Genomic DNA, 57,072 nt, shown 5'->3' with positions numbered 1-57,072 from the left:
CGCGCCTACATGCGCTGGAACGCCATGGCCATGGTGGTCAAGGCGAATCGCCTGCATCCGGCCGACGGCGGCGACCTCGGCGGCCACATCGGTTCCTTCGCGTCGCTGGCCAGCATGTTTGGCGCGGGCTTCAACCATTTCTGGCATGCCGAAAGCGAGACGCACGGCGGCGACTGCCTCTACATCCAGGGGCATGTGTCACCCGGCGTGTATGCGCGTGCTTATCTTGAAGGCCGGCTGACCGAAGAGCAACTGCTCAACTTTCGTCAGGAGGTCGATGGCAAGGGTCTGTCGAGCTACCCGCATCCCAAGCTGATGCCCGAGTTCTGGCAGTTCCCGACCGTCTCCATGGGCCTGGGCCCGCTGATGGCGATTTATCAGGCGCGTTTTTTGAAGTATCTGCATGCTCGCGGCATCGCCAACACCGAAAACCGCAAGGTCTGGGTGTTCTGCGGCGACGGCGAGATGGACGAGGTCGAATCGATGGGCGCCATCGGCCTGGCTGCGCGCGAAAAGCTCGACAACCTGGTGTTTGTCATCAACTGCAACCTGCAGCGCCTGGACGGTCCGGTGCGCGGCAATGGCAAGATCATCCAGGAGCTCGAAGGCGAGTTCCGTGGTGCCGGCTGGAACGTCATCAAGCTGATCTGGGGCAGCAACTGGGACCCGCTGTTGGCACGCGACAAGGACGGTGCGCTGCGCAAGGTCATGATGGACACCGTCGATGGCGACTACCAGGCCATGAAGGCAAACGACGGCGCTTATGTGCGCAAACATTTCTTCGGGCAGAACCCCAAGACCCTTGAGATGGTCGCCAAGATGAGCGACGAGGACATCTTCGAGTTGCGCCGCGGCGGCCATGACTCGCAGAAGGTCTATGCCGCCTTCCACAAGGCCGTCAACCATGTCGGCCAGCCAACCGTGTTGCTGATCAAGACCGTCAAGGGTTTTGGCATGGGCAAGATCGGCGAGGGCAAGAACAATGTCCACCAGACCAAGAAGCTGTCGGACGAGGACATCAAGGCCTTCCGCGACCGCTTCAACATCCCGATTCCTGACAGCCAGCTGGCCGACATCCCGTTTTACAAGCCGGCCGACGACACGCCCGAGATGCAATACCTGCACGAGCGCCGCAAGGCCCTGGGCGGCTACCTGCCGCACCGCCGTGTCAAGGCCGACGAAAGCTTTACCGTGCCGGCGCTGGAGACCTTCAAGTCGGTGATCGAGCCGACTGCCGAAGGCCGCGAGATCTCGACGACCCAAGCCTATGTGCGTTTCCTCACGCAATTGCTGCGCGACCAGGCGCTGGGTCCGCGTGTGGTGCCCATCCTCGTCGATGAAGCGCGCACCTTCGGCATGGAAGGCCTGTTCCGCCAGATCGGCATCTACAACCCCGATGGCCAGCAGTACACACCGGTCGATAAAGATCAGGTGATGTATTACAAGGAAGACAAGAAGGGCCAGATCCTGCAGGAAGGCATCAACGAGGCCGGCGGCATGAGCAGCTGGATCGCGGCGGCCACTTCGTACAGCACCAACAACCGGATCATGATCCCGTTCTACGTGTATTACTCGATGTTCGGCTTCCAGCGTGTCGGTGATCTCGCCTGGGCGGCCGGCGACATGCAGGCGCGCGGCTTCCTGCTGGGCGGTACATCCGGCCGCACCACGCTAAACGGCGAAGGCCTGCAGCACGAAGACGGCCACAGCCACATCCTGGCTGGCACGATTCCGAACTGCATCTCCTACGACCCGACCTTTGCGCATGAAGTCGGCGTGATCCTGCACCATGGCCTTAAGCGCATGGTCGAGCGCCAGGACAATGTGTATTTCTACCTGACGCTGCTCAACGAAAACTACGCCATGCCAGGCCTGCAGCCCGGCACCGAAGAGCAAATCATCAAAGGCATGTACCTGTGCAAGCAGGCACCGGCCCTCGCAGCCAAAGCGCCCACCGTCCAGTTGCTTGGCAGCGGCACCATCCTGCGCGAAAGCATCGCCGCCCAGGAACTGCTTGAGAAAGACTGGGGCATCGCCGCCGGTGTCTGGAGCTGCCCGAGCTTCAACGAACTCACGCGTGACGGCCAGGACGCCGAGCGCTGGAACCTGCTGCATCCGGTGGACGCGCCGCGTGTGCCGTTCGTGACGCAGCAGCTGTCGGCCAGCGCCGGCCCGGTGGTCGCTTCCACCGACTACATGAAGGCCTATGCCGAGCAGATCCGCCCCTTCATTCCCAAGGGCCGCACTTACAAGGTGCTGGGAACCGACGGCTTCGGTCGCAGCGACTTCCGCAGCAAGCTGCGCGAGCACTTCGAGATCAACCGCCACTACATCGTGGTCGCCGCGCTGAAAGCCCTCAGCGAAGACGGCACCGTGCCGGTCGCCAAGGTGGCCGAAGCCATCAAGAAATACGGCATCAATGCCGACAAGATCAACCCGCTTTACGCCTGAATTCAGGCCTGAACGAGCGAACGGAGACAAGAACATGGCATTGGTAGACATCACCATTCCCGACATCGGCGACTTCGACGAAGTCACCGTCATTGAACTGCTGGTCAAACCCGGCGACAGCATCAAGCCCGACCAGAGCCTGATGACGGTCGAAAGCGACAAAGCCTCGATGGAAATTCCTTCCAGCCAGGGCGGCGTCGTGAAAGAGCTCAAGGTCAAGCTCGGCGACAAGGTCAAGCAAGGATCGGTCGTGCTGGTGCTGGAAGCTGGCGACGCGGCGGTTGCACCTGCTGCGGCCCCGGTTTCTGAACAAAAACAGGCTGCAGCCCCCGCCGCAACTGCGCAAGCAGCTACAAAATCAGTAGCAAATCCAGCCGCTGCCGCTGGCCTGGTGGATGTCCACGTGCCTGATATCGGCGACTTCAAGGACGTGGTAGTGATCGAGGTGCTGGTCAAGGTCGGCGACACCGTCAAGGCCGAGCAGTCGCTGGCGACCGTCGAGTCCGACAAGGCCTCGATGGAGATTCCGTCCAGCCAAGCCGGCGTGGTCAAGGAGCTGAAGATCAAGCTGGGCGACAAGATCAATGTCGGCGACGTGTTGCTGGTGCTCGAAGGCGTGGCCGCCAGCGCGCCTGCTGCAGCTTCACCGGCACCAGCGCCGGCTGCCGCCGCCGCCGCCGCCGCACCCGTGGCCGCGACTGCTTCCGCACCGGCCGCTGCGCCCGCGCCCGCCGCCGTGCCTGCGCATGACCCGTCCACCCCCACCGGCCAACTGCCGCACGCCTCACCCTCGGTGCGCAAGTTTGCGCGCGAGCTCGGTGTGCCCCTGGCCGAAGTCAAGGGCAGCGGTCCCAAGGGCCGCATCACCCAGGACGACGTGCAGGGCTTCACCAAATCCGTGATGGCCGGCGATGTGCGCACCCAGGCGCAAGCCGCGAAAGTGCCGGCCGCAGCCGGCGGCGGTGGCGCCGGGCTGGACCTGCTGCCCTGGCCCAAGGTGGACTTCACCAAGTTCGGCGCTGTCGAGCGCAAGGACCTGCCGCGCATCAAGAAGATCAGCGGCGCCAACCTGCTACGTAACTACGTGATGATCCCGCACGTCACCAACCATGACGATGCCGACATCACCGATCTGGAAGCCTTCCGCGTGTCCACCAACAAGGACAACGAAAAGTCCGGCCTCAAGGTCACCATGCTGGCGTTCCTGATCAAGGCCAGTGTCGCGGCCCTGAAGAAATTCCCCGAGTTCAACAGCTCGCTGGACGGCGACCAGCTGGTCTACAAGCAGTACTACAACATCGGTTTTGCCGCCGACACGCCCAACGGCCTCATGGTGCCCGTGCTCAAGGATGCCGACAAAAAAGGCATCATGCAGATCTCGCAGGAGATGGGCGAACTGGCCAAGAAAGCGCGCGACGGCAAGCTGGCGCCAGCCGAGATGCAGGGCGCAAGCTTCACCATCTCCTCGCTGGGCGGGATTGGCGGGCGTTATTTCACGCCCATCATCAATGCACCCGAAGTCGCCATCCTCGGCGTCTCCAAGAGTCAGATGGAGCCGGTCTGGGACGGCAAGGCCTTCCAGCCGCGCCTGATGCTGCCGATGTCGCTGGCCTGGGACCACCGCGTGATCGATGGCGCTGGTGCCGCGCGGTTCAACGCCTACCTGGGTTCGATACTCGCCGACTTCCGTCGCGTGCTGCTTTGACTCCCACGCTTTTCACTTCGTGTAATGCGCGAGTCCTTGCAGGCCGCGGCTCGCGAGACGCTTCCCCTCTGCCGCCTGTCCAAACCTGCTCAAGCAGGTTTGGAGCCGCAGGCTCCAGCCCCTCGGGGGCCGCTGCGCCTGCGGTCTGGCGGAGCCAGTCCCGCGGCCCCTGCTTGAACGGATTTGCGGCATGACGACGCTTGTGGTTGTCAAAAAGGCCGGGCAGGCAGTGATCGCCACCGATGCGTTGATCACCTTTGGCGACACGCGCTTGAGCAATCGCTTTGAGGCCAACGGCAAAATCTTCAAGGTCGATGCGCCGGCCGGTGTCAGCTACATCGGCATGGCCGGCACGGTGGCGCATTTTCCGGTGCTGCGCAAGGCGCTGGCGTCGCTGCCGAAAGACCAGTTGCGCTTCGGCAGCAAGGACGAGGTCTTTGACACCTTCAACAAGGCCCATCCGGTGCTCAAGGAAGCGTTTTTCCTGCAAACAAAGGAAGACGACAACGACCCTTATGAGTCCAGCCAGTTCAGCGTGCTGATTGCCAACTCAAGCGGCATCTACGGCCTGTACAGCTACCGCGAGGTGTTCGAGTTCAAGGAATTCTGGGGCATTGGCTCTGGACGCAGCTTTGCACTCGGCGCGATGCACGCGAGCTGGAACAAGGCCAAAACGGCGCGCGAAGTGGCACTGGCCGGCATGAATGCCGGCTGCGAATTCGACAAAAACTCCGCCGGCCCGGTGGAACTGTTCACGGTCAAGCTTAAAAAGTAAGCCGACCCCTCAAGCGGAGACAAGCGACATGGCAACGATAGACATCCAGATTCCCGACATTGGCGATTTCGACGAAGTGACCGTCATCGAGGTGCTGGTCAAAGCCGGAGACAGCATTCAGGCCGACCAGAGCCTGCTGACGGTTGAAAGCGACAAGGCCTCGATGGAGATTCCGTCCAGCCACGCCGGTGTCGTGAAGGCGCTCAAGGTCAAACTCGGCGACAAAGTGAAACAAGGCACGGTGGTTTTGTCACTGGAAGCCGGGGGCGCCGCTGCAGCCCCGGTTTTAGAGCCAAAACAGGCTCCAGCCCCTGCTGCGCCTGCGCAAGCAGCTTCTGAAAAGATAGCGTCTGCAGCAGCAGCCTTCAACGGCAGCGCCGACCTCGATTGCGACCTGCTGGTGCTGGGCGCCGGCCCTGGCGGTTATTCGGCGGCTTTCCGCGCCGCCGACCTCGGCCTCAAGGTGGTGCTGGTCGAGCGTTACGCCACACTGGGCGGTGTCTGCCTGAACGTCGGCTGCATCCCGTCCAAAGCGCTGCTGCATGTGGCGGCCGTGATGGACGAGGTCAAACATTTCGCGTCGCTGGGCGTGAGTTTTGCCGAGCCCACGGTGGACATCAACAAGCTGCGCACCCACAAGGAAAAAGTGGTCGGCAAGCTGACCGGCGGCCTGGCCGCCATGGCCAAGATGCGCAAGGTCACTACCGTGCGCGGTATTGGCCAGTTCGTTGGCGCCAACCACCTTCAGGTCGATGAAACCGCCGGCGCCCAAGGCCAGGAAAAAACCGGCAAGAGCCAGACCATTGCGTTCAAAACCTGCATCATCGCCGCTGGGTCACAGGCAGTGCGCCTGCCTTTCATGCCAGACGATCCGCGCGTGGTGGACAGCACCGGCGCGCTGGCGCTCAAGGAAGTGCCCAAACGCATGCTGATCCTGGGCGGCGGCATCATCGGCCTGGAGATGGGCACCGTCTACAGCACGCTGGGCGCGCGCCTCGACGTGGTCGAGATGATGGACGGCCTGATGCAGGGCGCTGACCGCGACCTGGTCAAGATCTGGCAGAAGATGAACGCGCCGCGTTTCGACAACATCATGCTCAAGACCAAAACCGTGGGCGCGAAAGCGACAAAGGCCGGTATCGAGGTGACGTTTGCCGCGGCGGAGGAGGGCGGCACTGCGCCCGCGCCGCAGACCTACGACCTGGTGCTACAGGCCGTGGGCCGCACACCCAACGGCAAGAAGCTTGGGGCCGAGAAAGCTGGCGTCAGTGTCAGCGACCGCGGCTTCATCCCGGTGGACATCCAGATGCGTACCAATGTGCCGCACATCTTCGCGATCGGCGATATCGTCGGGCAACCCATGCTGGCGCACAAGGCGGTACACGAGGCGCATGTGGCCGCCGAAGTGATTGCCGGCGAGTTGCAGGGCAACAAGGAGCTCGCCAGCGCCGCCTTCAATGCGCGCGTGATTCCGAGCGTGGCCTACACCGACCCGGAAGTGGCATGGGTCGGCCTGACCGAAGACCAGGCCAAGGCCCAGGGCATCAAGGTCAAGAAGGGCCTGTTCCCCTGGAACGCCTCCGGCCGCGCGATTGCCAACGGACGCGATGAAGGCGTCACCAAGCTGCTCTTTGACGACAGCCCTGAGGCGCACGGACACGGCAAAATTCTGGGTGGCGGCATGGTCGGCACCCACGCCGGAGACATGATCGGCGAGATCGCCCTAGCCATCGAAATGGGCGCAGATGCTGTCGATATCGGCAAGACCATTCACCCGCACCCGACGCTGGGCGAAAGTATCGGCATGGCGGCGGAAGTGGCGCATGGCAGTTGTACCGATTTGCCGCCGGTGCGCAAATAAATTCAAACAAAAAAGGCCTGCGACCCCTGAATGGCGGGCGCAAGCAGCTATTGAATCGATAGCAGTTACTGCCGGTTGCTGTTGAATGCCAGGCTCAGGGCCGCACGCCCGGGGTCTCGCCAGGCAAACCTTTGGCACGCGCTGCCAGGTACAGCTCCAGCTCCACCAACTCCTGCGCACCATAGGCAAACGGCTCGGCGCGCACGCCGCTCATGCAGCCGCGCAGGCGCCGCTGCAACGAGCCCAGCGCTTGCCACTCGAGCCGATACACCGGGTAGCCGGTGGGATGGGCCTGCGGAATCACGCTGCTGCCGAGGCGGCCGCCGGCGTGGTTGTCGTGGCACTGGGCACAGGACAGGTTGAGCTGGCCCATGCGCTGCATGAATCGCTGTTCGCCTTGCCTGCGATAAGGTGCAAGTCGCTCGTCGGCCGGCGGCGCCAGCGGCAGGCCGCGTGACTGGAAGGCGACATAGGTCTCCAGGCTCAGCAGTTCCTGGCTTTCAGCGCGCAAGGGTGCCGACTGCTGATGGTGCTGGCGGCATTGGTTGATGCGCTGGCCTAATGTGACGGGGCGCAACAGCCGTTCATCGAACGCCGGATAACGCGCCGCGACGCCGCGCATGCTGCTGCTTGCTGCGGCATGGCAGGCCACGCAGGCCTTGCCGCTGGGCGCTACAGGCTGGCTCCACAGGCTTTCTCCCTCCTTGACCCACAACATCGCGGGATTGAGGGCGTCGTCCTTTTGCATGGCCTGGGTCGAGGGACCCATGAACTCGGAGCCCGAGCGGCGTGTGTCGATGCCAGCCGGCGTTTGCGCGAAGGCGCCAGAGCTTGTGGCCAGGAAGGCCAGCACGATCAGCCCGGCGTGTCCTGCCGCCCTCATGGGGTCACGGTGAGATTCACGTTTTCCGTCTGCGAAAACCCATTGTCACCTTCCCAGGTCAGCGCCAGTATTCCGCTGTTGGTGGCGACGGTGTGGAAGGCCAGGTAGGGATTGGCTGCAACTGCAGAGAACATTTCGGCGCTGAACACCAGTTCACCGTTGTAGCGGCAGCTCACGCGCCGGATGATGTCGCGCGGTACGAGTTTCCCGTCGTCACCGGGACGAAAACCGGTTTCCATCGGATGGGCAATGGTGGTGCGGATCTCGATCACCTCGCCGCGTTTGGCGGTGGTCGGCACATTGACAAGCGTGCGGGCCATCAGGGGTCACCCTCTATGCACGCCGCCAATGTGACGATCACGTTGACCGTGTGCGACCAGTAGCTGCCGTCGCTCAGTTGCGCGACAGCGACCAGTTGCTGCGAGGTCGCGAGGCGAATCCGTGTGCTGACGCTGGCTTTGCCGGCACGTGGACCCAGCGTGAACTTCGCCACATCGCGCTGCGGATTTTTCTCGTTGAACACAGCAATCGCCCTGACATGTTCACTCGCCGTCATCGGGCTGTCTACCGTCACGGTCAGGGGCACGACGTTGCCGTTGTCCACCAGCTCGGCAATGTCCATCCTGACTTTGCCGGGCCGCACCGGGGCGCCGCCGGCATAGCTGGCCACTGCGGCGGCCAGCTCATTGCTGACCGCGCCTGCAGGGCCAATGCAAATCCAGGCGCCAAGCGTCGTGGCACCCTCCAGTAAACGGCGCCGGGTGAGGGTGGGCGAAGTGGCGGGACGGGTCGAGGAACGGCGCATGGTGGGCACTCAATCACGCAGGGTTCGCAGGAAAGCGACCACATCTTCAATCTGCTGCGCCGCCAGCAGCGGCTGGCCCTGCCACGCGGCGCCCACCCGGTTCAAGCCATCGGCCTGGTAGTAGGCGGGCATGATGGTCTGCGGGTTCAGGCGCCGGGCATCGACCATGCGCAGGCGCAGCTGGCCCTCGGACCAGCGCGCGCCTGTGCCGGTCAGGTCGGGCGCGAGATTGCCCTGGAATCGTTCTTCAGGAAGTGGTCCGGCATGGCACAGCAGGCACAGGCCGGTTTGCCGGTTCGCAACAATTGCGCGACCGCGCGCTGCGTCACCGGGCACGCCGGTCAGGGAGTCGGGGAGGGCAGCTGCTGGGCCTTGAGCGGGAGACACGGCGGGCAGGAGCAGCAGCGTGGCCGCTGCAAGCGACTGCACCAAGGCCGCCGCCCATGCCCGCTGCGTCATGCCTTCAGGCTGTGGTTCTTCAGCGGCAGTTCGCGGATGCGTTTGCCGGTCGCCGCAAAAACCGCATTGAGCACAGCCGGCGCCGCCACCGCAATCGTCGGCTCGCCGACGCCGCCCCAGAAACCGCCCGAGGCGACGATGATGGTCTCCACGGCCGGCATGTGCTGCATCTGCACCACCGGGTAGGTGCTGAAGTTGTCCTGCTCGATGCGGCCGTCCTTTTGTGTGCATTCGCCGAACAGCGCGGCTGACAGGCCGTAGGCAAATGAGCCCTCCACCTGGGCCTCGATCTGCTGCGGGTTCACCGCGTAGCCCGGGTCGGTGGCAGCAACGATGCGGTGGATTTTCAGCGCGCCTTCCTTGTCCACCGAGACCTCGGCGCAGGCCGCCACATAACTCCCGAAGCCCATGGTCTGCGCCAGGCCCCGGTAAACCTTCTGGCCGCGCACGTCCGGCGGGGGTACGTCCCAGCGGACACGTTCTGCCACCGCGTTCAGCACCGCCAGGTGTTTGGGGTGGCTGGCCATGAGCTTGCGGCGCAGCGCCAGCGGGTCCTGCTGCGTCGCCGCAGCGATCTCGTCGAGAAAACACTCCAGGTAAATGGTGTTCTGGTTCAGGTTGACGCCGCGCCAGAAGCCCGGCGGCACGCTGGGGTTGCGCATCGCGTGGTCGATCAACAGGTTGGGAAAGCTGTAGCCGATGGAGGCTTCCGGCCCCGGCGCATTGAGGCCCTGGAACTGCACCGGGTCCAAGCCGTTGCGGATGCTCTGCGGCGCCACACCCGCCAGGATGGACTGGCCCGAGATACGCATGTGCAACGCGGTGATATTGCCTTGCGTATCCAGCCCCGCCTGGAGCTTGCACTGCGTGATCGGGTGATAGCGGCCGTGCAGCATGTCCTCCTCGCGCGACCACAGCAGCTTGACCGGCACGCCCGGCATCTGTTTGGCGATGTCCACGGCCTGGCGCACCCAGTCATGTATCGCGCCGCGCCGGCCAAAGCCGCCGCCCAAATGAATCTTGTAGACCTCGCACTTCGAGGCAGGCAGGCCGGCGGCTTCCGAGGTTGCGGCCAGCGCAGCTTCACCGTTTTGGGTCGGTGTCCAGACCTCGCATCGCTCGGGCGTCCAGCGCGCGGTGGCGTTCATGGGTTCCATGGTGGCGTGGTTCTGGTGCGGGTAGGCATAGACCGCTTCGATGCGGCGCGCGGCCGAAGCCAGCGCCGCTTTGGCGTCGCCGTTCTGATTGCCGACCGCCGCATCGGACGCGTCGAGCCCCGCCTTGAGCATCTGCGCCACGCTGGCGCTGGAGTTGGCGACGTTCGGGCCGTTGTCCCACTCGATGGGCAGGGCGTCGAGTGCAGTCTTGGCGCGCCACCAGGTGTCGGCCACAACCGCCACCGCGCTGTCGCCGACGCGCACGACCTTTTTGACGCCAGGACGCTTTTCAATGGCTGCCGCGTTGAAACTTTTGAGCTTGCCGCCGAACACCGGGCAGTCCTTGATGGCTGCATTGAGCATGCCCGGCATGGAGAGGTCGGCGCCATAGATCTGCCGGCCGGTGACCTTGTCCAGCGTGTCCAGCCGCGCCAGGCGTTTGCCTACAAGCTTCCAGTCTTTCGGGTCTTTCAGAGCGACCTGGGCCGGCGCCGTAAGTTTGCCGGCGGCGGCGGCGACTCTGCCGTAAGTCGTGGTGCGGCCGCTGGGCGTGTGCGTGATGACGCTGGCGGCTGCGCGGCATTCGCCAGCCGGCACTTTCCATTCGTCGGCCGCTGCCTGCACCAGCATCAAACGCGCGGTGGCGCCGCCCTTGCGCACATAGTCGTGCGACTCGCGGATGCCGCGGCTGCCACCGGTCGAAAAATTGCCCCAGGCGCGATTGCGTGCCAGGTTCTGGCCGGGTGTCGGGTATTCGGTGGTGACTTTGGCCCAGTTGCATTCGAGCTCCTCGGCGGCGAGCTGGGCCAGACCGGTCAGGCTGCCCTGGCCCATCTCGGAGCGCGCGATGCGGATGACCACCGTGTCATCGGGATTGACCACCACCCAGGCATTGATTTCCGGCGCGGGACTGGTTTGGGCCAGCGCCTGACCCGCGAGCGGGATGTGGAAGGCCACGACCAGCCCCGCGGAGGCGGAGGTGGCGAGGAAGCTGCGGCGGTTCAAAGCGCCCGCAGACATGGGAAGAAACTCCGAAGGTGCAAGGGCCTGCTGCTTCATGTCGTGCTCCCGTCGGTGTGCTGGATCGCCAGCGCAGCGCTTTTGGTGTTGCCGCCGGCAGCCACTACCTTGATGGCCGCCCGTACCCGGTTGTAGGTACCGCAGCGGCAGATGTTGGTCATGGCCTGGTCGATATCGGCGTCGGTCGGGTTGGGTTTGGTTTTGAGCAGGGCGACCGCCGTCATCACCATGCCGCACTGGCAGTAGCCGCACTGCGGTACATCGAGCGCGGCCCAGGCTTTTTGGACCGGGTGCGAGCCGTCGCGTGACAGGCCCTCGATAGTCACGATTTTCTGATTGGCGCCGACGCTGGAGACTGGTCGTACGCAACTGCGTGTGACTACGCCGTCGATGTGCACAGCACAGGCGCCGCATTGCGCGATGCCGCAGCCGTACTTGGTTCCGGTGAGCCCGAGCTGCTCCCGGATGACCCAGAGCAGGGGGGTGTCACCCTCCGCCTGAAACTCCCTAACGCTGCCGTTGACGTTCAGTTTGGCCATGGTTGCGCTCCTGTTTTTTCAGAATGTGGACCGGTAAACCCGATAGATGGTAGCGCTGGCATTGCCCAGGCGCACCCCATATAGCTATACCTGAGTAAAGTACTGACCTGCATGGGCCAAGGATACGATTTCAACGCCGCCACCGTGCGTACCGCCTGTAAACCGGGTGTCACCCATGAACGCCGACGGCATTCGCAGCGTGAACAAAGCAAAAATCGGGAACAAGGCACCGGCAATGCGTCTGGCTGGTCTTGACAATCATTCTGATTCCGCTTTGCAGAACAACACGCGTCGCGAAGGTGCCAGAGATGCGTGTTTAGGCGGATTTTGGGGGCAAACCCGCTAGGCGCATGACTGAGCGTCGTCCCAGAATAGGTTTTCCCTTTTGGAGAAACCATGGTTGACCCCGCTTCCCCGCGCACGCTGTCGCGACGCTGCTTTAATCTCTCCATCACGGCCGGTGCCGCCACCGTGTGTGCACCCTTGCTGGCACAGCCGGCATGGCCGAACAAGCCGATCCGCATCATCGTGCCTTACACACCGGGCGGTTTCACCGACCAGATGGCGCGGATGGTTCAGGTGGGCCTGCAAAACCGCCTGCAGCAAACCGTCACCATCGACAACAAGCCGGGCGCCAACAGCATCATCGGGGTGGACCTGCTGGCCAAGGCCCCGGCCGACGGCAGCACCTTTGCGGTGGTCATTGCAGCTTATGCCGCCAACACCACCCTGTATCCCAAGCTGCCCTATGACCCCCGCAAGGACCTGACCGGCGTGTCGCTGATGGGGGTATCGCCGTTGCTGGCTGCCGTCAACAACGACGCGCCTTTTAAAACCGCGAAACAGCTGATTGACTACGCGCGCGCCAACCCGGGCAAGATCAGCTTTGGCTCCTCAGGCAATGGGTCGGCCGCACATCTGACCAGCGAGTTGCTCAAGGCCATCACCAAAATCTATATGGTGCACATTCCCTATCGCGGCGCGGTGCCGGCGCTGACGGATTTGATCGGTGGGCAGATTCAGCTTTTCTTTGACGCGCCCACTGGCTTGATCAACCAGGGCAAGGCTGGCAAGGTGCGCCTGATCGGCGTGGCCAGTGACCGGCGCCTGCCAGCAGTGCCCGATGTGCCGACCTTTATCGAGCAGGGGTTTGCGGGCTTCACCGGCAGCACCTGGGCCGGCATGCTGGCGCCCGCAGCGACGCCCAAAGACATCGTCAAACGCATGTCGGACGAAGTGGGGCGCATCATCCGCAGCGACGAGACACGCGCGCGGCTCGACGCCATGGGTACTTTTGGGGCCGGTGGCACGCCCGAGGAATTTGATGCGTTTATTGCCCTGGAAACCACCAAGTGGGCCAAGGTGATCCGGGATGCAGGAGTCAAAGCGGAATAAGCGCTGGAAAAGGCCCGAAAAGGCCGGCAAGCAGGCGCCAGCGCGGCGCTGAGTGTTTATTCGCCCGAAGTGTTCGTGGGCAGGCCGCCCTGCACGCGGCGAGCGCCGTCAAAACGGCGCGCCCAGTAAGCGACCCCCATGCTTTCAACGCGGACTTCGGCGCCCGGTTTGGGAGCATGGATGAACTTGCCGTCGCCGACATAAATGCCGACATGGCTGAAAGCCCGCTTCATGGTGTTGAAAAACACCAGATCACCCGGCTGCAGTTCAGTCCGGTCAATGTTCTGGGTGGCGGCGGCCTGTTGCTCGGCGCGGCGCGGCAGGATCAGGCCGACGGTTTGTTCATAGATGGCTTTGACAAAACCACTGCAGTCCACACCGGTTTCCACCGAGTTTCCGCCGCGCCGGTAAGGCACACCGAGAAACCCCATGGCATTGATGACCAGTTCGGACGCCTTGTGACCGACCGACTGACGCACTTGGTCAATCCGGTTCAACAGGCCTTTGTCGGACAGGAATTTGTCCATCTCGTCGCCGGAATGGCCGGGGCTGGCGTGCGCCGTGGCGACAAGCAGAAGGCTGGTGACGAGCAGGGTGAAACGCATGGGCGCTAGAGTACTTGAAGGACCAGTCCTACGTCAAGCTAAAGTTTTTTCTAGATTACGTTGTTAAACCATTGATTTGTAACGACATTAAACAAAATGCCTTTTTTCCTTCAAAAGCGCTGCAGGTGGCGACAAAGCCGCCGTGCCTGCACTGGCAATGGCTTGATGGCATATTGACTGTTCGTCTGGCCCAATTGGGCCCCTTCTGCACCACAGCAAGAAAACGAGAGGTAAATATGCCTTCAGCCCATACCGGTCATGCGCGAGCAGCTATGTTTTTAGTAGCGTTTTCAGGTTGGGTCGCGGTCAGCACGGCGCAAGCGCAAGGCGTGCGATCCGAGGTCGTTGCCACTGGCTTGCAAAATCCCTGGGCTGTCAGTTTTCTACCGCAAGGCCGCTTTCTGGTGACCGAGCGCCCTGGTCGCATGCGGGTGATCGAAGCCGATGGCCGGCTCGGCCCGCCTTTGCCGGGTTTGCCTGCCATTGACGTCGGCGGGCAAGGCGGCCTGCTCGACGTGGTGGTCGATGCGGATGTTGCGGCCAACCGGCGGGTTTACTTTTGTTATTCAGAGGCTGCGGCGTCGGGCGGAAACAGCACGGCGCTGGCCAGCGCGGCCCTGGCGGCGGACAATTCGCGGCTTGAAGATGTCAAGGTGATCTTCAGCCAAAAACCCAAGTTTGCCAGCAGCGCACATTTTGGCTGCCGCATTGTCGAGGGCAGCAAAGACGGTAAACCCGACGGCACGCTGTTTTTGACGCTGGGTGACCGCTATTCCCGCATGCAGGACGCGCAAAAGCTCGACAACCACCACGGCAAAGTGGTTCGCATCAACAAGGACGGCAGCGTGCCCAGGGACAACCCCTTTGTGGGCCGGGCCGGCGCATTGCCCGAAATCTGGAGCTACGGCCACCGCAACCTGCAGGGCGCGACGCTGGCACCCGACGGCAGCTACTGGACCCATGAACACGGCCCGCAGGGCGGCGATGAAATCAATCTGCCGCAGCCGGGCCGCAACTACGGCTGGCCGGTGATCACTTATGGCGAGAACTACGGCGGCGGCAAGATGGGCGAAGGCATCACCGCCAAAACCGGTCTGGAGCAGCCCTTGCATTACTGGGTGCCGTCGATTGCACCCTCAGGCATGGCGTTTTTGAGCAGCGACAAGTACGGCAAGGCCTGGCAGGGCAACCTGTTTGTCGGGTCGCTGAAGTTCGGTTACCTCAACCGCATCGAACTGAACCAGCCCTTCAGGGGCAAGGTGATGCGCGAGCACAAGTTGCTGGAGGGCGGTGGCCGCGTCCGTGACGTGCGGCAGGGCCCGGACGGGCTGCTGTATGTGCTGACCGACAGCCCGCAGGGCCGGCTGCTGCGCCTGCAGCCACAGTAAGCATGAACGGGGAAGCCTCCACCTGCATCGATAGAATGGGCGCTTTCCCTGACCAGAGTGAGCCTGCGTGTCCGAACGATCCGAAGTCCTGTTGCAATACCTTCTGCCCAAACGGGCGATCACCGAGTTCGGCCGCCATATTGCGTCCATGCGCGGCGGTGCCATCACCACGGGCATCATCCGCTGGTTCATCGGCAAGTACGGCGTCAACATGGCCGAGGCGGCCAACCCGAATATCAGCAGCTACGCGAGCTTCAACGATTTTTTCACGCGGGCACTCCAAGCCGGCGCGAGGCCGCTGGCCGACGCCGATCTGATCTGCCCGGTTGACGGCGCGATCAGCCAGTTTGGCGCCATCGCGGGCGATCAGATTTTCCAGGCCAAAGGCCACCACTATTCGACCACCGCCCTGGTCGGTGGCGACCGGGAGCTGGCCGCGCGTTTCGACGGCGGCAGCTTTGCCACGATTTACCTTAGCCCCAAGGACTATCACCGCATCCACATGCCGGCCGACGGACGATTGAGCCGCATGATTTATGTGCCGGGAGAGCTGTTTTCGGTCAACCCGGCCACGGCGCGTGGTGTGCCGGGCCTGTTTGCACGCAACGAACGCGTGGTTTGTGTGTTCGAGTCGGCGCGCGGCCCTTTTGTGCTGGTGCTGGTGGGGGCCACCATCGTCGGCAGCATGGCGACGGTCTGGCATGGCGTCGTCAATCCGCCGAGGACGCGCGAAGTGCGCGATTGGCGTTATGACGCCGAGCCGGTGGCACTGCGGCAAGGCGAGGAGATGGGGCGCTTCCTGCTCGGCTCCACCGTCGTGCTGCTGTTTCCGCAGGGACCCTGCCGTTTCAACCCTGCCTGGACGCCGGGTGCGGCGGTTCGCCTGGGTGAAGAAATGGCTGGTTTTGCGGTCTGATGTCCCGCCTACGCTACGAATTGCATAGCGGCATCAGTCCGTAGCAGGTGGGCCGCAGCCCTGTCCCGGGGCTGCGCTGGAGTGTGGGTCGCGCCTTGACCTCACCTACCTGATCTTCATCCATTTCCTACATGGGTGACCCGACCCGCGTCCTAGTCTGATTCCATTGGACAGTGCTTGAATCGCAACCGGCGGTTCACGCTGGGCCGCGGAGCATATGTGATCAAGAAGTTTTTCAACCGTGCGGAACCCACCGTGGACACTCGCATGGCGGCCGGGCCGGAATATCCGGGCCGCCTGGCCTGCGTTGCTGCCCGGGCAAGCTGGGCTTGCTGATGCTTACGCCTGACGGGGGGGCCACATTTGACGCCGCACTCAGGGCCTTGCTGCAACATTTGCGAGAGCAGGCTTACGAATTCACCACGGTCACTCCGCTCACACATGCGCGGGTGCTGGCGAACCGGCAGGGCATTCCGGCCACCAACTTGCGCGATATTTTTGGCTGGTCCCTGGGCTTTTCTGAACGGGCCATGCCGGCCGCCCTGCTGGACTTGCTGCTACTGCACGGCCTGGTGTTGCGCGAAGATACGCTGTACCGCAGTCGCGTCAGGGTAGCAAGTTTTGACGGTGACTTGTTCGTGCATTCGGCGTTTCCCACGCTGGCCAACGATGCCGTTTTTTTCGGCCCGGACACCTACCGCTTCCTGAACCTGATCCGCGATCACATACCGGTGGCCGCTGCAGGCAAGCCACTGCGAATCGCGGACGTGGGATGCGGCAGTGGCGCCGGTGGCATCCTGGCGGCGCGTCTGCGCGTGGGCGCGCAAGTCACGCTCAATGACATCAACCCGCTGGCCCTGCGATATGCCGGCATCAACTCGGCCTCGGCTGGTGTAGACGTTGAGCTTGCGGCGGGCGATGCATTGTCCGCCGTCACGGGTGATTTTGATGTGGTGCTGTCGAACCCCCCTTACCTTGAAGACGACGCCGGGCGTGCCTACCGGCATGGCGGTGGAGATCTGGGCCGGGCACTGAGTGTAAAGATAGGCGCCCAGGCCCTGCAGCGCCTGCTGCCGTGCGGACGGTTGATTCTGTATACCGGTGTCGCGATCGTGAACGGTGTTGATCATTTCATCCGGGAGATGGAGCCATTTCTCGGGCAGGCCGGCTGCACCTACACCTATGCCGAAATCGACCCTGACGTCTTCGGAGAAGAGCTGGAACGGACGCTGTACCGCCAGGCGGACCGGATCGCCGCCGTCGGGCTGGTCGCCGTGAAGGCATGAACAGTCTTGAATGAACATCAAAGGATCGTTATGCGCAAACCATCAGACTCCAAGGAATTGAAAGCCACGAAGACCGCCGATGACGCGGGCCCGCAGGCCAGCCGCGCCGGTGCCACGATGGTCAACGCCTGGCCATTTGCGCCTGGTTCGCAGCTGGGAAAACAGGTGGCCAAGCCCTGGTCCCCCAAGCGGTCCTATCGATTCAATCAGCGCTGAGGCCGGGTCTTTGCTGGCGCTGTGTCGGCAACTCTGACGCCCTGCATGGATTTGCACAAAAGCTGCGTTGAGCTTGTCGTTCAGGGCGTGGCTGGGTTGGGCGGTGCGTCCACTCTGCCGTGGCGTCTACACTTTGGGCAACAGTGGAACTCAGATGCGGGTAAAAGATACACATCACAACACCCGGAAGGGACACCCCTCGCTCAAGGTATTTCTTGTTGAGGACAACGTGGTGCTGCGCAACATCATTGCGGATGCGCTGCGCGACATACCCTCGGTGGAAGTCCTGTTTTATGCGGACAACGAAATCTCTGCGACCAACTGGCTGTCGTCCAACGACAGCGCCTGGGATCTCGTGGTGGTGGATCTGCATCTCAAAAAAGGCAGCGGCGTGGGTGCACTGAGCTGGTGTACCACGCGCCGGCCTGAGCAGCGGGTGGTGGTTCTGAGTGGGGAACTCACCGATGCTATGCGCCAGAAGTGCCTGGCCTTGCGCGCGGATGCGGTGTTCGACAAGGGGACCGAGATGGACGACTTTCTCAATTACTGCAAGTCACTCGCCGCCTGAGCGGCATGTCGCATGGCCTAAACTTGTGTGCCGCGCTGAGATGGCGCGTCATTTATTCTGGAGACGGCATGACCGTGTTATTTCGCGAGCAACTTCTCGCAGCCTCCGAACAAGCTATGTTTCCTGCCGAAAAAACACGCGACCCGCAGACCGGCGAAGAGTCGCTGGACCCGGCGTCTGCCGCATCGATTGCGCAGATATTCGACTTATTCGGTATCAGCGCCTTGACACCGGAGGATGAGGATTTCGACCGCGTCATCAACACCACCTGCACGCTGGCCGTGGAGGTCGCGGCGCATGTGCAGGAGCTGGATCAGGTATCGGGTGTGCTGGACGCGCTTGAAGACGCGGCCGATTGGCATGCTGACTACCGCGCCTATGTCGGTGCATTGTGGCGGGGTGACCGCGAGGGCATTGCCAAAGCTGCGGACCGGCTGAAACTCACAGGCGGCATGCCCAATGGCTCCTTGCCGCTGGACCAGGGTCCGCTCGCCTGAGTTCGCGCCCCTCACGACTATCATGGATGCATGACCTCAACGGCCCGCATTTTTTCTTCGCTTTCTCTGCTTAACCGCAAGGCACGCGACTGGCTGCTGGGCTGGTGGCGACTGATTTACCTGGGCGCAATGATTCTGGTGCTGGCCATGTCGCCCTCAAGCTACGGCCGCGCTCACCGCCGTGTGCTGGCCGCACACATCTACCGCAACACGGCACCCAACCTGCTCGGCTTCACGTTGATGTGCGCGCTGATCACGGTGGTCATCACGCGCATCGTGATCGTCACCGCCATCAGTTACGGCTTGTCGCAGTACGCGCTGCAGGTGGTGATTCGGGTGTTGGTGCTGGAGCTGATTCCGCTGACGGCCGCGATGTTTGTGGCGCTGCGCTGCGCCATTGCCAGTGGCGTCGAGTTGTCCCAGATGCGCCGCGACGGTAGGCTTGAAGCGCTGCAGCAGCGCGGCGTGGACCCGGTCCGCCACGAAGTGTTGCCGCGCGTAACGGCAGGCATTTTTTCGACGATTACGCTGGCCGCGCTCAGTTGCGTGGTGGCACTGGTGATGGCTTACCTGGCGGTGTATGGCTTCACGCTGTCTGGCGTGTCCACCTACACACGGCTGTTCGGCCAGGTGTTCAACCCGGAGGTCACGCTGATTTTTCTGCTCAAGACCTTGTTTTTCAGCTTGGCGGTGTCCCTGATTCCGATGGCCTCGGCCCTCTACGATTCGACGGCACCGCGCCTGCGCGCCAGCGCCGAGTTGCGCATGCTGGTGCGCATGTTCGCTGTGATTCTGTTGATTGAGGTGTTGTCCCTTGTCGGCAACTACTATTGAAATCCGGTCCTATCCCCATGAATCCTTTCACTCCATGAGCAAGCCCCTTGACACATCAGCCGCTGGCGGCCCACCACCGCCGTTGGACGAGGAGGGGCGATTGCCACCCGTGGCCAACCTGGAGTTCAAGGCCGTGCTGCTGCTGATCTTCATGGCCACGCTGGTGATCGGTTCGGCGCTTTACGTGCTGTATGCACGCGGCCTGTTTGAAAGCACGCAAAAACTGGTGTTGGTGTCCGATGACTCCGAAGGCGTGGTGGTCGGCATGGATCTGACGTTTTCGGGTTTTCCCATCGGCCGCGTACGCCGCATCGAACTGGCCGACGACGGTAAAGCCCGCATCGTCATTGACGTGCCGACGCGCGATGCGCACTGGCTTCGCACCTCAAGCGTGTTCACACTGGTGCGCGGCCTGGTCGGCAGCACCAATATCCGGGCTTACTCTGGCCTGCTCAAAGACCCGCCGCTGCCCGACGGCGCAGTGCGCGAGGTGTTGCGCGGTGACACCGGTGCCGAGGTGCCCAAGCTGATCGCCGCGGCCAAGGAACTGATCGAAAACCTCAACAGCCTGACTGCCAGTGAAGGCGCTGTTTCGGCCAGTCTGGGCAATGTGCGGAAGCTGACTGAGCGCCTAAACGGTCCCGGCGGTGCACTCGGCGTGTTGCTGGGCAACGAGGCCGAGGCTAAAAAACTGATTGTCACGCTGGACCGCACCAATGCCTTGCTGACCAAGCTCGACGGCCTGGCCGCCAAGACCGACACCCAGGTGTTCGGCGACAAACCGGGAAATCTGGGGGTGGTGCTCGAAACGCGTGCCACGGTGGTCCAGCTCAATGCCCTGCTCGGCGAGGCGCGCACCAGCCTGAAAAAAGTCGATGCAGTGCTGGTCGAGGCCCAGGCCGTGGGCGCCAATGCCCGCGCTGCGACCGACGACCTCGGCACGCTGCGCGGCGAGGTCGAGTCCAGCCTGCGCAAGGTTGACAGCCTGATCAACGAGGTCAACCGCAAGTGGCCGTTTGCCCGCGACACGGAGATCAAGCTGCCATGATCAATGTTGCAAAACCACTGCTCTGCGCCGCCTTGCTGGTGCTGGCCGCCTGCAGCAGCGGCCCAAAACCTGCTGACTGGCAGCTCGACGCCAAAACCGCCACCGAGCGCGGCGTGGCCGCCTATATGGAGGGCAATTCGCGCGTTGAAGCAGTGGAATTTGGCCGCGCGCTGAGCGAAGTCTCCAGCACCGGCCGCGTCGATCTGACATCGCGCGTCGAGCTCTTGCGCTGCGCAAGCCGCACCGCCAGCCTGGTGCCCGAGTCATGCGCCGGCTTCGAGCGCCTGCGCACCGATGCATTCCCGGCAGAGCGCGCCTATGCCGACTACCTGGCAGGCCGGCTGCAGCCGCAGGACCTGGCCCTGTTGCCTGCTGCGCAACGTGCAGCGGCTGGTGGCGATGCGGCGGCCGTCAAGGCCATTACCGATCCGCTGTCGCAACTGGTAGCCGCGGCGGTGTTGTTTCAGGGCGGGCGCGCCAGCCCGCAGGTCGTGCAGCAGGCTGTCGACACGTCATCTGCGCAAGGCTGGCGTCGGCCGCTGCTGGCCTGGCTGGGCGTGCAGGCGCAGCTCGCCGAAAAAGCCGGTGATACGGAGCAGGCGGCTCGCCTGCTCCGCCGCATGACCTTGGTGGAGCCAGTCAAAACCGGCGCTGCAGGACCCCGGCCTTGAGCGCCCCCCAGCCCGAGCCCGGCCGCTGGGCCATCGCCTTCGCCGGCCTGTTGTCGCTGGCGATTGCCATGGGCATTGGCCGCTTTGCCTTCACGCCGCTGTTGCCCATGATGCTCAGTGATGGCGTGGTCGACCTGCCCACGGCAAGCTGGCTGGCCAGCGCCAATTATTTTGGCTACCTGGTGGGCGCCTTGTTGTGCACCTTCCAGCCCTGGATCTGGAGGCGCTTGCCGTTTTTGCCGCAGGTCGCCGGCCCGACCTGGGTGCGTATTGGCTTGGTCGCCACTGCGGTGTTGACCCTGGGCATGGCGCTGCAGCTGCCTGCTGCCTGGCCACTGCTGCGTTTTGCCGCCGGTGTGGCCAGCGCGCTGGTGTTTGTCTACACCTCGGGCTGGTGCCTGTCGCAGCTGGCCAGACGCAACGCACCCATGATGGGCGGTGTGATTTACGCCGGGCCCGGCGCTGGCATCGCGCTCAGTGGCCTGTTTGCCAGCGGCATGGTGGCGCTACAGTGGCCAGCCGCCGCCGGTTGGCTGATTTTTGGCGTACTGGCGGCACTGCTCACGGCTGTTGTCTGGCGCACCTTCCGGGAGCGGGGCGGGCAGGGCGTCGCCAGCGCATCCACGCCAACAGCGGCTTTGCACACGAACGCAGTGGCAGGCCGAAATCAGATGCTGCTGCTGGCAAGCGCCTACGGTCTGGCGGGGTTTGGCTACATCATCACCGCGACCTTTTTGCCGGTGATCGCACGCGAGGCGATGCCAGGCTCGGTTTGGATTGATTTTTTCTGGCCCATCTTCGGACTGGGCGTCATCACTGGCGCGCTGCTGGCGACGCGCATTCCGGCCACGGGCGACTACCGCCACCTGCTCGCTGGCTGTTATGTCGTGCAGTCTCTGGGCATTACCGCCAGCATTTTCAGCCCGAACCTGGCTGGTTTTGCCATCGGCAGCTTGTTGCTGGGCATTCCTTTCACGGCCATCACCTTTTTTGCGATGCAGGAGGTACGGCGCCTACGGCCTGCCGCTGCGGCCAGCACCATGGGTCTGCTGACGGCGATGTACGGCATCGGGCAAATCGCCGGCCCGCCCATGGTGGCACTGCTGCTGCAGCACAGCCGCAGCCTGGGCGAGGGTTTCACGCTGTCGCTCGAAATTGCCGCCGCCACCTTGCTGGCCGGCGCGTTGATGTACCTGTGGATGGTCAAGGCCTACCCGGTGGCAGGCCGCGCAAGCCGGCCGTCTTCTTCCGGAATTTAACAAAGTCAGCCTCCAGCCCATATCCAATGGGCTTACTCAGCTATCAAAAACAGAGCGTCAAGCGGCTGCTTTGGCGATCAGTACCGGCCTGAGCAATTGCGCCAGCTCGGTGCCCTGGATTACGCGGATCTGGTGGCTGGCGGCGAACTGGCGTGCGTTGTCGGTGACTTCGCCGGCGGAGACACAAATGCAACTGCTGGCATCACTCACGCTGCGCGCCGCCTCCAGGGCCTGGAAAATTTCCAGCCCCAGTCGCGCGGCTTTCCAGCGCTTGCCGCTCAGCAGCACATGGCGTCCCCCCTTGAACAGTTCAAAGTCGGCGGCAGGACTTTCCAGACGCTTGACCTCGAACCCTTCGCGCAGCAAGGCCTGCTCCAGCGCAGCCGAAAATTCGCGCCAGGGCATGGCGTTGATCTGTGTCAGCGTGGCCTCAACGTGGGCGGTGCTGGGCGCGCTCAATTGCCGCCACAGCGTGATCAGCGCAATCACCACAAATGGAATACCGCCCATGGCGCCGAACAAAAAGTAGGGGGGCGGCAGCAGCGCTTTGGAAGCCAGCGCGATGACACCGGCAATCGACAGGCTGATCCACCACGAGGAGCGCAGCAAGACGGCGAACAGTGACTTTTCAGCCATTTTGAATTTCAAGATATTCCTTTCAACGGGAGCGGTGTTTGTATCACGCCAGGCCGGGCACCTGCGTGCAGCTCCGCTGGGAAGCTGGTATGCTTCAAAAATGATAGCTGCTGGCGCACGAATTCATTGGGTTGCAGGGCTTTTTTATTCACAAATGCAAGGGATATCCGATCATGCGTAGCCAGCACGAATGCGCTGCGACCCGGCGCGCTACGCGGGCTCTGCTTGTCGCGCTGGTGCTGGTCGTGATCTGGGGCATCAACTTCTCGCTGCAGAAGTTTGTATTCAATGTGGTCGGCCCCGGTGGTTTTCTGTTTGCGCGTTACCTGATCATGCCGGCCTGCGCGCTGGGCTTGCTGCTGTGGCGCTACGGCCGGCGTTTCCCGAAAATCACCCGGCGCGACTTCTGGGCACTGGCGCGCCTGGGCGTTGCTGGCCACTTCCTGCATGTGGGCATGGTGACCTACGGGATTCACTGGTCCACCGCGTTTTCAAGCTCGCTGATCCTGGCCTGCGGTCCCATTTTCACCTTGCTGATCCTGCGTCTCATGGGCCTTGAACCACTGCACAAGGCACAGATCGCTGGCGTGGCGGTCGCGTTCGCGGGCGTGCTGGTCTTTCTGTCCGACAAGCTGCTGGGCGGCCAGTGGCTGGCCACCGGCGGTGATTTGTTTTTGCTGGTGGCCGCGAGCTTTTTCTCTTACTACACCGTGGCGGCCAAGCCGCTGATCGAGCGCCACGGCGGCGTGCTCACCATGGCTTATGCGACCCTGCTCGGCAGCGTGCCGGTGGTGTTGTTCTCCCTGCCTGCGGGTCTGGCCGCGCCCTGGGGCGATGCCTCGCTGGTCGTGTGGCTCAGCCTGGTCTGGTCGGTCACGGTATCGGCTTTTCTGGGTTGGCTGCTCTGGGGCTGGGTCAACGCAGTGCGCGGCGTGGCGCGTACCGCGCCGCTGATGTATCTGATGCCGCCAGTGGCCGGGCTGGTGGCCTGGTTGTTTGCCGGCGAACAGTACACAGGCATCAAGCTGGCAGGTGCCGCGCTGACGCTGGTGGGCGTGGCGCTGGCGCAGTTCACAAGCGGGCGGCAGGCGCTGGCACGCGCGGCGCCGGCCCCGGTGGACTGACCTTGCGGTGCGGCAGGGCAAAATCTGCGGCGTTCGGGGCCGCCCGGGCTTTCATCCATACTTGTTACACCTTCACTTGCCGGTCTTCCGGTTCTCATTCCTCCCATGACCAAGCCCTCGCTCGACAAAGACAAGATCAAATTCCTGTTGCTGGAAGGCGTCCATCCCTCCGCCATCGAGGTGCTGCGCTCCGCCGGCTACAGCCAGATTGAAACCGTGCCCATGGCCTTGCAGGGCGGGGAACTCAAGGCGAAGATCGCCGACGTGCATTTCATCGGTATCCGCTCGCAAAGCCAGCTCACTGCCGACGTGCTGGCCCATGCCTCCCGGCTAGCGGCGGTGGGATGCTTCTGCATAGGCACCAACCAGGTCGACCTGAATGCGGCGCGTGAGCGCGGCATCGCGGTGTTCAACGCGCCGTACTCCAATACCCGCTCGGTGGCCGAACTGGTGCTGGCCGAAGCGATTTTGCTGCTGCGCGGTGTGCCCGAGAAAAGCGCACTGGCGCACCGCGGCGGATGGCTCAAGTCGGCCGTCAATTCCTACGAAATCCGCGGCAAGACGCTGGGCATCATCGGGTACGGCTCCATCGGAACGCAGTTGTCGGTGCTGGCCGAGGCGCTGGGCATGAAGGTGGCGTTTTATGACGTGGTCAGCAAACTGCCGCTGGGCAATGCGCGCCAGGTCGCCAAACTGCTCGAGCTGCTGGCGCAAAGCGACATCGTCACCTTGCACGTGCCCGAGACGGCCGCCACGCAGTGGATGATAGGCGCGGCCGAAATTGCGGCGATGAAACCCGGCGGCATCCTGATCAATGCTTCGCGCGGCACGGTGGTCGACATCGACGCGCTGGCCGCGGCGCTCAATGCGAAAAAACTGCTGGGCGCGGCGCTCGACGTTTTCCCGGTCGAGCCCGGCAGCAACAAGGATGAATTCGTGTCGCCGCTGCGCGGTCTCGACAATGTGATTCTCACGCCGCATATCGGCGGATCCACCATGGAGGCCCAAGCCAACATCGGTGTCGAGGTTGCAGAAAAATTGGTCAAATACAGCGACAACGGTACCTCGACCTCATCTGTAAACTTCCCCGAGGTCGCGCTACCGGCGCATCCGGGCAAACACCGGCTGCTGCACATTCATCGCAACGTGCCGGGTGTGCTGGCCGACATCAACCAGGTGTTCGCCGGCAACGGCATCAACATCGCCTCGCAGTTTCTGCAGACCAACGAAGCCATCGGTTATGTTGTGATCGATATCGACGCCGCGCACTCGGACCTGGCGCTGACCAAACTCGCCGAAGTGCCGGGTACGATCCGCAGCCGCGTGTTGTTCTAGACGATCAACGGGCAAACCTGACGGCCTTTGGATCTGGCTCCATCAGACCGCAGGCACACAAGCGCGAAGGCATCTCTTTTCAAGCAGGGGCCGCGGGTCCGGCTCTGCCGGCCCGCAGGCGCAGCGCCCCCTCGGGGGGGCAGTGAGCGACACGCAGTGCGCGAACGTGGGGGCTATAAACCTGCGGGCAGCTTCAGGCCCAACAGAGTTGCCAGTGCAGCAGTCGGCATGGATCCTTCCTGGGTGACCAGGGCGCCGGTCTCGGCATGGTTTCCGATGATGGTCGGAATCGAGGCAAAGCCGAAACGTGTCAGCAACTCGGTGTTTTTGGCAACGTCGGCTTTCTGCGCGTCGATGTCGCTGCCGGCGCCGATGCCGCCCCGCTGCGCCGTCATGGACGCTTCGTGTTCGTCCATCGCTGCCACTGGGTCCTTTGCGGCCAGCAGGGTCGCGCCCTGCGCGGTGCTGGAGGCATTGAGGATCCCGACCGGGATCCAGACGAAGCGTGCCTGCGGCTTCAGTGGTTTGGCAGCTTCCCACAGCGCCGTGCAATGCGGGCACTGGGCGTCGAAAAACACGTAGACGGTTCGCGCACTGACCGCTGAGCCGACGCTGAAACCTTTGGCTTCGGCCGCCACTGCAGCTACTGACACTGGCGAGGAAGCCGCAGCGGCAGGTTTATTCGCGTCGGGCGCGTCTTCGCAGCCGGCCAGCAGCAGGCTGGAGGCCACCAGGAAGGCGGTGAAAATTCTCGGAAAAAAAGTAACAGTCATGGGCGAACCTGCGGTTGGAGCCCGCAAGCATAGCGCAGCAGGCAAGCCTCCTTGCCATGGCGTGTATTTGCCCCCGTTTTCTGTGGGCCACCCTGTGGATAAGCCCGTGAAAAAGCCACGAGAGGCTTGCCTGTCGTGGCTTGCAGCGGATTGCCTGCGGATTCAGCGGTGGCCGCCGAAGCGACCGGCTTCCTTAACCCTTGTTGGTCATTCCCAGGCGCTCGATGGTTTCTTTTTCGGTCGCGAAGGTTTCCCGGGCAAAACGCGTGTATTGCGAGGTGTTCATGTAAATCACCGACTGGTCATACTTGTCCAAGGTGGCGAGCACGGCGGGATCGTTGAGGGTGCGGCGGAAGGCCTCGTGCAGGGTGGCCACCACGGCCGGGTCCATGCCCTTGGGGCCGCAGACACCGAAGGGCGAATCGGACACGGTCTTGTAACCCAGCTCGTCGAGCGTCGGCACATTCGGCCAGCGCTTGGTGCGTTTGCTGCCGTAAGTGGCAATCAGACGCAGCTTGCCGGATTCGACGTGGGGGGCCCAGCCGGTGGCGTCGCTGGCGGCCATCACATGCCCGCCGAGGATGGCCTGCATGTTGTCGGCATTGCCCTTGAACGGCACATGCGTGAGCTTGATGCCGGCGCGCTGCGCAAACTCCTCGATCGCCAGGTGTGGGCTGGTGCCGGTGCCGGTTGAGCCGTAGGTGAATTTTTCAGGGTTGGCTTTGGCATAGGCCACCAGGTCCTTGATGTTTTTGATCGGCGAGTCGGCCGGCACCACCAGGCCGAAGGTGTAGCCGGTCAGGCAGGCGATCCAGGTGAAATCTTTGAGCGGGTCGTACTGCACCTTTTGCATGTGGGGGATGCGGAACACACCGTGTGGCAACTGCGTGAGGGTGTAGCCGTCGGGCTTGGCAGACATCATCTCATTGGCGCCCAGCATGCCGCCGGCGCCAGGCTTGTTGTCGACAATGATGGTTTGACCAAGCGTCTTGCCAGCGCTCTCAGCCAGCGCGCGAATAACTGCGTCGGTCGAGCCGCCGGCGGGCCAGGGGCAGATGTATCGGATAGGACGCGAGGGAAAGGCAGGGGCCTGGGCCTGGGCCAGCGAGGGCAGGGCGAGGCCGGCGGCTGCAGCGGCAGCGGTGGTGAGGAAGTTGCGGCGTTGGGTCATGGGGTTTCCGGGGATGTTGCAGAATTCAATCCGCAAGCGTAGCCAGAGGAGGGTCTACTGTCATCAAGGTTTACGCGGGGCGCAAATTCTGCACTGTGGAACCCAACCCGTCCGCCAGTGCGCAGACGTTAAAATCGGTGTCGCCCGCCCGTGCCTCTCCCCCACTGAATTGATTGCCTGTGACCGACATTGCCTTCCCTGCTTCTTCCGCCGATTCCCACTCTCCCGCCTTCCTTCCAGATGACGACAGACCGGTGCAGCAGCCCCGGTTGTGGTGCGGCGACGGCTGGACCGCCCGCGTGATCAAGAACGAGGATGACGACGGATGGGCCGTTGCCATGATCAAGGACGGTGAGCCGGAGCCGGCGCTGGTAGGGCCGTGGACCATGGGGCGCGACAAGAAAAATCCCAAGCCGCTTGACGGCCAGGCCTTCAGTACCCTGGTCAAGACCGCTTCGGAGTTTGTACGCCGGCATGAGCAGCAATTACACGCCACGCTGCATCAGAGCCTGGAAGTTGATTGCCGCGGCGCGCGCATCACGGTGTCGCTGGACATCGTGGCTGATGAGGACAATCCTTCCGCGCTCTTGAGCGCGCATGACGAGGCCGGCGAGCAACTCGCGCAGGTGCGTGTGCCACCGGCCTTCAAGCTGAACCGCGCCAGCGCAACGGCCTGGGCCGACCGCGGCTTCGCCAAACCTTGACAGCCCTGCCTGACGCCTGCGGCATCGACTTCGGTACCTCCAACTCCACGGTGGCTTGCGCGCGGGCCGCCGCACCCGGCCAGATCGCGCTGCTGGCGCTGGAGAACGGCAAGTTCACCTTGCCCTCGGTGGTTTTTTTTCATGCCGAGGACGCCCACATCAGCTACGGCCGCGCCGCGTTGGCCGACTACCTGGCCGGTGACGAAGGCCGCCTGATGCGTTCGCTCAAAAGCCTGCTCGGCACGCCGCTGATCGACGAACAGACCGAAGTCGCCGGCCGTGCGCTGCCGTTTCGTGAACTGTTGGCGCAGTTCATCGGCGAGCTCAAGCGCCGTGCCGAGCGGGCGGCCGGCCGCAGCTTCACCCGCGCGGTGCTGGGGCGCCCGGTGTTTTTTGTGGATGGCGACCCCGTGGCCGACCGGCAGGCGCAGGACACGCTGGCCGACATTGCCCGCGCGGTGGGCTTTACCGAGATCGCCTTCCAGTACGAGCCGATCGCCGCCGCCTTTGCCTACGAATCGCAAGTGACGCGCGAAGAGCTGGTGCTGGTGGTCGACATCGGCGGCGGCACCTCGGACTTTGCGCTGGTGCGGCTGGCGCCCGAGCGCGCGGACCGCGCCGACCGGCGGGACGACATCCTCGCCAGCGGCGGTGTGCACATAGGCGGCACCGACTTCGACAAGTACCTGAGCCTTGCCAGCGTGATGCCCATGCTGGGCCTGGGCAGCCTGCTCAAGAGCGGGCTGGTGATGCCTTCGGCACCGTACTTCAACCTGGCGACCTGGCACACCATCAATTTTGCGTACACCAAAAAGGCGGCGGGCCAGATCACCGAGTTGCGCCGCGAGGCCGCCGAGCCGGACAAACTGGCGCGCCTGCAGGTCCTGGTGGCGCAACGCGCTGGCCACTGGCTGGCGATGCAGCTCGAGGAAGCCAAGATGGCGCTGTCGGGCTCGGCCGAAACATACATGGACCTCGGCCGCATCAGCGCGGGGGAAACGCTGCGCTTGCGGCGTGACGCTCTTGATGGCGCGATCTCCGTGCTGGTGGACGACATTGCCACCAGCGTCAGCGGCTTGCTGCGCGATGCGGGTGTGGATGCGGGCGCGGTGGATACCGTGTTTTTCACCGGCGGTTCCAGCAGCGTGCCGCTGCTGCGCGCGCGGATTGCCGCGTTGTTGCCACGGGCGCGCCGCGTCGAGGGCGATCTGTTCGGCAGCATTGGTACCGGACTGGCGCTTGATGCGCTGCGCAAGTTCGGCTGAATCCTTTGTCATTGCGGGCCTGACCCGCAATCCATGCTGGATCACACGAGTCGCCAGTTCCAGCGCCATGGATCCCGGATCTTGTCCGGGATGACAGAGATACCAAGATGCCCAAGCACACCCGCAGGCGGTAACCCGCGGGTGTATTTGCCCTGCAACACGGACCGGTAAGTCTGTTTGCCAGCAGCAAGTATCGGCCTTAAGGCGAAGAAAGTGCTTCCGTATTTCCGGTCGTTTATGCTGATATCAGTAATAATTGCTTCATAAATCAAAAAATGAAGGAAATATTTCTTTATGGATAAAATTGACCGAAAAATTCTTCAGGTGCTGCAGGCCAATGCGCGTGCCAGCCTGCAGGAGATCGGCCAGGCCGTGGGCCTGAGCCACACACCGTGCTGGAGCCGCATCAAAAAGATGGAAGAGTCGGGCGTGATCGAGGGCTACACCGTGCGTATCAATGCCGCGGCGCTGGACTTGGCCGACACCGTGCTGGTGCAGGTCACGCTGGACAGCCACTCTGACAACACGCTGGAAAAATTTGGTGAGACGCTTGCGAAGATTCCGGAAGTGATTGAGGCCTACCTGGTGTCCGGCGACTACGACTATTTGCTGCGTATCGCCGTCAGCGGCACCCAGGACTACGAACGACTGCTGCGTGAGCGCCTCTACAAGATCAAGGGCATACGCCACAGCAAGTCCAGCTTTGTGCTGCGCACCCTCAAAAAAGCCGACCTGCCGCTGTTTCCGGCCTGACGCGCCAGTGCGCGATCAGAGGCGCTCGCGCAGGGCCCGCGTACGCACCCAGGCCAAACGCGCCTCGGTCAATGCCACCCCGAGCCCGGCCAGGCAGATCAGCGCGATGCCAAGCGCCGTGGTTTGGCCTGGCATCTGGCCAAACACCAGCCAGCCCAGAATCGCGGCGCTGATGATCTGCATATAGCTGAAGGGCGCCAGCAGGGTCGCAGGGCTTTTGCTGAAAGCCGCCGCCTGCAGCCAGTGGCCGAAGAAGCCGGTGACACCAGTGGAGACCAGCAGCACCCATTCCCCGACGGACAACTCGGGCGTGACCCAGAACCAGGGCAGCGCCACCGACAGCGCGGCCGTGCCAAACAGGCCGCCGTAGTAGTTGGTGGTCAGCGGGTCGTCATGCGCCACGCGGCGCGTGGCGATCTGGAACAGGGCAAACGTGAAAGCGGTCAGCAAGCCCAGCGCCACACCGACCGGGTCGAGCTGCGCGCCGGGCCGCACTACCACCAGCATGCCGGCAAAACCGACCAGCACGCCCAGCCAGCGGTGCAGGCGGTGCGCCTCCTTGAGCAGCCAGGGCGCTATCGCCATCACAAACAAGGGCGCCATGAAGTTGATGGCGGTGGCCTCGGCCAGCGGCAGGCGCGCCAGCACCGAGAAAAACAGCACCGTGGTGGCGATCATCAAAAATCCGCGCACCAGTTGGCGCTGCAGCGACCGGGTTTTGAAAATTGCCTTGCCGCGCTGGGGCAGGACCACGACGGTCATCAGCGCGGTGTGCACCGCATAGCGCATCCAGGACACCATCAGTACCGGCACACCGGCCAGCACCAGCCACTTGCCGGACGCGTCGAGCGTGGAGAGCAGCCACAGGCCGGCAATATGAAGGAGGATTCCGCTCTTGTTCATGGGTGGGGAGGGCAGGCCGGGCGCGCGGCTCGGCTGCACACCCCCCGATTGTAGATCAAAAAAGCCCTCCAGCCCCCGTCTGAAAAGGGTCTAAAGCTATCAAATCAGTAGCATTGAAGGAACGGCAGTGCGTCCCGCTTATACGATGACGTCGGCATTCTCCGCAGCGGCAAAGTGCATTTCCGCGCGGCCCGGCCCATGGCTCAGGCCGACCTGCTCGGCAGTGGCCAAGGCCTGCACATCGTCCCAGCCAAGTTTCCGGTATGACGGCGGGTCTTCGGCGGCAAGCGCACCGGGCTCGCTGCTAACGCTGATCACCACGCCAATCTTGCCGTCGACCACCTGGCTGCTGATCACGATGCTGGCGGGGGTCAGCGCGGCGTCGGTCAGGGCAATCAGGGCGGCAGTGAAGACGCTGCGCAGCGCGAAAACCGAGGTCGCCATGTCGGAGCTCGCGACGGTGTTGGACACATTGAAACCGCGAAAAGCCAGTTCGGTCGTCAGCATGCCGACGCATTCTTCCACGCTGACGTGAAGTGGGCCATTGCTGTTTTCTTTGGGGTCCAGCCAGGTCAGCAGGCCCATGCTGGCGCCTGCGGCCGAGCGCGTCAGGGTGCTGATGGACTTGCTGCTGTCGCGTATCACCGTGAGATCAGGTTGCGCTGCCTGCAAGCGCCTCTCCATGATGGCCGCCACCATACCGATGGGCTGAAGCATTCCTGCCAGGTGATGGCGCAGTGCGGGGGCAACGCGACGCAGCAGCGCATAACGGGCGGCCTCTTCCGCGAGCAGCTCCTGGTGGGTGCGCGCCGGTGGCGCGGCGTGGGCTGGTTGAAGATCGCGAGCTGTCATGCCACCCCGCCGAGGTTCAAGCGTGGTGAGTCACAGCGGCTGTTTGAAGAACGGGCTGTTCGGTACAAAAACATGGTGGTCAAAAATGTTGAAGTCACGGCCCACTGGGGGCGGGAAGCTAAATCGTATCACCGCCTCAAGGCTGGCTGACCAGGTCAGACCCACGCCGTGAAGCCGTTCTCGCCCTTAAAAATAGCGCGGGCACGACAGGAGTGTGCCGGACCGGTCCCGGCCAGCGTGTCAGACGACACCCCTAGTTTTGAGGGCACATGACAGAATGCACGGATTCTTTTGATGCGGAGCCTGTATGAATTTTGCGCCCGACCTGTCCACCGTGACCCACGGCATCCAGTTGGCCGTGGCGCCGGTGTTTCTGCTGACCGCCGTCTCCGGAATGATCGCCGCCGTGGCGGGACGGTTGGCCCGAATCATTGACCGCGCGCGTTTTCTGGAAAACCGGCTAGAAAGCGGTGGGGTAGAGTCCGCTAGGGCCATCCGGATGTATGCCGAATTGAAGGAGCTCAGGCAACGCGGCTGGCTGGTCAACAGTTGCATCGCGCTGCTGACTTTTTGCGCCATGCTGATTGGCACCACCATCATCTTGCTGTTTCTGGGCGAGACCAGCGAGCTGAACATCCTGCGCACCGCCACCGTGTGTTTTCTGGCCGGTGTGGTGTTTTTTCTGCTGGCGCTGCTGTGTTTTTTTGCCGAAACGCTGCTCGCGACACGGCTACTCAAATTTGCGGAGTTGCCGGTCCGGCCTCAATGTTAGTGCTCAAAAAGGCCTCCAGCCCCCAACAGGTGGGCGCAGGTAGCTATCAAAAATATAGCGTATTGGGCGATACGTTATTTTGGCTTGCGCCGCGACGGCAGTGTGGCCTGCACCGTCGGCAGGTCGACCATGACCGGCTGGCCCGGCGTGGTGCAACCGGTGTCGCAGCATTTGCCGGGTTGCCTGTTTTTGGTGATCGCGCGGTCCGGGTCGTACGGGACGCCCTCGCCACTGCCGTCAGCGTTTATGCCACGCTCCAGGATGCGTTCCACCAGTTCCACCTTCGAGCCCACCGGGTAGTTGCGGTAAATCTCCTGCTTCATGGCCGCCGGCGAGCCGCCGCCGTGCAGGCTGATCACGCTGTACCAGCCGCCCTGGTAGCCGGCCGTCAGGTCTTCGATGAAACGCGCGGTTTCGATACGCTGCTCATAGGGCACATCGGGGTTAGCGCGTAGCACCTCGGACAGTTTGGCGCCGGTTTCCGGGTTGTGGTCTTCGTCGGGGCCGGGCAGGGTGACGATGAGGCCGCCGCTGACGTAGTGCGCAATCCGATGCATGTCATAAATTTTGGTGGCTAGCAACAGCTTGCCGATGTTGGAAAACACCGGGTCGGGCATGAAGGTCTTGCTGTGTTCATCGGGCTTGCCATAAACGCTGGCGGCCACCCCGCAGGCGTAAAAACTCTCCGTGATGGTGATGAGTTCGACCATCTGCTCCCGCAAGTGGGTCTCTTTACCAGGATCAAACCCATTGGCCTCGCACATCAGCGCACCGGCGCCTATAAGCAGGTCGCCAAATCCGGCGCGTGCGCCTATGCAGCTGTGGCGGTGGTGCGTGGCGTAGCTGTAGGTCAGGTGGCCGGAGTGTTCCCATTCACCGGCGTAAAACACCTGGTCCCAGGGCACAAACACCTTGTCGAACATCACCACGCCGGTGCTCTGGCCGTACTTGCGGCTGAACAGCGCCGCGCCGTGTTCGACCTTCTCACCGGGCCGGCCAGCCGGGCGGGCAACGATGGTAACGCCGGGTGCGTCCACCGGCACCGCACAGCAGACCGCAAAGTCGGCGTCTTCCTTGCCCATGTTGCGGCAAGGCATGACCAGCAACTCATGCACATACGGCGCGCCGGTCACGATGGCCTTCGTGCCCGAGATGACGATACCTTTTGAGCTGCGCTCCACGACATGCAGGTAGCTGTCAACATTGGCCTGCTCGTGCGGGCGTTTGCTGCGGTCACCTTTGGCATCGGTCATGGCCACGCCCAGGGTCAGGTCCTGGTCCTGCACGCGGTGCAGGTAATTGAGAAAACGTGCGGTGTTTTCCGTTGTACCGCGCGCATCGTCAATGCGGCTGGACACCTGGCCAATCGCGTTCAGTGCGTCGTGTGTCAGGTAGCGCTGGGCGCAACCGGTTTCCTGGCAGACCAGGCGCACGGCTTCAAGTTTGTTCAGCAGGTCGCCGCTGCTGGTGTTGATGTGGCTCAATCGGTTCACCAGCTTGCCACTGGTGTGCTGCACCGCTGTCATGATGGGCGCGTACTTCGCCTTCAGGGCGTAGTCATAGGTCAGCGCGATGGCATTGATGCCGGGACCAAAGCCGCGCTCGTCGACCACGCTGCCCACTTGCCGGCCGTCCAAGAACACGCGCGGTTTGTAGCGGCGCAGCGACTCTCGGAACTCTTTGCCGGACATCAAAGTGGTGGGAGCAGAGGCGTTCATGGGGACTCCAGTGGTGCGGTTTAATTATTTTAAACGCTGTTCAATTTAATCGCCAAGTGTTTAATTTTGAGTTTGCTCTGACGCTTTTGCGGATATATTCGAGTGATGCAAGCCAAACAACAACGCCAACAGGCCATGAACGATTCGCGTCGTGCGCTCATGCTTGATGCTGCGCGATCGGTGTTTGATCGACTGGGCATTGAAGGCGCCAGCATTCGCGAAATCGCCAAACAGGCGGGCTATACGCCAGGTGCGATCTACTCCTACTTTGACAACAAGGAAGCGATTTACGGTGCACTGCTGGCCGAGTCGCTGGAGCGTCTCAATGCCGCGGTGGACGCCGCCGGAGATGGTGTCATGTCGGCGGGCGACCTGCTGGAGGCCAAGGCCAATGCATGGTTCGGTTTTTATGCAGCCAACCCGCGTGACCTGGACCTTGGCTTTTACCTGGTGCAGGGCGTGCGCCCGCGCGGCCTGACCGCCGAGCTCAATGAGCAGCTCAATGACCGCCTGCATGAGGCGCTGAAACCCTGCGAAGCCGCACTGCAGGCCATGGGCCTGGGCGCCGAAGCCGCCTTGCGCGAAAACACCGCGCTGTTTGCCCATGGCGTGGGCCTGCTGTTGCTGCAGCACACCGGCCGCATCCGTATGTTCGGGCAAGATGCCATGATGTTGTTCGAGGCCTACCTGATCAGCCTGGTCGAGCGCCTGCAAACCCGTTCGGGCTGAGGCATACCATCGGACTGAGCCTGTCGAGCCCTTCACCCCTTCATTTTTTTCAGGATTTCCATGTTGCTCGATGCCGATGACTCCCAACTGGTGCTGGTGGACTACCAGGCCCGCCTGATGCCCGCCATTTTTGAGAACGAACTGATTGTTGCCAACGCCGTGCGCCTGGCGCGCATCGCCCAGGTGATGCAAGTGCCGGTCTGGGGCACCGCGCAAAACCCTGACGGCCTCGGACCCAACGTGGCTGCGGTGCAAACGGCCATTGAGGCAGTCGGCGGAAAGATCCTGTCGAAGATGCATTTCAATGGCGTGGCCGACGGCCTGGGCGAGTGGCTGCGCCCGCCGGTGCGCAAGGCCCCGGCTGGCCCGCCCCGTGGCAACGCCCGCAGTCTGCCCAAACATCTGCAAAAGCCGGTCGAAGAAGAAGGCGAGGGCAGGGCCACCATCGTCATCGCCGGCTGTGAGGCCCATGTCTGCCTGATGCAAACCGCGTTGGGCCTGCTGGAAGAAGAGTTCGATGTCTGGGTTGTCACCGACGCCTGCAGTTCACGCACCGAACGCAACCGCGACGCCGCTTTTGACCGGCTGGCCGGTGCGGGCGCGGAGCTGGTGACGACCGAGATGGTCGCGTTTGAATGGCTGCGCACAGCAGAGCATCCGGCGTTCAGGGAGGTATTGGGGTTGATTAAGCAGGGCGATACTTAAAAAGTGCAAGCCGGGTGATATCCGACCGCATGCCGTGTTAACTTTCGGTTTTGCGGGACATATCAAAGTCCGGTGTCCACTACCATTCGCACCAGCCCAAGCTGACGAAGGCGCGCATGAATTTTCCTGGTGACAAGTTATCCTCCGTTTTGGACCCGCTCGCCTTCCTGACCGGGGGCGGAGAGATGGGCAGCTTGATCCGGGCTATGGACTGGTCAAAGACCCTGCTGGGGCCGGTTGCCGGGTGGCCGCAGAGTCTGCGCACGACCGTGAGCATCTGCCTGGCCTCGGACCTGCCTATCTGCGTCATTTGGGGACCGGGCCTCGTCCAGCTCTATAACGACGCCTATCGGGCTATTTGCGGTGGCAAACATCCGCGGTCGATGGGACAGAATTTCTCCGAGTGCTGGAGGGAAGCCTGGCCGGTCATCGGCGAGGCGCACGACTCGGCCTTGGCCGGCGACAAGGCCTTTCTTGAAGTCCAGCAAATTTTTCTCGAACGGCACGGCTATGTGGAGGAGTGCTTCTTCACGTTTTCATTCAGCCCCATCCGCGACGAGGCCGGACAGGTCGGCGGCCTGTTCCACCCCGTCATCGAGATGACGACCCAGATGCTCAGCGAGCGGCGGACACGGGCGCTGCGTGACCTTGCCTTTCAGACCAGCAAAGCGAAGTCCGTCAGCGAAGCGCTCTCTCTCTCCGCTCAGACCCTCGCCCAGTACGACCTAGACCTGCCTTTCACCATGCTCTACGCGCTGGAGCCCAATGGCGATCAAGCCCGGCTGATCGATGCGACCGGCCTCCAGGCGGATACGGTCGCCAGCTTGAGCACGGTGTGTTTTGGAGAGAAGGAACGAACTCTCTGGCCCATGGAAGAAGTTGTTCGTTCAGGGTCGGCGGTGCAGGTAGACGACGTCAAGCAGCGGATCGGTCCGGCGGGCCCCTATCCCGAACCACCGAACGCGGCACTGGCGCTGCCGATCATCCCGACAGGAGCCGACCGCCCCGCCGCCATCTTCATTGCCGGTGTCAGCTCTCGCCTGCCTATGAACGAGGCATACCGCGGCTTCTACGACCTGCTGGCTTCCAGCGTGACCACCGCCGTCACAAATGCCCGTGCGTATGACGACGAGCGCAGGCGTGCCAAAGCGCTGGCCGAACTGGACCGGGCCAAGACCGCTTTCTTTTCCAATGTCAGCCACGAGTTCCGCACGCCACTGACCTTGATGCTCGGGCCGGTTGAAGATGCCCTGGCCAGTTCAAACGAGCAATTGCCGCCGTTGCAACGAGAGCGATTGGAAGTCGTTTACCGCAATGGGCTGCGCCTGCAGCGCCTCGTCAACAGCTTGCTGGATTTTTCACGGATTGAGGCCGGTCGGGTCCGCGCGGCGTATGAGCCGACAGCCCTTGCCGACTTCACCGCCGATCTCGCCAGCAACTTCCGCTCGGCCTGCGAGAAGGCCGGGCTGGACTTGCGCGTCGATTGCCCGCCGCTCGGCGAGCCGGTGTTCGTGGACCGGCCGATGTGGGAAAAGATCGTTCTGAACCTGCTGTCCAACGCCTTCAAATTCACCCTCGAGGGGGAAATCACTGTCTCGATGCGGCGCGCCGACTTTGCCATGGAACTGCGCGTACGCGACACCGGTACGGGCATCCCCGCCGAGGAAATCCCGCTGCTTTTTGATCGGTTCTACCGGGTCGAAAACGCACGCGGACGCACGCACGAGGGTAGCGGCATCGGGCTGGCCCTTGTGCAGGAACTGGTCAAACTGCATGGCGGCTCGATCAGCGCGACAAGCGAGGTCGGACGCGGGACGACGTTCACCGTCAGGGTTCCGCTAGGCTCGCAGCATCTGCCCCGTGATCAGGTCGGCAGCAGTCGCACCGCCGCGTTGCCCAGCACTGAGGCGAGTCCATTCGTCGAGGAAGCTTTGCGCTGGCTTCCCGACGCTGATCAGCGATTGGCCGTCGGCGTTGAGTCGACGCCGATTCGGGACGAGCCGGGGGACGACGACCGACCTCTTGTGCTGGTGGCCGACGACAACGCCGACATGCGGCAGTACATCGTCCGTCTGCTCGGCGAGTATTACCGCACCGAGGCCGTGCCGGACGGGGAGGCAGCGCTGGCGGCGGCGCTACAGCGGACGCCGGACCTGGTCCTGACCGACGTGATGATGCCCCGGCTCGACGGCTTCGGACTGTTGCACGGGCTGCGCGCCGACCCTCGCACGAGCGACGTGCCGGTCATCATGCTGTCTGCCCGTTCCGGAGAGGAAAGCCGGATCGAGGGCATGCACGAAGGGGCCGACGACTATCTGGTGAAGCCATTCAGCGCCAAAGAGCTGTTAGCTCGGGTGGTGGCTCACCTCAAAATGGCCCGAATACGCCGCGAGAGCAGCGCGGCGATCCAGGCCAGCGAGGAACAATTCCGGGCCTTGGTCAGTGCCAGTTCGGATGTCGTGTATCGCATGAACGCGGACTGGACCGAAATGCGTTACCTCCAGGGCCGCGAGTTCGTCGCCGATACCCCCGAGCCGAACCGCTCCTGGCTGGAGAAGTACATTCATCCCGACGACCAGCAGCTCGTGATAGCGACCATACGCGAAGCCGTCCGGACCAGGGGAGTCTTTGAGCTGGAGCACCGGGTCTTGCGGATCGACGGCACGCTGGGCTGGACGTTCTCACGGGCCATCCCGTTGATGGACAGCAACGGCAGCCTGGTGGAGTGGTTCGGCATGGCTGGGGATGTGACCGCCCGCAAACAAGCCCAAGAGTCTTTGAAGGCCAGCGAACAAAAGTATCGTACGTTGTTCGAGTCAATGGATGAAGGCTATTGCTTGATCGAGATGATCTTTGACGCCGACGGCCAGCCTGCCGACTACCGGTTTCTGGAAATCAACCCCGCCTTTGAAAAGCACACCGGACTTCAGAACGCGCAAGGCAAGCGGATGCGGGAGCTTGCCCCGGATCACGATGCCCACTGGTTTGAGATTTACGGGCGGGTGGCCGTTACCGGAGAGGCCATCCGGTTTGTGAACGAGGCGAAGGCGCTCGATGACCGGTGGTTCGATGTTTACGCATTTCGAATAGGCGGCAACGGAAGTTATAAGGTCGCCATTTTGTTCAACGACATCAGCGACCGCAAGGCGAGTGAAGACGCGTTGATGGTGAGCGAAAACCGTAGTCGGACAATTTTGAACAGCATCACCGACGGCTTCTTCGCCCTCGATCGCGACTGGCGCATCACCTATATGAATGCGGCGGGCGAGCGATTCATGGACCGCGCTCCCGGCGATCTGATCGGCAAGTGCTTGTGGGACGAGTACCCTGGCACGGCCGGGAGCGAGTTCGAGCGCGTGTACCGCCGTGTCGTGACCGGGCAGGTGAGCGAGTCGTTTACGGCTTACTACCCGAACTTCGACTGCTGGTACGAGGTCACCGCCTACCCCGCCCCGGACGGATTGTCGGTGTACTTTCGGGATGTCACCGAACGCAGGCGCGTCGAGCAGGAGCGGCAGCAGTTCGCCGCCTTGGTGGACGCCAGCTCCGACTTCATCGGCGTGGCCGGACTTGACCAGCGGGGCATCTACCTGAACCGGGCTGGCGAGGAGCTGATCGGACTCAGCCCCGGTAAGGTCAGCAGCATCAGCATGCTTGACTGCTTCCCCGAAAGCGAGCACGGCCGCGTCACCGGCTTGATTGCCGACTCCGATGGTGTGGACCATGTGGTCGTGGACACTTGGTTCCAGCACTTGCAAACTGGCCAGTTGATTCCGGTTTCGTGGTCGTTCCTGAGACTTCGGGACGCGAGCGGAAACGTCAGCGGGTACGCTACCGTGACCCGTGACCTCACCGAACGCAATAAGGCCCAAAACCTGCTGCGGGCAAGCGAGGAGCGGCGGCGGTTGGCTCTGGAAGCCGCCGAACTCGGCACCTGGCATGTGGACACTGAGACCCGTATCACCCAGACCGACGCCCGGTTCCGCGCCATCTTCGGCACGACTGAGGAGTGGACGGACTACCTGCAGGCGGTCGCAGTTATTCACTCCGACGACCAGCCCGCAGTGCTTGAGGCGGTGGCAGCGGCTACGCGGCTGGAAGACCCAGCCCCCTACGCCATCGAATATCGGATCATCCACCCGGACGGATCGCTGCGCTGGATTTTCGCTAAAGGGCGGTCAAGTTTTGAGGGGACCGGTCCGACGAGGCGTGTGACGAGTTTTGACGGTACCGTGGCAGACATCACCGACCAGAAGCGGGGCGAGGAGGAGAGAGAGCGACTGGTCGCCCGTCTTCGAGAGCAAGACCAGCGCAAGGACGAGTTCCTTGCCACGCTGGCCCACGAACTCCGGAACCCGCTCGCTCCGATTCGCAACGGCTTGCAGATCATGCGGCTGGCACGTGGCGACCCCGAAAAATCCGAGATGGTCCGCCTGATGATGGAACGCCAGCTTGGCCAGATGGTGCATCTGATCGATGACCTTTTGGATTTAAGCCGCATCAGCCGGGGCAAGATCGATCTTCGCAAGGAGCGCATCGAGCTGGCCAGAGCGATTGAGCGGGCCATCGAGGCCAGCCGGCCGTCCATCGAAAATGCCGAGCACGAGTTAGTCATTGAAGTGCCACCCGAGGCGATTTACGTGGACGCTGACCTGACCCGGCTGACTCAAGTTTTCTCGAACCTGTTGAACAATGCCGCCAAGTTCACAGAGCGCGGAGGTCGAGTGCGATTGGCTGTGCAGCTGAAAGGCGCCGAAGCCGTCGTGTCGGTCACGGACAACGGAATCGGCATCCCGACGCATATGCTCTCACGTGTCTTTGAGATGTTCACGCAGGTTGATGGCAACCTGGAACGGTCGCAGGGTGGGTTGGGAATTGGCCTTTCTATCGCGCAGCGGCTGGTTCAGATGCACGGGGGGTTGGTCGAGGTTCGCAGCGACGGCCCCGGTAGGGGCAGCGAGTTCGTTGTGCGCCTGCCGGTAGCTTTGTCCCTCGTCGGGGACACGCTTGCCGACGAGGCCAACCCTGTTCGCCCTGCTGCACGCCTGCGCATTCTGGTCGCGGACGACAACCTGGACTCCGCGGAAAGCTTGGCGATGTTGCTGAGGCTTGAGGGTAACGAGACGCAGACGGCGCACGACGGCCTTGAAGCGTTGGAAGTGGCAGCGACTTTCAGGCCGGACGCGATACTACTGGATATCGGGATGCCGAAGCTGAACGGCTACGAGGTGTGCCGCCGCATCCGACAGCAGGCGTGGGGCAAGAGCATGGTGGTGATCGCCCTGACCGGGTGGGGCCAGGAAGAGGACAAACGCCGATCGCTGGAAGCCGGGGTCGACTTTCACCTGGTAAAGCCGGTAGACCATGCTGCACTCAAGAAACTGCTGGCCAGGGTGACTGCGGCGAGGGCTTGAGTCGGCCGACAAGCGGCCGAGCCGAACGCTGAGCAAAATGCATTTCAGCGCCGTGGTCGATGGCCTCGCCGTCCGGCTTCGCTACGCAAGTCGATTCAAAGAGGTAAGGCCCGCGGCCTGCTCAAGCACCTGCGAAAGGCTACGGCAAAGAGGATGAGGGCGACAGCACCGTCTCATCGCTGGCTGTGAGGCGCATGTCTGCCTGATGCAGATCGCGCTCGATCTGCGCGAATAAGAGCTTGAGGTCTGGGTCACCACCGAGATGGTGGCCTTTGAGTGGATACGCACGGCGGAGCATCCGGCTTTCAGGGAAGTGCTGGGGCTGGTGAAATAGGGTCTGAGCCAAAGCGTTTGGAGAAATGTTGATTTCGCCCCTGGCGGACGGGAATAGTCAGCTATCAAAATAGGAGCTAATCAAGAGCTAGGCGGCCTCTCATTCCAGAACGGCCAACAGCCCGGCCACTTCGTCTTTGGTCAGCCCAGAAGGAATTCGCCGAGCCCGTGTGGGACGGTTGATGTTGTCGAGGTTCAGTTCTAGGCGAGCGCGCAGCCCAGCGTGAAATAGAACGTCGCGCCTTGGCCCGGGGCGGACTCGGCCCAGATCCTGCCGCCGTGGCGCGTGATGATTCGATGCACCGTGGCCAGGCCAATGCCGGTTCCGGCAAATTCCAACGCCGTATGCAGCCGCTGGAAAGCACTAAAAAGCTTCTCCGAATAGGCCATGTCAAACCCCGCACCCTTGTCCCGCACAACATACATGGCCTCGCCATCCGGGCCGCTCTCGCGGCCGAAATCAATATGGGTTTGCGGCTGCTGCCCGCTGAACTTCCAGGCATTGCCCAGCAGATTGTCAAGAACCTGCCGCAGCAGGCGTGGGTCACCGAGAACGATCAGCCCCGGCTGAATAGCCAACTGTACAACCCGGTCTGGCTCGCGCTCCCGGTAAGCGTTCAGTACCGTTTCGGCCATGGTGCTCAGATCGACGTTCTCCCAGCGCAGGCTGGTATGCGAGACATGGGCCAGGGACAACAGGGCGTCGATCAGCTCGCCCATCTGCACGACCCCGGCGCGGATGCGGGTCAGGTAGTGATTGCTGCGCTCAGTGGCCGCACCACCGATCTCCTTGCCAAGCAGGCCGCTGTATCCGTCAATGCTGCTCAGCGGCGAGCGCAGGTCGTGTGACACGGAGTAGGAAAAAGCCTCCAACTGCTGGTTAGCAAACTGAAGCTGCGCCGTGCGTTGCTGCACTCGCTCTTCAAGTTCCTCATTTAGGCGCAAAATTTCTTCTTGGGCTTGCTTGCGCTCGGTGAGGTCTATGTGGCAACCAATCATGCGTATGGCCCTTCCGCTCGCGTCGCGAAAGAATTGCCCTCGAGCGTAGATCCAGCGCAGTGTGCCATCCTTGTGGCGCATCCTAAACTCCGCCTCATACGCTCCCTGCGGTCGGGCCATATAACTCTGAATGCGCTGCTGGGCGGCGGCCAGGTCGTCGGGGTGGACGAGGCGCTCCCATTCGCTGAACTCGTTGCTGAGCTCGGTCTCCTCGTAACCGAGCTGGATTTTCCATTCGCGCGAATAGATGACTTGGTTCGTCCGCGGATCCCAGTCCCAGAGTCCGACGTTGGAAGCCTGCATCGCGAACCGCAGACGTTCCGCACTCTCGCGCAGGGCGGTTTCTGTGCGGTGGCGGCCGATGGCGATGGCGGCGGTGTGCGCGGCGATGTCAATGAGCCGTTGATGGCCCGGTTGAGCAAGCGCGGGCTGACGGAAATACATAGCGAACGTACCGAACACCCGCCGTTGCGCGTCAAATATGGGCGCGGACCAGCAGGCACGCAGCCCGTGCTACAGCGCCACCGCCTTATCTTCGGCCCAGCGCGGATCGGTGGCGATGTCTTCCACCATCACCGTCTCCTTGCTATAGGCCGCCGTGCCGCAGGAACCGGCCGACGGCCCGATGGACACACCGTCAATCGCCGCCACATACTCTGGCGGGAGACTGGGCGCCGCGCCGACACGGAGGTGAACGCCGTCCTCGTCGAGCAGCAGAATCGAACCGAGCATGCCAGGCGCTTGCGCCTCGATGAGACGCACCACCGCGGTCAGCGATTCCCCCAACGGCGCGCCGGCGGCGATCATTTCCAAGGCCCGCCTCTTACCGTTCAACAGCGCCTCCGCCCGCTTCTGCTCGGTGATGTCCCGCGTGATACCCAGCAGGGCGGTGACTTCGCCGCGTTCGTCGCGCAGCGGAACGGCATGTGTGTCGATTGTGCGCCGGGTGCCCTTCAACCCGATGATGTCCAACTCAAGGGTGCCGGATTCGCCTTGCAAGGTTTTTCGCAACAAGGCGCTGAACGCCGGCCGGTGCTCCTCAACGATGGCGCTGTTGATTCCCTCGTTTTGCACCTGCAGGAACGAGTCTGCCTCGATCATTCGCAGGCCTGCGGGGTTCATTTCCAGGCTCAGGCCGTTCTTGTCGACCAATTTTACGCATTCCGGCTCATTGTCGATAATGGCGCGCAGCCGGGCCTCGCGCTCGCGCAAGGCGGCCTCGGACTGCAGGCGTTCGGTGATGTCGCGCACTGCCGCAGCCACTACGATGCCCCCCTCCGACTCCATCGGGCTCAGGCTGATGTCCACCGGAAAGGCCGTCCCGTCCTTGCGCAAACCGAGAAAATCCGCGCGGCCCACGCCCATCGCCCGAGGCATGGCATTTCCCAGGAAGCCTTGGCGCAAGTCCACATGCGCTCGACGAAAGGCCTTGGGCATAAGTACCTCGACCGGCTGGCCGAGCAGCTCATCCCGCTGGTAGCCAAACATAGCCTCCGCCTGGCGGTTGAGGAGCGAGATGATGCCCTGCTGGTCGATCATCACGACTGCATCCGGCGCGAAATCGAAGAGGGCATGGTACCTATCCTCCGCACGTTTGCGGTTGGCGATTTCTGCGGTCAACGCCTCGATTTTCGCCTGGAGTTCCGTGTTTTTCTCCTCCAGCTTGGACACCAGCCGCTCGCTGTATTCCTTGAGCACCTCGGCTTCCTGCATTGCCTTGGGTTGCGGCGCGGCATGAGGCATGGCGTTGACCTCGTGCACTGCAGCGACGATGGTTTCAAGGGGAACGGGTCTCATGAGGTATTTGTCCGCGCCCACGTCGCGCACCAGTTTCTCGTGATCGACAGAGGTGTAGGTGGACGTGCAGAGGATGATTGGCAGGTCGTGCAGGCGCGCGTGCTTGCGGATTTCGTAGCAGAGGCGGTATAGGTCAGCTCGTAGATGTCCTCGATCCCGCGCGAGGCCTTGAACACCAATGCCTCGGAGCCCGGCGTAATCGGGGTGCCTAGCTCGAGACTCAACGCCGCTGCCCGCGCGATTAATTCTTTCGGATCGGAGATGTCGGCCGGCGTGATCTGGTTCATCACTTCGGCGGCTGTGTAGCCCAGCATCCGCTCGGCGCCGACGTTGAAAATCTGGATGACACCCTTCGCGTCGGTGGCGATACTTGAGAAATTGGCGCTGTTGAAAATCGCGCTGTGCAGCGCCCCCGTCTTGAGCACTGTTTCCTGCCGCCCAAATTCCGTGACGTCGTCAGGGCCACCCTGCTTTTCGGCAGTGTCATCACCAGAATGGGTTTTTGGCATTAGCTCTTTCGTTCGAACATTCACGCCAGACAGTAGCGACCCGACTCTGTTTCACAAAATATCATTAGAAGCTTATATTTACATATTAGCGCATTGCTTTTGCCTTGCCTTGCCTTGCATCGCAAACCCTGACCTTTCGATCAAGCGGACTGGAACCGGCTGGCCCTGCCAAGCGTTCAGAACAATGACCAGAATATGCAATCACAACAAGTACGGCTGAACTTGGTACAGGACGGCTGTCAGCCCTGCGCAAGTGTGTTATCAATAATTATGAATTCAGTTTCAAAATAATCCGGAGATAAACGTGTTCAAAGCCCTGCAACTTGACAAGTCCGAAGCCGGCTTTTCGGCGGCTGTTGTTGATATCGACGAAGCTCAACTGCCCGCTGGCGACGTGTTGGCGCGGGTCGAGTATTCAACGCTCAACTACAAGGACGGCCTGGCAATTACCAACAAAGGCCCGGTGGTTCGCAACTGGCCCATGGTGGCGGGCATCGACGGTGCCGGCACGGTGCTGGAGTCCACCCACTCGGGATGGCAAGCCGGCGACAAATTCATCCACAACGGCTGGGGCCTGGGCGAGACGCGCTGGGGCCTGATGGCTGAACGCGCGCGGCTGCAGGGCGACTGGTTGGTGAAGTTGCCCAAGGCTTTCAGCACGCGCCAGGCCATGGCGATTGGCACAGCGGGCTACACCGCCATGTTGTGTGTATTGGCGCTGGAGAAACACGGCCTGCAGCCGGGCAACGGTGAGGTGCTTGTGACAGGCGCCACTGGCGGTGTTGGCAGCATTGCCGTTGCCCTGCTGGGCAAGCTGGGTTACAGCGTCGTGGCAGCGACGGGCAAGGCCGGTGAAGAAGCCTGGTTGAAACAACTGGGGGCCGCATCCGTGATAGCCCGCGATGAGCTTGCTGCCGCCGGCAAACCGCTGCAAAAGGAGCGCTGGGCGGCAGTGGTTGATGCCGTTGGCTCGCACACCCTGGCCAATGCATGCGCGCAAACGCGATACGGCGGCGTGGTGGCGTCCTGCGGGCTGGCGCAGGGTGCGGACTTTCCGGCGACCGTGATGCCTTTCATCTTGCGCGGTGTGACGCTGGCCGGTATCGACAGTGTGATGGCTCCGCTGGCGCGCAGGCAAGCCGCCTGGGACCGGCTCGCCATCGACCTGGACCCGGCCAAGCTCGAAGCCATCGTCGAGGAAGTGCCCTTGGGGCAGGCAGCAGAAAAAGCATCGGACTTGATGGCGGGCAAGGTGCGCGGCCGCATCGTTGTCAAAATTTGAATTGCTGCAAAAACAATCACGGAGACAGACCCATGACCAGCTACGCCGACTTTTACCGCCGCTCGATGGATGAGCCCGATGACTTCTGGACCGAGCAGGCTCAATTGATCGACTGGCAGCAGCCCTTCACGCGTGTCTGCAACCATGACAAGCCGCCGTTCGTGCACTGGTTCGAGGGCGGCAAAACCAACCTTTGCCACAACGCGGTGGATCGGCACCTGAAAGACCGTCCCGACCAGGCCGCGCTGATCTACGTCTCGACCGAAACCGGTGTAGAAAAAACCTATAGCTTCGCCGAACTGCACCGCGAGGTGCAGTGCATGGCAGCCAGCCTGCAGGCGCTGGGTGTGCAAAAAGGCGACCGCGTGTTGATCTACATGCCCATGGTGGCTGAGGCGGCGTTTGCGATGCTGGCTTGCGCGCGGCTGGGTGCGATTCACTGCGTGGTGTTCGGTGGCTTCGCCAGTGGCTCGCTGGCATCGCGCATTGACGACGCGACGCCCAAAGTCATCGTCAGCGCCGATGCCGGTTCGCGCGGCGGCAAGATCGTGCCCTACAAGCCGCTGCTTGATGAAGCCATCCGCCTGTCCCATCACAAGCCCGAGGCGGTGCTGCTGACGGATCGCGGGTTGGCGCCCATGAACATCGTCGCTGGGCGCGACCAGCTGTGGAGCGACTTGCGCGTCAGGCACATTGATGCGCAGGTGCCCTGCGCGTGGCTCGACTCCACAGACATCAGTTACACCATCTACACCAGCGGCACCACCGGCAAACCCAAAGGTGTGCAGCGCGACACCGGCGGTTACGCGGTGGCGCTGGCAGCCAGCATGAAACACATCTTCGACGGCCGCGCCGGTGAGACTTATTTTTCGACCAGCGACATCGGCTGGGTGGTGGGCCACAGCTACATCATTTACGGACCGCTGATTGCCGGCATGGCCACACTGATGTACGAAGGCCTGCCGACCCAGGGCCTGGACCAGCAGCCCGATGGCGGCATCTGGTGGCGGTTGGTCGAAAAGTACAAGGTCACGGCGATGTTCAGCGCGCCGACGGCGGTGCGGGTGCTGAAGAAGCAGGACCCGGCCCTGCTTAAAAAATACGACCTGTCCAGCCTGCGCGCCTTGTTCCTGGCCGGCGAGCCACTGGACGAACCGACCGCGCGCTGGATCAGCGAAGGCCTGCGGGTGCCCATCATCGACAACTACTGGCAGACCGAGACTGGCTGGCCGTTGCTCACGGTGGCCAACGGCGTGGAAAAAACGCCCAGCAAATTTGGCAGCCCCGGCATCCCGATGTACGGCTACCGCGTCAAGCTGCTGCATGAATCGACCGGTGAAGAGCTGACGCAACCCAACGAGAAGGGCGTGGTGGTGCTCGAAGGCCCGACGCCGCCAGGTTTCATGCAAACCATCTGGAAAGACGATACGCGCTTCGTCAACACCTACTGGAAAAGCGTGCCAGGAAAAATGGTTTACAGCACCTTCGACTGGGGCATACGCGACGAGAATGGTTATTACTTCATTTTGGGCCGCACCGACGACGTGATCAACGTGGCTGGCCACCGGCTCGGTACGCGCGAAATCGAGGAGAGCATTTCCGGCCATGCCGGTGTGGCCGAGGTGGCGGTGGTCGGCGTGGCCGACAGCCTCAAAGGGCAGGTGGCGATGGCCTTTGTGGTACCCAAAGACAGCAGCGTGCTGCTTGATGCCGCAGCCGCGCTCAAGCTCGAAGGCGAGATCATGAAACGTGTGGACGGTGACCTGGGAGCGCTGGCCCGGCCCTCACGTGTGCGATTTGTATCGGTGCTGCCAAAAACCCGCAGCGGAAAAATGCTGCGGCGGGCGATCCAGGCGGTCTGCGAAGGGCGTGACCCCGGCGACCTTACGACGATGGATGATCCGGCCGCCTTGCAGCAGATCAAGGAGCTCGTGAGCGCTGACTGACTGTGCCGGAAAGACAGAGATCTGATGCAGTTATCATCGAAATATGCCTCCGGCCCATTAGGAATGAGCGCAACCAGCTATCGAAATGGTAGCAACTAGCGCCGGGACCCGGGCACGTCAAAAGCCTCTGGCGGCCGGCCGGCGCGCGCGCGGCCGGCCATGAAAGTCCAGGCGGCTTCCAGCTCCTTGACGCGTGCCTGCAGGTCAAACAACGGGGCGGTCGCCTTTGCCTCCTGCAGGCGCCGGCGCAGGTCGGCGAGCTGGCTGCGGTCGCGTCCCAGTGCCACCACGGTGGCGCTGTAGGACGCATGGTCCTGCACCACACATTGCGGCAAGCCCGCCGCTCGGAGAATACTTCCTCCCAGCCGCGAAGCCATGCTGTTGCCCGCGCAGCTGATTGCGGGCAGCCCCATCTGCAGCGCGTCAGTCAGGCTCTGGTTGGCGTTGAATCGCAGCGGATCGAGAAACAGGTCCCCCAGCGGCATCAGTGCGAGCGTGTCGCAGCCTGTGGCGCCGCCGGCAAACACCAGCTGCCGGGCAGCGACGCCTGCGCCTTGTGCCACGCGCGCCAGGTTGGCCTGCGCCGCAGGCGTGTAGGCAGGCAGCCACAACACGGCGTCCGGCAGGGCAAGCAGCAATGCCATCCAGGTCTTGAAAGTCTGGGGGTCAATCCGCAGGGGCGGCACCAATGCGCATAACACCAGCGCACCGGCGGGCAGCCCGGCATCCTTGCGTGTCAACGCCGGCGCGGCGGGCGTTTGCCCGTATGCCGCCAGCCAGCAGGTGTGGGGAAGCCGCACCTGCGCGGCGCACTGCCCAACGAAGTCTTCTGCGTCCGGGTGGATAAAAGTGTCGGACAGGTTGTAGTCATAAGGGCCGCGCGGCAGGCGGCGCTGCCAGGACAGCTGCTGAAGCTGCACTGGAGCGACGCGCCGCTGGGCAATACCGGGGCGCCACGAGGGCGTGCCGAAGCCCAGATCCATCCACAGGTCCAGCGGGTCGAGCCGGATGCGCCGCACCGCTTCTTCATCGGTGAAGTGCGCGATCTCGACAACCTGGTGAGGTAAAAGCGGTTCTGCGAGCACCTCCTGTGGCTGCGGCGTTGGAGAGTACACATGAAACACAAAACGCGCGTGATCGTGACATGCCAGCTGGGCGGTCAGCGCTGCCGTGGCAGTCAGATCACGCAGGCTGTGGGCGCTGATGCCGATGTGGATATGCTCGTCGCGCCTCAAGCTGCGTTTTCCGGAGAAGGGCGGTTGCGGTTTTTCAAGGGGCCTTGCCAATGCTGTCCAGGTAGCTTGGACGGCCTGCGTCATTTCGTCTTCGCTCAGAGGCAGGGCCAGGCCAAAAAGCAGGGCCAGGCGCAAGTCCCGCCCCTGGCCGGGAAAGCGCTCCGTGGCGATCTGCTCGCGCAGCGCTGCGGTCAGACGCTCTTGATCGCGCCAGTCACATTCTTCCATGGCGTCGAAGGCTTGCCGACTGAAAAGCACACGCGCGTCCGGCTCAATTGCGGGCGCATGGGCGGACTGCGCTGCCGTGCCGCCATGCAGAAAATGCTGCAGTACGGTCGTGGCTTCGGGGTTCAGCGCGGCCAGGGCCTGGTCAGCCGCTTCGAAGTCGGCGGCAAGCGCCAGTGCGACTGCGCGACGCATGGCAATCTGTGGGTGCTCTGGGAAGTGGTGCAAGGCCTTGTGAAGGTGGGCCAGCGCGTCGGTGTGGCGCTGGGCACCCATCAGGAAGTCTGCCAGGTAGATCCAGGCATCCTGGTTCGCCGGCGCCAGCGAAAGGCAGCCTGTTGCATGACCGATGGCATCCGCCCATCGGCCCTCGCGCGCGGCCATCAGCCCCAGCTGCGTCAGCGCCGGTGCATGGTCTGCGTCGAGGGTCAGGGCGTGTTCGAAGTAAGCTCGCGCCAATGGCCATTGCCCGCAGGCCGATGCCGCAATCGCGAGATTGGTGGCGCCGTCGGGATCAGCCAGCAGCAGCTTTTCGACGCCAAGCAAGAGCTTGAAGGCGGCGCTGGGGCGGGACAACTCGAACAGCAGGGTTGCGCAGGCCGAAACCGCGTGGGCATTGTCCGGTGCCAGCGTCCGTGCCGATTCAAACGCGACCAAGGCCTTCACGCGATCACCGGCCCCATGCGCCGCGACGCCGCTGGCCATCAGGGCGCTGAATTCCCCGGGTTCATCTGGCGCAGCGTCGGCAATGGGAGCGGCGCAGGGCTCTGGGGAGGTCATGATTGATTATGTGACAGACTCTCATGAGTGCAGATCGCCCGCTCGTTTGCCGATGCATTGTTGACCCCCACTCATGAACCCCAGCGCCGCCCTCCAGTCATCTGCCACCTTTCATCTGGTCGGCTACTTTGACGACCCGTATGCCGGTGCTGAGCATGAACTGTTGGCGCTCGCCGGACTGCTGGCGCGCTCACGGCCGGTCCAGCTCTGGTCGGTGGTTCCACCGCACAGCGGGTATGCGAAACAGGGAGTGATGGCAGTTCAACCCTTTGCCGGGAAGTTTCCCCGCCATGGTGTGTTGATCTGGGGCGGGGCCCATATTCCGCCGGCCCTCTGGCTCAAATACGCACGGTTTGAACGCGTCATTTTGCAATGTAACCTGGCCAATTGGGAGCGCTTGTTTGCCTTGATCGAGGTGTTGCGCGAAACCACGTCCATTGATCCTGAACTGGTCTTTGTTTCGCAGGCCTTGCGGCTCACTGCGGGCCTGCCGGGCCGGGTTGTTTACAGCCCGATGGATATTCAGCCGTTTCTGCAGGCGGCGGGTTCCAGGGCGCGTCCGGCGGGAGGACCTTTGACCGTGGGGCGAGTCAGCCGCGATGCGCCGGACAAACACCACCCGCTGGACCCCGATCTTTACCGCATGCTCGCGGCCACGGGTTGGCGTGTTCGCATCATGGGCGGGACTTGCCTGGCGGCGGCGCTGCAAGATGTGGAAGGAGTGGAGTTGCTGCCCGCCGGTGCCGAAGAGGTTGGGGATTTTTACCAGACGCTGGATATCTTTTTTTACCGTACCGGCACGACCGTCGAGGCGTACGGACGCGTGGTTGCCGAAGCCATGGGCTCGGGATTGCCTGTGGTTGCGGGCAATCTGGGTGGTTATGTAGAAGTGATTGTTCCCGGAGAGACGGGATTTCTCGTCGCCTCGCAGGAAGAGGCCTGGGATGCGCTGCAGGCACTCGCCGACAACGCCGGTCTCCGGGACGCCATGGGACGCGCCGGAATGCGACAGGCCGAGCTGCTGCATGGCGAAGCGGCCATTTCAGCAGCGCTCGCCGCCTACTAGTGCTGCAACCTGGAAGTATCGGAACAAGATGAAAGTGATGGATTCGTGCCCAGGGCAAGGCGCAAGCCGCAGCGAAGGCTGGGCGCCTTCGCAAGGGTTGCAACGCCGCCATGGGTGCGAAGACGCGCTTTCATGTTTCGATATTTTCGGGTTGCAATACTAGTCCCCGCTATTTCTGGAACACCGCTGCGCCGGCCACGTAGCCGCTGGTAATGTATTTGGCGTAAGTCAGGCCAATCAGGCTGCCGGTCGCACCAACGAACACGCCTTTCAAATACCCGGTACCGGTAAATGACGGTTTGTTGCCGCTGGCGGTGTTGGCAATGACGCCAAACGATGTGTTGATTGACGAATTGACCGTGTACGCTGTCGACGTGAAGTTCACCGTCAGGGTTGCGCTGTTGAGCGTGCCGGCGACTCCGTTGCGTGTTGGCGCGGTACCTCCCACCAACAGGTAGGTCGCAGTGCCTCCACCGAGCATCAGGCTGGTGATCTGTGTTTGCGGGGTGGGGCGACCCGCAATGTAGTGCACCTGATCCAGCAGGGTGGTGCCGGTGTATTCGTACTTGCCGGTGGTCCAGGTACCCCAGCCAATGAAATTGGGATCAGAGACATTTCCGACCGATTTGAAATTCGCTTCAGCTTGCGGTGTACCTGTTTCTGACCATTTGGGATTGTTGAACGTCGGATCCTGGGCGCTCAGCAGCTTGTTGTCGCTGAAAACCGTCGTCGGGTTGTCGGTGGTCGAGAACGGGAAGTCCGAGCCACTGGCGGTCCCGAACCCCACGACCTTGATGTTTGTGAAGGTGCGTGAAACTGGCGGTGCAGGTGCAGGTGCAGGTGCAGGTGCCGACGCCGGAGCGGGCGATGGCGCCGGAGAGGGCACTGGCGCCGGAGCTGGAGCTGGAGCTGGAGCCGGAGCCGGAGCCGGAGCCGGAGCTGGCGCTGGCGCTGGCGCTACGGCAGTAATCACCCGCGATTTCCCGGCATCATCAGCCTTGTCGCCAGCCACATTGGCATCTTTCTGGGCGCTGGGCGTTTCCACCTTGGCCTGCTCGCTGGTACGCACCGGCGGCGTTGTGCTGTTGATCACCCTGACTGACTCGCCTGCCACCAGGCCAATACAGCCGCTCTGGTTGCAGACTTCAATTTTGTCCAGCTCGCTGGTGATGCCCAAGGTACCGTCAGCGTTGTAGCCGACCTTGAAGCCCGATCCACGGATGCCGATGGTGGCCGTGGTGGTGGTGAGTTTGTAGTTGTCGCGGTTGCGTTTGCCGATCAGCCCGGTGATGGCGCGCATGCTGCCGCGCAGCAGGTCCACCAGAAAGCGGTCTTCCTTGGGGTCATTCTGGTCAACATAGTTAGCGATCTTGAATTCGGTGTTCGGCTGCAGGGAGATCAGGCCGCCGTCGGTGAACTTGACCTGGGCGCGGCCGTTGGTACCGGTGACGATGGCGTTGCCGCTGTTGATGTCACCGCCTTTGGCCAGTGCGGTCGTTCGGCCGTCGGTCTGGCGCAGATTCACTTCGCCAGCAGTGAACTGGGCAACTCCCGCCAGCGCATGGGCTTGCAGGGGGTAAGCCGCAGCCAGGGCCATCAGCAAGACCGCATTTTTCAGTTTGAAGGGTTGTTCCATGAAGCAGCCTTGAATGTCTTTCGGGGAAACCGGAGCGCTTAAAAATCCTTGCGTACTGTTACGGACAACACCCGCTTGCTGAAATCCGAAATGGCGATATTGGAATCCGTCTTGAGCAGTGAGAGTTGTGGCGTGACACGCCAGTTGACAAAGGGAACCCAGGTCAGCCCGAGGTTGAGACTGGTTTGCTTGTCGCGGCGAGTCACCAGAAAGAACGGGTCGGCGCCGCCGTAGCGTCGTTCTTCGTACCCCATGTTGGCAAACACATCGACATCCGCATTGACAGACTGCTGCAAGCCGGCGCGCAGGCCGGCCAGGTGATGCCCGAGATGGGGAACATTGGCAGCGCGTTCGTTCTCCGTTCCGACATATCCGCCACCGAAAGCCAGCAAGCCGCTGCGAAATGCTGTGGCGTAAGAGGTGCCCAGGACAAACCGCTCGGCGTCCCGCAGGCTCTGTCCCGGATAGCGCAGCGTGGACATCTGCAGGTAAGTGCTCCACTGACTGGCCGCCTCGGGACGGTGGGTCCATTCACCCACCACCCCGCGCTGATCCCTGACGCCGCGGTTGTCGGCCGAGAAGCTGCCAATCTGTGCGGCAACCGTGAATTCGTCCTTGTCGATCTTGTAGCTGCCACCGGCGCTGAGATCGAACTGGTTGGTGTCGAAGTCGTTGTAGTCGTTGTTGAAGCGGTAGTTGCCGGAAGCGCTGGCGATCAGGGACAGGCGTGGATCGATGACAAACCGGCCGGAGACCCCGGCGCCCACGCTGTAAAAGCTGTCCTTGAGCTTGACGCCTGTGCGGTCCAGCGTCAGGACCAAACCACCCAGCGAGGGAACTGCGACATTGGCATTGCTGGGGCCGCTGTTGATGTTGCTGTCCCTGCCGATACCGGCTTCCACGTAGGCCTTGATCGAAGAGCGCGCGGCTTCTTCATTGCGGTCGATGGCTTGCAGAAATTCATCGATTTTTCGCGCCGCTTCGGGAGGGATGCCGTCGCGTTTTGTTTCCTGGAGCACTTGGCGTGCTGCCTGGTTGTCGCCCAGGGCAAACAGCGCGCGACCGAGTTCGGCGCGGGCGCGGGAGTTGCCTGGTTGTACGGTCAGCACGCGCTCCAGCGCAAAAACCGCGCGGGTGAACTGACCGGTTTCGTTGGCGGCGATGCCCAGGACGGTGTCAAAGTCCGGGTCGCCCGCGCGCTCGGTTTCAACCGCGGCCAGTTGGGCAAACGCTTGCTGGGATTTTCCCTGCTCCACGAGAAGCAGTGATTCGCGGACCAGTGCATCGGCTTGGGCGTGCGCAGGGCCGGCAAGCCACAAGGCGCAGGCGCATCCACTGAGGAGCAATTGAGAAAACCGTTTGGCGAACATAGTACGTATGAATTAGTAACAACCACGGATTAACTAGGGTTTTATAGCACGCACATATGCAAGCTGTTCGTTTTTTGTGGTGACTTTTGCGCACTTATTCGCGGCTCGGCAGGCGTTGTTGCGTTAGCACGCCAGTCAAGCAGCGTGTGCACGTTAACGGTGCCCCAAGCAACGCTGAACAATTTTCTGTAAGGGTATGCCCGCTACATGGGTTCGTCGTAGCAGCTTTAATATCAGCCATTGCTTATATTAAAGATTGCTTTCATGAACACCATGATTCAGGCCGGTGCCAAATCAGAACAGGGACGGGTTTTTGAACTCGCAGCCGAGCTGTTTGCGGTACTGGCTACGCCGATGCGTTTGCAGGTGTTGAGTGCGCTGTGTGAGCGCGAGAAATCGGTCAGCGAATTGCTGGCCGAAATTGACACGACGCAACCCAATTTGTCGCAGCATCTGGCGGTGCTGTACCGCACCGGTGTGGTGGCCAAACGCAAGGAAGGCACGCAGGTGATTTACCGCGTTCAGAGCGAAAAGGCGGTGGCCTTGTGTCGTGGGGTGTGTACCCAGATTGCGATCGAACTCGATGAGCCGGATGCGCTCCCGCCGGGTCAAGCCATATCACCCGCGCAAATAGCCCGCCCATGCTGAGTCGTTTTATCCGCCGCGCGCCTGAAAGCTTCCTGGATCGTGAGCAGATCCAGGCGGTCCGTTCCGGACGCCGCGGCTTCCTGGCTGGCGCCGTGGCAGCAGCGGCCGGTGCCATGGCGACGGAGCGGGCGCTTGCGCTGGCAGGCGATGACCCCGCCATCATGAATCTGCCCGCTCACAGCAAAGGCCTGGGTCAGCCGGTAGCGGCGAGTGGCTACGGCCAGCCCAGTGAGTGGGAGAAAAACCTGCAACGTCGACAGAGCCCCGGTCTAACCCGGGTGCCTCAGTCCAGCGTGAGTTTTGCACCGCTGCAGGGCCTGTTTGGCATTATCACGCCGAGCGGACTGCATTTCGAGCGGCATCACCAGGGCTGGTGGGACATTGATCCGTCCAGGCACCGGCTGATGATCAATGGCTCCGACGACAGCCTGCTCAAGCGGCCCACCGTCTTCAGCATGGACGAACTGATGCGCCTGCCCAGCACCAGCCGCATGCACTTCATCGAATGCGGCGCCAACACCGGTATGGAGTGGGGCAATGTGGCGGTGCCGACGGTGCAATACACCCACGGCATGCTCAGCTGTAGCGAGTTCACCGGCGTGCCGCTTCGCACCCTGCTGGAGATGTGCGGCGCCGATTTCAAGCGGGCGAAATTCGTGCTGGCCGAGGGCGCTGACGGCTCCGGCATGACGCGCACCATTCCCATGAGCATGGTGCTGGACGGCCAGGTGCTGGTGGCCTATGGTCAGAACGGTGAGATGCTGCGCCCGGAAAACGGTTACCCGCTGCGCCTTGTTGTGCCGGGTGTGCAGGGCGTGAGCTGGATCAAGTATTTGCGGCGGATCGAGCTTGGCGACATGCCTTACGCCACCAAGGATGAGTCGATTCATTACGTGGACCTGCTGCCTGACGGCACACACCGGCAGTACACCAGCATCCAGGAGGTCAAGAGTGTCATCACCTCGCCCAGCGGCGGGCAGGTCCTGCTGGAAAAAGGCTTCCACACGATCACCGGGCTGGCCTGGAGCGGCCGTGGCAAGGTCAAGCGGGTGGACGTGTCAGTGGACGGCGGGAGGAACTGGACGCCGGCGCGGCTCGAAGGGCCGGTCCTGTCCAAGTGCCTGACCCGTTTCAACGCCGACTTTGTCTGGGACGGCAAGCCGGCCTTCTTCCAGAGCCGGGCGGTGGACGAAACCGGCCAGATTCAGCCGACTTATGGCGAGCTGCGCAAGGTGCGCGCGTCCCGCAGCATCTATCACAACAATGCGATCCAGTCCTGGGCGCTGGCGGAAAACGGCGAGGTCGGCAATGTCCAGCTGTCTTAAGTTTGCATTCCTCGCGCTGGCGTTTTGTATGGGTCCGGCATTCGCCGCCGGTCCGGCCGAAAAATTCCCCGGCATAGGCCGTGCGGCGACCCCCGCTGAAGTCAAGGCCTGGGACATCGACGTACGCCCCGATTTCAAGGGACTGCCCAGGGGCCAGGGCTCGGTGCGCCAGGGTGAGATGGTCTGGGAGGCTCAATGCGCGTCCTGTCACGGCAGCTTTGGAGAGTCCTCAGACATCTTCACGCCGATTGCCGGCGGCACCTCGGCAGAGGACATGCGCGCAGGGCGGGTAGACAGCTTGCTGCCGGGCGCCAACCAGCCCCAGCGCACGACCTTGATGAAGGTCGCCACCTTGTCCACGCTGTGGGACTACATCAACCGGGCCATGCCCTGGAACGCGCCCAAATCGCTGAGCGCCGATGAGGTTTATGCCGTCACGGCCTACATCCTGAATCTTGGCAACATTGTCCCGGCCGAGTTCACCCTGTCCGATACCAACATCCGCGAAGTGCAGGAGCGCTTGCCCAACCGCAAGGGCATGACCTCGGCGCACGCGATGTGGCCGGGCCGGGAGCTGGGTGGCCAAGCCCGACCCGATGTACAGGGTTCAAGCTGCCTGCGCGATTGCAAAAAAGACGTGACTGTGAAAAGTTTTTTGCCTGACTACGCCCGCAATGCACATGGTCAACTGGCCGAGCAGACTCGCCTTGTCGGCGCCAGCCGCGGTGC

48 protein-coding genes and 3 pseudogenes (2 of these 51 running past the window's edge) are annotated in these 57,072 nt (G+C 62.6%); 32 read left to right on the top strand and 19 right to left on the bottom strand.

All coding sequences use genetic code 11. The features are described 5' to 3' along the window. From aceE to lpdA, 4 genes are all read left to right on the top strand, one after another. On the top strand, nucleotides 1-2,451 hold the 3' portion of the coding sequence (gene aceE / locus IEX16_RS10125; RefSeq protein WP_188708364.1) for a pyruvate dehydrogenase (acetyl-transferring), homodimeric type. It extends 285 nt beyond the left edge of the window; the window shows 2,451 of its 2,736 coding nt (coding positions 286-2,736); its start codon lies beyond the left edge, outside the window; the stop codon is at nucleotides 2,449-2,451. Nucleotides 2,452-2,485: 34 nt separating this feature from the next. Then, the gene (gene aceF / locus IEX16_RS10120) at nucleotides 2,486-4,156 is read left to right on the top strand and encodes a dihydrolipoyllysine-residue acetyltransferase (protein ID WP_188708363.1); all 1,671 of its coding nucleotides are present in this window, start codon (nucleotides 2,486-2,488) and stop codon (nucleotides 4,154-4,156) included. A 190-nt stretch (nucleotides 4,157-4,346) separates the two neighbouring features. Continuing rightward, nucleotides 4,347-4,931 carry an MFS transporter gene (locus IEX16_RS10115; RefSeq protein ID WP_188708362.1) on the top strand — a complete coding sequence of 195 codons (585 nt, stop codon included), beginning with the start codon at nucleotides 4,347-4,349 and terminating at the stop codon, nucleotides 4,929-4,931. Nucleotides 4,932-4,959: 28 nt separating this feature from the next. Then, nucleotides 4,960-6,792 (top strand): dihydrolipoyl dehydrogenase, encoded by a 1,833-nt coding sequence (gene lpdA, locus IEX16_RS10110; RefSeq protein ID WP_188708361.1) that lies wholly within the window; start codon nucleotides 4,960-4,962, stop codon nucleotides 6,790-6,792. 94 nt (nucleotides 6,793-6,886) lie between these two features. Here lpdA and soxA read toward each other — a convergent pair whose 3' ends face one another. The 6 genes from soxA to IEX16_RS10080 are packed head-to-tail and all read right to left on the bottom strand — an operon-like array spanning nucleotide 6,887 to nucleotide 11,655. Continuing rightward, nucleotides 6,887-7,675, bottom strand: a complete 789-nt coding sequence (soxA, locus tag IEX16_RS10105) for a sulfur oxidation c-type cytochrome SoxA (RefSeq protein ID WP_188708360.1) — start codon at nucleotides 7,673-7,675, stop codon at nucleotides 6,887-6,889. Further along, nucleotides 7,672-7,995 (bottom strand): thiosulfate oxidation carrier complex protein SoxZ, encoded by a 324-nt coding sequence (gene soxZ / locus IEX16_RS10100; RefSeq protein WP_188708359.1) that lies wholly within the window; start codon nucleotides 7,993-7,995, stop codon nucleotides 7,672-7,674. The genes soxA and soxZ overlap by 4 nt, the downstream gene beginning before the upstream one ends. Beyond that, nucleotides 7,995-8,480, bottom strand: coding sequence for a SoxY-related AACIE arm protein (locus tag IEX16_RS10095; RefSeq protein WP_188708358.1), 486 nt, complete (start codon nucleotides 8,478-8,480; stop codon nucleotides 7,995-7,997). The genes soxZ and IEX16_RS10095 overlap by 1 nt, the downstream gene beginning before the upstream one ends. 9 nt (nucleotides 8,481-8,489) lie before the next feature. Then, complete coding sequence (gene soxX / locus IEX16_RS10090; RefSeq protein ID WP_188708357.1) at nucleotides 8,490-8,939, bottom strand: sulfur oxidation c-type cytochrome SoxX; 450 nt, start codon at nucleotides 8,937-8,939, stop codon at nucleotides 8,490-8,492. Further along, a complete protein-coding gene (locus IEX16_RS10085; protein WP_229676282.1) occupies nucleotides 8,936-11,155 on the bottom strand; it encodes a xanthine dehydrogenase family protein molybdopterin-binding subunit in 2,220 nt (739 codons plus the stop codon). Before IEX16_RS10085 ends, soxX begins: the two co-directional genes overlap by 4 nt. Beyond that, on the bottom strand, nucleotides 11,152-11,655 hold the full coding sequence (locus IEX16_RS10080) for a (2Fe-2S)-binding protein (RefSeq protein WP_188708356.1): 504 nt from the start codon (nucleotides 11,653-11,655) through the stop codon (nucleotides 11,152-11,154). Before IEX16_RS10080 ends, IEX16_RS10085 begins: the two co-directional genes overlap by 4 nt. 175 nt (nucleotides 11,656-11,830) lie before the next feature. Here IEX16_RS10080 and IEX16_RS10075 point away from each other — a divergent pair, with 175 nt between their 5' ends. Next, nucleotides 11,831-12,001: a hypothetical protein gene (locus IEX16_RS10075; RefSeq protein ID WP_188708355.1), complete on the top strand. Its 171-nt coding sequence runs from the start codon at nucleotides 11,831-11,833 to the stop codon at nucleotides 11,999-12,001. Between the two features lie 50 nt (nucleotides 12,002-12,051). Then, nucleotides 12,052-13,050, top strand: a complete 999-nt coding sequence (locus IEX16_RS10070; protein WP_188708354.1) for a tripartite tricarboxylate transporter substrate binding protein — start codon at nucleotides 12,052-12,054, stop codon at nucleotides 13,048-13,050. 56 nt (nucleotides 13,051-13,106) lie between these two features. On the opposite strand, the gene IEX16_RS10065 is transcribed toward IEX16_RS10070, so the two are convergent. After that, nucleotides 13,107-13,655 carry a C40 family peptidase gene (locus tag IEX16_RS10065; protein WP_188708353.1) on the bottom strand — a complete coding sequence of 183 codons (549 nt, stop codon included), beginning with the start codon at nucleotides 13,653-13,655 and terminating at the stop codon, nucleotides 13,107-13,109. Nucleotides 13,656-13,927: 272 nt separating this feature from the next. Here IEX16_RS10065 and IEX16_RS10060 point away from each other — a divergent pair, with 272 nt between their 5' ends. The 10 genes from IEX16_RS10060 to IEX16_RS10015 all read left to right on the top strand — a co-directional run bounded on the left by IEX16_RS10060 (nucleotide 13,928) and on the right by IEX16_RS10015 (nucleotide 22,338). After that, a complete protein-coding gene (locus tag IEX16_RS10060) occupies nucleotides 13,928-15,043 on the top strand; it encodes a PQQ-dependent sugar dehydrogenase (protein WP_188708503.1) in 1,116 nt (371 codons plus the stop codon). 67 nt (nucleotides 15,044-15,110) lie between these two features. Continuing rightward, a complete protein-coding gene (gene asd / locus IEX16_RS10055; RefSeq protein ID WP_188708352.1) occupies nucleotides 15,111-15,959 on the top strand; it encodes an archaetidylserine decarboxylase in 849 nt (282 codons plus the stop codon). Nucleotides 15,960-16,294: 335 nt separating this feature from the next. Then, nucleotides 16,295-17,245, top strand: a complete 951-nt coding sequence (locus tag IEX16_RS10050) for a methyltransferase (protein ID WP_188708351.1) — start codon at nucleotides 16,295-16,297, stop codon at nucleotides 17,243-17,245. 30 nt (nucleotides 17,246-17,275) lie between these two features. Next, a complete protein-coding gene (locus IEX16_RS10045) occupies nucleotides 17,276-17,461 on the top strand; it encodes a hypothetical protein (RefSeq protein ID WP_188708350.1) in 186 nt (61 codons plus the stop codon). A 154-nt stretch (nucleotides 17,462-17,615) separates the two neighbouring features. Continuing rightward, nucleotides 17,616-18,029 carry a response regulator gene (locus tag IEX16_RS10040; protein WP_188708349.1) on the top strand — a complete coding sequence of 138 codons (414 nt, stop codon included), beginning with the start codon at nucleotides 17,616-17,618 and terminating at the stop codon, nucleotides 18,027-18,029. 68 nt (nucleotides 18,030-18,097) lie between these two features. Beyond that, nucleotides 18,098-18,526, top strand: coding sequence for a hypothetical protein (locus IEX16_RS10035; protein ID WP_188708348.1), 429 nt, complete (start codon nucleotides 18,098-18,100; stop codon nucleotides 18,524-18,526). 30 nt (nucleotides 18,527-18,556) lie between these two features. Beyond that, the gene (locus IEX16_RS10030; RefSeq protein WP_188708347.1) at nucleotides 18,557-19,360 is read left to right on the top strand and encodes an MlaE family ABC transporter permease; all 804 of its coding nucleotides are present in this window, start codon (nucleotides 18,557-18,559) and stop codon (nucleotides 19,358-19,360) included. A 34-nt stretch (nucleotides 19,361-19,394) separates the two neighbouring features. Beyond that, nucleotides 19,395-20,408 (top strand): MlaD family protein, encoded by a 1,014-nt coding sequence (locus tag IEX16_RS10025; RefSeq protein WP_188708346.1) that lies wholly within the window; start codon nucleotides 19,395-19,397, stop codon nucleotides 20,406-20,408. Beyond that, nucleotides 20,405-21,079, top strand: coding sequence for a hypothetical protein (locus tag IEX16_RS10020; RefSeq protein ID WP_188708345.1), 675 nt, complete (start codon nucleotides 20,405-20,407; stop codon nucleotides 21,077-21,079). The genes IEX16_RS10025 and IEX16_RS10020 overlap by 4 nt, the downstream gene beginning before the upstream one ends. Continuing rightward, nucleotides 21,076-22,338, top strand: a complete 1,263-nt coding sequence (locus tag IEX16_RS10015; protein WP_229676281.1) for a YbfB/YjiJ family MFS transporter — start codon at nucleotides 21,076-21,078, stop codon at nucleotides 22,336-22,338. Before IEX16_RS10020 ends, IEX16_RS10015 begins: the two co-directional genes overlap by 4 nt. Before the next feature lie 57 nt (nucleotides 22,339-22,395). Here IEX16_RS10015 and IEX16_RS10010 read toward each other — a convergent pair whose 3' ends face one another. Continuing rightward, complete coding sequence (locus IEX16_RS10010; RefSeq protein ID WP_229676280.1) at nucleotides 22,396-22,974, bottom strand: restriction endonuclease; 579 nt, start codon at nucleotides 22,972-22,974, stop codon at nucleotides 22,396-22,398. Nucleotides 22,975-23,147: 173 nt separating this feature from the next. Between IEX16_RS10010 and IEX16_RS10005 the strand changes: the two genes are divergently transcribed. Further along, nucleotides 23,148-24,098 (top strand): DMT family transporter, encoded by a 951-nt coding sequence (locus IEX16_RS10005; RefSeq protein WP_188708343.1) that lies wholly within the window; start codon nucleotides 23,148-23,150, stop codon nucleotides 24,096-24,098. A 105-nt stretch (nucleotides 24,099-24,203) separates the two neighbouring features. Further along, a complete protein-coding gene (gene serA, locus IEX16_RS10000) occupies nucleotides 24,204-25,433 on the top strand; it encodes a phosphoglycerate dehydrogenase (RefSeq protein ID WP_188708342.1) in 1,230 nt (409 codons plus the stop codon). A gap of 173 nt (nucleotides 25,434-25,606) precedes the next feature. Here serA and IEX16_RS09995 read toward each other — a convergent pair whose 3' ends face one another. Beyond that, nucleotides 25,607-26,206 (bottom strand): DsbC family protein, encoded by a 600-nt coding sequence (locus tag IEX16_RS09995; protein WP_188708341.1) that lies wholly within the window; start codon nucleotides 26,204-26,206, stop codon nucleotides 25,607-25,609. Between the two features lie 193 nt (nucleotides 26,207-26,399). After that, a complete protein-coding gene (locus tag IEX16_RS09990) occupies nucleotides 26,400-27,377 on the bottom strand; it encodes a tripartite tricarboxylate transporter substrate binding protein (protein ID WP_188708340.1) in 978 nt (325 codons plus the stop codon). Between the two features lie 179 nt (nucleotides 27,378-27,556). Between IEX16_RS09990 and IEX16_RS09985 the strand changes: the two genes are divergently transcribed. The 3 genes from IEX16_RS09985 (at nucleotide 27,557) to IEX16_RS09975 (ending at nucleotide 30,099) form a co-directional block, all read left to right on the top strand. Next, nucleotides 27,557-28,081 (top strand): hypothetical protein, encoded by a 525-nt coding sequence (locus IEX16_RS09985; protein WP_308421331.1) that lies wholly within the window; start codon nucleotides 27,557-27,559, stop codon nucleotides 28,079-28,081. Between the two features lie 5 nt (nucleotides 28,082-28,086). Continuing rightward, nucleotides 28,087-29,346, top strand: a complete 1,260-nt coding sequence (locus IEX16_RS09980) for an Hsp70 family protein (RefSeq protein WP_188708500.1) — start codon at nucleotides 28,087-28,089, stop codon at nucleotides 29,344-29,346. A gap of 294 nt (nucleotides 29,347-29,640) precedes the next feature. Further along, nucleotides 29,641-30,099, top strand: a complete 459-nt coding sequence (locus tag IEX16_RS09975; protein WP_188708339.1) for an Lrp/AsnC family transcriptional regulator — start codon at nucleotides 29,641-29,643, stop codon at nucleotides 30,097-30,099. A gap of 15 nt (nucleotides 30,100-30,114) precedes the next feature. Here IEX16_RS09975 and IEX16_RS09970 read toward each other — a convergent pair whose 3' ends face one another. Together IEX16_RS09970 and IEX16_RS09965 are read right to left on the bottom strand one after the other, a co-directional pair. Continuing rightward, nucleotides 30,115-31,002 carry a DMT family transporter gene (locus IEX16_RS09970; RefSeq protein WP_188708338.1) on the bottom strand — a complete coding sequence of 296 codons (888 nt, stop codon included), beginning with the start codon at nucleotides 31,000-31,002 and terminating at the stop codon, nucleotides 30,115-30,117. 138 nt (nucleotides 31,003-31,140) lie between these two features. Further along, the gene (locus IEX16_RS09965; RefSeq protein ID WP_188708337.1) at nucleotides 31,141-31,854 is read right to left on the bottom strand and encodes a hypothetical protein; all 714 of its coding nucleotides are present in this window, start codon (nucleotides 31,852-31,854) and stop codon (nucleotides 31,141-31,143) included. Nucleotides 31,855-32,161: 307 nt separating this feature from the next. Between IEX16_RS09965 and IEX16_RS09960 the strand changes: the two genes are divergently transcribed. Beyond that, nucleotides 32,162-32,626 (top strand): DUF2721 domain-containing protein, encoded by a 465-nt coding sequence (locus IEX16_RS09960; protein ID WP_188708336.1) that lies wholly within the window; start codon nucleotides 32,162-32,164, stop codon nucleotides 32,624-32,626. Between the two features lie 74 nt (nucleotides 32,627-32,700). On the opposite strand, the gene IEX16_RS09955 is transcribed toward IEX16_RS09960, so the two are convergent. Next, the gene (locus IEX16_RS09955; protein WP_188708335.1) at nucleotides 32,701-34,344 is read right to left on the bottom strand and encodes a 4-hydroxyphenylacetate 3-hydroxylase family protein; all 1,644 of its coding nucleotides are present in this window, start codon (nucleotides 34,342-34,344) and stop codon (nucleotides 32,701-32,703) included. Nucleotides 34,345-34,479: 135 nt separating this feature from the next. Here IEX16_RS09955 and IEX16_RS09950 point away from each other — a divergent pair, with 135 nt between their 5' ends. From IEX16_RS09950 to IEX16_RS20360, 4 genes and pseudogenes are all read left to right on the top strand, one after another. After that, nucleotides 34,480-35,073, top strand: coding sequence for a TetR/AcrR family transcriptional regulator (locus IEX16_RS09950; protein WP_229676279.1), 594 nt, complete (start codon nucleotides 34,480-34,482; stop codon nucleotides 35,071-35,073). A 60-nt stretch (nucleotides 35,074-35,133) separates the two neighbouring features. Then, nucleotides 35,134-35,778: an isochorismatase family protein gene (locus IEX16_RS09945; RefSeq protein WP_188708333.1), complete on the top strand. Its 645-nt coding sequence runs from the start codon at nucleotides 35,134-35,136 to the stop codon at nucleotides 35,776-35,778. A gap of 116 nt (nucleotides 35,779-35,894) precedes the next feature. After that, on the top strand, nucleotides 35,895-41,192 hold the full coding sequence (locus IEX16_RS09940; RefSeq protein ID WP_188708332.1) for an ATP-binding protein: 5,298 nt from the start codon (nucleotides 35,895-35,897) through the stop codon (nucleotides 41,190-41,192). Nucleotides 41,193-41,214: 22 nt separating this feature from the next. After that, nucleotides 41,215-41,526, top strand: a pseudogene (locus tag IEX16_RS20360) (isochorismatase family protein); the annotation flags it as partial. Between the two features lie 200 nt (nucleotides 41,527-41,726). Here the strand turns inward: IEX16_RS20360 and IEX16_RS09935 are convergent. The 3 genes and pseudogenes from IEX16_RS09935 to IEX16_RS09925 all read right to left on the bottom strand — a co-directional run. Further along, entirely contained in the window at nucleotides 41,727-42,968 is a 1,242-nt protein-coding gene (locus IEX16_RS09935) for a sensor histidine kinase (protein ID WP_188708331.1), read from the bottom strand. Between the two features lie 69 nt (nucleotides 42,969-43,037). Beyond that, nucleotides 43,038-44,321: a PAS domain S-box protein gene (locus tag IEX16_RS09930; protein ID WP_188708330.1), complete on the bottom strand. Its 1,284-nt coding sequence runs from the start codon at nucleotides 44,319-44,321 to the stop codon at nucleotides 43,038-43,040. A gap of 128 nt (nucleotides 44,322-44,449) precedes the next feature. Beyond that, nucleotides 44,450-44,830 (bottom strand): annotated as a pseudogene (locus tag IEX16_RS09925) (PAS domain S-box protein); the annotation flags it as partial. Nucleotides 44,831-45,134: 304 nt separating this feature from the next. Between IEX16_RS09925 and acuI the strand changes: the two are divergent. Both acuI and IEX16_RS09915 read left to right on the top strand, forming a co-directional pair. After that, nucleotides 45,135-46,112: an acrylyl-CoA reductase (NADPH) gene (acuI, locus tag IEX16_RS09920; protein ID WP_188708329.1), complete on the top strand. Its 978-nt coding sequence runs from the start codon at nucleotides 45,135-45,137 to the stop codon at nucleotides 46,110-46,112. 32 nt (nucleotides 46,113-46,144) lie between these two features. Next, nucleotides 46,145-48,058 carry a propionate--CoA ligase gene (locus tag IEX16_RS09915; RefSeq protein WP_188708328.1) on the top strand — a complete coding sequence of 638 codons (1,914 nt, stop codon included), beginning with the start codon at nucleotides 46,145-46,147 and terminating at the stop codon, nucleotides 48,056-48,058. Between the two features lie 95 nt (nucleotides 48,059-48,153). On the opposite strand, the gene IEX16_RS09910 is transcribed toward IEX16_RS09915, so the two are convergent. Beyond that, nucleotides 48,154-50,298, bottom strand: coding sequence for a tetratricopeptide repeat protein (locus IEX16_RS09910; RefSeq protein ID WP_188708327.1), 2,145 nt, complete (start codon nucleotides 50,296-50,298; stop codon nucleotides 48,154-48,156). 73 nt (nucleotides 50,299-50,371) lie between these two features. On the opposite strand from IEX16_RS09910, the gene IEX16_RS09905 reads away from it, so the two are divergent. Then, nucleotides 50,372-51,364 (top strand): glycosyltransferase family 4 protein, encoded by a 993-nt coding sequence (locus tag IEX16_RS09905; RefSeq protein ID WP_188708326.1) that lies wholly within the window; start codon nucleotides 50,372-50,374, stop codon nucleotides 51,362-51,364. A gap of 1,189 nt (nucleotides 51,365-52,553) precedes the next feature. On the opposite strand, the pseudogene IEX16_RS20355 reads toward IEX16_RS09905, so the two are convergent. Continuing rightward, nucleotides 52,554-52,961: pseudogene (locus tag IEX16_RS20355) on the bottom strand (FecR family protein); the annotation flags it as partial. A 77-nt stretch (nucleotides 52,962-53,038) separates the two neighbouring features. Next, the gene (locus IEX16_RS09895) at nucleotides 53,039-54,370 is read right to left on the bottom strand and encodes a surface lipoprotein assembly modifier (RefSeq protein ID WP_188708324.1); all 1,332 of its coding nucleotides are present in this window, start codon (nucleotides 54,368-54,370) and stop codon (nucleotides 53,039-53,041) included. 264 nt (nucleotides 54,371-54,634) lie between these two features. Between IEX16_RS09895 and IEX16_RS09890 the strand changes: the two genes are divergently transcribed. The 3 genes in view from IEX16_RS09890 to IEX16_RS09880 are tightly spaced (each overlapping or abutting the next) and all read left to right on the top strand, a layout consistent with a single transcriptional unit that may run on beyond the window. Then, on the top strand, nucleotides 54,635-55,018 hold the full coding sequence (locus IEX16_RS09890; RefSeq protein WP_188708322.1) for an ArsR/SmtB family transcription factor: 384 nt from the start codon (nucleotides 54,635-54,637) through the stop codon (nucleotides 55,016-55,018). Continuing rightward, nucleotides 55,012-56,343: a sulfite dehydrogenase gene (soxC, locus tag IEX16_RS09885; protein WP_188708320.1), complete on the top strand. Its 1,332-nt coding sequence runs from the start codon at nucleotides 55,012-55,014 to the stop codon at nucleotides 56,341-56,343. Before IEX16_RS09890 ends, soxC begins: the two co-directional genes overlap by 7 nt. Further along, nucleotides 56,327-57,072, top strand: partial view of a c-type cytochrome gene (locus IEX16_RS09880; protein WP_188708319.1) — the 5' portion only. 370 nt of this gene lie beyond the right edge of the window; only the first 746 of its 1,116 coding nucleotides appear in the window; the start codon lies at nucleotides 56,327-56,329; the stop codon falls past the right edge of the window. Before soxC ends, IEX16_RS09880 begins: the two co-directional genes overlap by 17 nt.

Origin of the sequence: Polaromonas eurypsychrophila, assembly GCF_014641715.1 — a bacterium.
Lineage (GTDB): Bacteria > Pseudomonadota > Gammaproteobacteria > Burkholderiales > Burkholderiaceae_C > Polaromonas > Polaromonas eurypsychrophila.
This window is presented reverse-complemented; position numbering and strand designations above follow the sequence as displayed.

Coding starts and splice junctions, on each gene's coding strand:
- IEX16_RS09910 (WP_188708327.1), bottom strand. CDS start 50,298: ATGACCTCCCCAGAGCCCTGCGCCGCTCCCATTGCCGACGCTGCGCCA.
- IEX16_RS10115 (WP_188708362.1), top strand. CDS start 4,347: ATGACGACGCTTGTGGTTGTCAAAAAGGCCGGGCAGGCAGTGATCGCC.
- IEX16_RS10030 (WP_188708347.1), top strand. CDS start 18,557: ATGACCTCAACGGCCCGCATTTTTTCTTCGCTTTCTCTGCTTAACCGC.
- IEX16_RS09930 (WP_188708330.1), bottom strand. CDS start 44,321: ATGAGACCCGTTCCCCTTGAAACCATCGTCGCTGCAGTGCACGAGGTC.
- IEX16_RS09970 (WP_188708338.1), bottom strand. CDS start 31,002: ATGAACAAGAGCGGAATCCTCCTTCATATTGCCGGCCTGTGGCTGCTC.
- lpdA (WP_188708361.1), top strand. CDS start 4,960: ATGGCAACGATAGACATCCAGATTCCCGACATTGGCGATTTCGACGAA.
- IEX16_RS10080 (WP_188708356.1), bottom strand. CDS start 11,655: ATGGCCAAACTGAACGTCAACGGCAGCGTTAGGGAGTTTCAGGCGGAG.
- soxZ (WP_188708359.1), bottom strand. CDS start 7,995: ATGGCCCGCACGCTTGTCAATGTGCCGACCACCGCCAAACGCGGCGAG.
- IEX16_RS09990 (WP_188708340.1), bottom strand. CDS start 27,377: ATGACCCAACGCCGCAACTTCCTCACCACCGCTGCCGCTGCAGCCGCC.
- aceF (WP_188708363.1), top strand. CDS start 2,486: ATGGCATTGGTAGACATCACCATTCCCGACATCGGCGACTTCGACGAA.
- IEX16_RS10005 (WP_188708343.1), top strand. CDS start 23,148: ATGCGTAGCCAGCACGAATGCGCTGCGACCCGGCGCGCTACGCGGGCT.
- IEX16_RS09945 (WP_188708333.1), top strand. CDS start 35,134: ATGTTGCTCGATGCCGATGACTCCCAACTGGTGCTGGTGGACTACCAG.
- IEX16_RS10060 (WP_188708503.1), top strand. CDS start 13,928: ATGTTTTTAGTAGCGTTTTCAGGTTGGGTCGCGGTCAGCACGGCGCAA.
- IEX16_RS10020 (WP_188708345.1), top strand. CDS start 20,405: ATGATCAATGTTGCAAAACCACTGCTCTGCGCCGCCTTGCTGGTGCTG.
- IEX16_RS10025 (WP_188708346.1), top strand. CDS start 19,395: ATGAGCAAGCCCCTTGACACATCAGCCGCTGGCGGCCCACCACCGCCG.
- soxC (WP_188708320.1), top strand. CDS start 55,012: ATGCTGAGTCGTTTTATCCGCCGCGCGCCTGAAAGCTTCCTGGATCGT.
- IEX16_RS10035 (WP_188708348.1), top strand. CDS start 18,098: ATGACCGTGTTATTTCGCGAGCAACTTCTCGCAGCCTCCGAACAAGCT.
- IEX16_RS10040 (WP_188708349.1), top strand. CDS start 17,616: ATGCGGGTAAAAGATACACATCACAACACCCGGAAGGGACACCCCTCG.
- soxX (WP_188708357.1), bottom strand. CDS start 8,939: ATGACGCAGCGGGCATGGGCGGCGGCCTTGGTGCAGTCGCTTGCAGCG.
- soxA (WP_188708360.1), bottom strand. CDS start 7,675: ATGAGGGCGGCAGGACACGCCGGGCTGATCGTGCTGGCCTTCCTGGCC.
- IEX16_RS10070 (WP_188708354.1), top strand. CDS start 12,052: ATGGTTGACCCCGCTTCCCCGCGCACGCTGTCGCGACGCTGCTTTAAT.
- IEX16_RS09895 (WP_188708324.1), bottom strand. CDS start 54,370: ATGTTCGCCAAACGGTTTTCTCAATTGCTCCTCAGTGGATGCGCCTGC.
- IEX16_RS09950 (WP_229676279.1), top strand. CDS start 34,480: ATGAACGATTCGCGTCGTGCGCTCATGCTTGATGCTGCGCGATCGGTG.
- IEX16_RS09965 (WP_188708337.1), bottom strand. CDS start 31,854: ATGACAGCTCGCGATCTTCAACCAGCCCACGCCGCGCCACCGGCGCGC.
- IEX16_RS09955 (WP_188708335.1), bottom strand. CDS start 34,344: ATGAACGCCTCTGCTCCCACCACTTTGATGTCCGGCAAAGAGTTCCGA.
- IEX16_RS10075 (WP_188708355.1), top strand. CDS start 11,831: ATGAACGCCGACGGCATTCGCAGCGTGAACAAAGCAAAAATCGGGAAC.
- IEX16_RS09915 (WP_188708328.1), top strand. CDS start 46,145: ATGACCAGCTACGCCGACTTTTACCGCCGCTCGATGGATGAGCCCGAT.
- serA (WP_188708342.1), top strand. CDS start 24,204: ATGACCAAGCCCTCGCTCGACAAAGACAAGATCAAATTCCTGTTGCTG.
- IEX16_RS09940 (WP_188708332.1), top strand. CDS start 35,895: ATGAATTTTCCTGGTGACAAGTTATCCTCCGTTTTGGACCCGCTCGCC.
- IEX16_RS09960 (WP_188708336.1), top strand. CDS start 32,162: ATGAATTTTGCGCCCGACCTGTCCACCGTGACCCACGGCATCCAGTTG.
- IEX16_RS09935 (WP_188708331.1), bottom strand. CDS start 42,968: ATGTATTTCCGTCAGCCCGCGCTTGCTCAACCGGGCCATCAACGGCTC.
- IEX16_RS10050 (WP_188708351.1), top strand. CDS start 16,295: ATGCTTACGCCTGACGGGGGGGCCACATTTGACGCCGCACTCAGGGCC.
- IEX16_RS09890 (WP_188708322.1), top strand. CDS start 54,635: ATGAACACCATGATTCAGGCCGGTGCCAAATCAGAACAGGGACGGGTT.
- IEX16_RS09995 (WP_188708341.1), bottom strand. CDS start 26,206: ATGACTGTTACTTTTTTTCCGAGAATTTTCACCGCCTTCCTGGTGGCC.
- IEX16_RS10085 (WP_229676282.1), bottom strand. CDS start 11,155: ATGAAGCAGCAGGCCCTTGCACCTTCGGAGTTTCTTCCCATGTCTGCG.
- IEX16_RS09975 (WP_188708339.1), top strand. CDS start 29,641: ATGGATAAAATTGACCGAAAAATTCTTCAGGTGCTGCAGGCCAATGCG.
- IEX16_RS10095 (WP_188708358.1), bottom strand. CDS start 8,480: ATGCGCCGTTCCTCGACCCGTCCCGCCACTTCGCCCACCCTCACCCGG.
- IEX16_RS10010 (WP_229676280.1), bottom strand. CDS start 22,974: ATGGCTGAAAAGTCACTGTTCGCCGTCTTGCTGCGCTCCTCGTGGTGG.
- IEX16_RS09905 (WP_188708326.1), top strand. CDS start 50,372: ATGAACCCCAGCGCCGCCCTCCAGTCATCTGCCACCTTTCATCTGGTC.
- IEX16_RS10065 (WP_188708353.1), bottom strand. CDS start 13,655: ATGCGTTTCACCCTGCTCGTCACCAGCCTTCTGCTTGTCGCCACGGCG.
- IEX16_RS10045 (WP_188708350.1), top strand. CDS start 17,276: ATGCGCAAACCATCAGACTCCAAGGAATTGAAAGCCACGAAGACCGCC.